This window comes from Glycomyces sp. NPDC049804 (genome assembly GCF_040674615.1).
In the GTDB taxonomy this organism is placed as follows: domain Bacteria; phylum Actinomycetota; class Actinomycetes; order Mycobacteriales; family Micromonosporaceae; genus Glycomyces; species Glycomyces niveus.
The window spans coordinates 115344-170608 of sequence record NZ_JBFAMQ010000006.1 but is presented as its reverse complement, the minus strand read 5'-3'; the positions used below and the strand labels follow the sequence as shown (position 1 = coordinate 170608).

At 71.0% G+C, this 55265-nt stretch carries 54 protein-coding genes (2 of these 54 cut by a window edge); 13 read left to right on the top strand and 41 right to left on the bottom strand.

Going from position 1 to position 55265, the window contains the following annotated elements; translation table 11 throughout:
• The 9 genes from AB0K52_RS11860 to AB0K52_RS11820 all read right to left on the bottom strand — a co-directional run.
• Positions 1-7, bottom strand: partial view of an anchored repeat ABC transporter, substrate-binding protein gene (locus tag AB0K52_RS11860; protein WP_363529955.1) — the 5' portion only. It extends 1499 nt beyond the left edge of the window; the window shows 7 of its 1506 coding nt (coding positions 1-7); the start codon lies at positions 5-7; its stop codon lies off the left edge, out of view.
• Positions 4-1134 (bottom strand): DUF916 domain-containing protein, encoded by a 1131-nt coding sequence (locus tag AB0K52_RS11855; protein WP_363529952.1) that lies wholly within the window; start codon positions 1132-1134, stop codon positions 4-6. The genes AB0K52_RS11860 and AB0K52_RS11855 overlap by 4 nt, the downstream gene beginning before the upstream one ends.
• 75 nt (positions 1135-1209) lie before the next feature.
• The gene (locus tag AB0K52_RS11850) at positions 1210-1830 is read right to left on the bottom strand and encodes a choice-of-anchor M domain-containing protein (protein WP_363529948.1); all 621 of its coding nucleotides are present in this window, start codon (positions 1828-1830) and stop codon (positions 1210-1212) included.
• A 4-nt stretch (positions 1831-1834) separates the two neighbouring features.
• A complete protein-coding gene (locus AB0K52_RS11845; protein WP_363529945.1) occupies positions 1835-2476 on the bottom strand; it encodes a choice-of-anchor M domain-containing protein in 642 nt (213 codons plus the stop codon).
• Positions 2477-2496: 20 nt separating this feature from the next.
• A complete protein-coding gene (locus tag AB0K52_RS11840; protein ID WP_363529942.1) occupies positions 2497-4350 on the bottom strand; it encodes a choice-of-anchor M domain-containing protein in 1854 nt (617 codons plus the stop codon).
• Between the two features lie 887 nt (positions 4351-5237).
• Positions 5238-5939, bottom strand: a complete 702-nt coding sequence (locus AB0K52_RS11835) for a hypothetical protein (protein WP_363529939.1) — start codon at positions 5937-5939, stop codon at positions 5238-5240.
• On the bottom strand, positions 5936-6796 hold the full coding sequence (locus AB0K52_RS11830) for a carbohydrate ABC transporter permease (protein ID WP_363529936.1): 861 nt from the start codon (positions 6794-6796) through the stop codon (positions 5936-5938). The genes AB0K52_RS11835 and AB0K52_RS11830 overlap by 4 nt, the downstream gene beginning before the upstream one ends.
• A complete protein-coding gene (locus AB0K52_RS11825) occupies positions 6793-7755 on the bottom strand; it encodes a sugar ABC transporter permease (protein ID WP_363529933.1) in 963 nt (320 codons plus the stop codon). Before AB0K52_RS11825 ends, AB0K52_RS11830 begins: the two co-directional genes overlap by 4 nt.
• 66 nt (positions 7756-7821) lie before the next feature.
• Positions 7822-9192 carry an extracellular solute-binding protein gene (locus AB0K52_RS11820; RefSeq protein WP_363529930.1) on the bottom strand — a complete coding sequence of 457 codons (1371 nt, stop codon included), beginning with the start codon at positions 9190-9192 and terminating at the stop codon, positions 7822-7824.
• A gap of 280 nt (positions 9193-9472) precedes the next feature.
• Between AB0K52_RS11820 and AB0K52_RS11815 the strand changes: the two genes are divergently transcribed.
• Both AB0K52_RS11815 and AB0K52_RS11810 read left to right on the top strand, forming a co-directional pair.
• Positions 9473-10474 (top strand): hydroxyacid dehydrogenase, encoded by a 1002-nt coding sequence (locus tag AB0K52_RS11815; protein ID WP_363529927.1) that lies wholly within the window; start codon positions 9473-9475, stop codon positions 10472-10474.
• 54 nt (positions 10475-10528) lie between these two features.
• On the top strand, positions 10529-11599 hold the full coding sequence (locus tag AB0K52_RS11810; RefSeq protein ID WP_363529924.1) for a LacI family DNA-binding transcriptional regulator: 1071 nt from the start codon (positions 10529-10531) through the stop codon (positions 11597-11599).
• Here the strand turns inward: AB0K52_RS11810 and AB0K52_RS11805 are convergent.
• Together AB0K52_RS11805 and AB0K52_RS11800 are read right to left on the bottom strand one after the other, a co-directional pair.
• Positions 11587-12468 (bottom strand): pirin family protein, encoded by an 882-nt coding sequence (locus AB0K52_RS11805; protein WP_363529921.1) that lies wholly within the window; start codon positions 12466-12468, stop codon positions 11587-11589. The genes AB0K52_RS11810 and AB0K52_RS11805 overlap by 13 nt on opposite strands.
• A gap of 78 nt (positions 12469-12546) precedes the next feature.
• Positions 12547-13146: a helix-turn-helix domain-containing protein gene (locus AB0K52_RS11800; RefSeq protein ID WP_363529918.1), complete on the bottom strand. Its 600-nt coding sequence runs from the start codon at positions 13144-13146 to the stop codon at positions 12547-12549.
• Positions 13147-13246: 100 nt separating this feature from the next.
• Here AB0K52_RS11800 and AB0K52_RS11795 point away from each other — a divergent pair, with 100 nt between their 5' ends.
• Positions 13247-14227, top strand: coding sequence for an NADP-dependent oxidoreductase (locus AB0K52_RS11795; RefSeq protein ID WP_363529915.1), 981 nt, complete (start codon positions 13247-13249; stop codon positions 14225-14227).
• Between the two features lie 85 nt (positions 14228-14312).
• Here the strand turns inward: AB0K52_RS11795 and AB0K52_RS11790 are convergent, their stop codons facing one another.
• From AB0K52_RS11790 to lhgO, 6 genes are all read right to left on the bottom strand, one after another.
• Positions 14313-14960: an ADP-ribosyltransferase gene (locus AB0K52_RS11790; protein WP_363529913.1), complete on the bottom strand. Its 648-nt coding sequence runs from the start codon at positions 14958-14960 to the stop codon at positions 14313-14315.
• Positions 14953-15447: a hypothetical protein gene (locus tag AB0K52_RS11785; protein ID WP_363529910.1), complete on the bottom strand. Its 495-nt coding sequence runs from the start codon at positions 15445-15447 to the stop codon at positions 14953-14955. Before AB0K52_RS11785 ends, AB0K52_RS11790 begins: the two co-directional genes overlap by 8 nt.
• Before the next feature lie 48 nt (positions 15448-15495).
• Positions 15496-15837 carry a hypothetical protein gene (locus tag AB0K52_RS11780; protein WP_363529907.1) on the bottom strand — a complete coding sequence of 114 codons (342 nt, stop codon included), beginning with the start codon at positions 15835-15837 and terminating at the stop codon, positions 15496-15498.
• A 2-nt stretch (positions 15838-15839) separates the two neighbouring features.
• Complete coding sequence (locus AB0K52_RS11775; RefSeq protein ID WP_363529904.1) at positions 15840-16238, bottom strand: hypothetical protein; 399 nt, start codon at positions 16236-16238, stop codon at positions 15840-15842.
• A 66-nt stretch (positions 16239-16304) separates the two neighbouring features.
• Complete coding sequence (locus tag AB0K52_RS11770) at positions 16305-16706, bottom strand: YbaB/EbfC family nucleoid-associated protein (protein WP_363529901.1); 402 nt, start codon at positions 16704-16706, stop codon at positions 16305-16307.
• A gap of 92 nt (positions 16707-16798) precedes the next feature.
• Positions 16799-17989, bottom strand: a complete 1191-nt coding sequence (gene lhgO, locus AB0K52_RS11765) for an L-2-hydroxyglutarate oxidase (RefSeq protein ID WP_363529898.1) — start codon at positions 17987-17989, stop codon at positions 16799-16801.
• Between the two features lie 135 nt (positions 17990-18124).
• Between lhgO and AB0K52_RS11760 the strand changes: the two genes are divergently transcribed.
• Together AB0K52_RS11760 and AB0K52_RS11755 are read left to right on the top strand one after the other, a co-directional pair.
• On the top strand, positions 18125-18697 hold the full coding sequence (locus AB0K52_RS11760; RefSeq protein WP_363529895.1) for a TetR/AcrR family transcriptional regulator: 573 nt from the start codon (positions 18125-18127) through the stop codon (positions 18695-18697).
• 93 nt (positions 18698-18790) lie between these two features.
• Entirely contained in the window at positions 18791-19732 is a 942-nt protein-coding gene (locus tag AB0K52_RS11755; RefSeq protein ID WP_363529892.1) for an NAD-dependent epimerase/dehydratase family protein, read from the top strand.
• A gap of 37 nt (positions 19733-19769) precedes the next feature.
• Here the strand turns inward: AB0K52_RS11755 and AB0K52_RS11750 are convergent, their stop codons facing one another.
• Genes AB0K52_RS11750 through AB0K52_RS11735 form a run of 4 tightly spaced genes read right to left on the bottom strand, consistent with a single transcriptional unit; the run spans position 19770 to position 23991 of the window.
• On the bottom strand, positions 19770-20543 hold the full coding sequence (locus AB0K52_RS11750) for a sulfite exporter TauE/SafE family protein (RefSeq protein ID WP_363529884.1): 774 nt from the start codon (positions 20541-20543) through the stop codon (positions 19770-19772).
• The gene (locus tag AB0K52_RS11745) at positions 20540-22036 is read right to left on the bottom strand and encodes an aldehyde dehydrogenase (NADP(+)) (RefSeq protein ID WP_363529881.1); all 1497 of its coding nucleotides are present in this window, start codon (positions 22034-22036) and stop codon (positions 20540-20542) included. Before AB0K52_RS11745 ends, AB0K52_RS11750 begins: the two co-directional genes overlap by 4 nt.
• Before the next feature lie 30 nt (positions 22037-22066).
• The gene (locus AB0K52_RS11740; protein ID WP_363529878.1) at positions 22067-22849 is read right to left on the bottom strand and encodes an IclR family transcriptional regulator; all 783 of its coding nucleotides are present in this window, start codon (positions 22847-22849) and stop codon (positions 22067-22069) included.
• Complete coding sequence (locus AB0K52_RS11735) at positions 22846-23991, bottom strand: mandelate racemase/muconate lactonizing enzyme family protein (RefSeq protein WP_363530565.1); 1146 nt, start codon at positions 23989-23991, stop codon at positions 22846-22848. Before AB0K52_RS11735 ends, AB0K52_RS11740 begins: the two co-directional genes overlap by 4 nt.
• Positions 23992-24061: 70 nt before the next feature.
• Between AB0K52_RS11735 and AB0K52_RS11730 the strand changes: the two genes are divergently transcribed.
• Positions 24062-24211 (top strand): hypothetical protein, encoded by a 150-nt coding sequence (locus AB0K52_RS11730; RefSeq protein ID WP_363529875.1) that lies wholly within the window; start codon positions 24062-24064, stop codon positions 24209-24211.
• A 95-nt stretch (positions 24212-24306) separates the two neighbouring features.
• Positions 24307-26673, top strand: coding sequence for a hypothetical protein (locus AB0K52_RS11725; RefSeq protein ID WP_363529872.1), 2367 nt, complete (start codon positions 24307-24309; stop codon positions 26671-26673).
• A 43-nt stretch (positions 26674-26716) separates the two neighbouring features.
• Here AB0K52_RS11725 and AB0K52_RS11720 read toward each other — a convergent pair whose 3' ends face one another.
• The 10 genes from AB0K52_RS11720 to AB0K52_RS11675 all read right to left on the bottom strand — a co-directional run bounded on the left by AB0K52_RS11720 (position 26717) and on the right by AB0K52_RS11675 (position 38155).
• Positions 26717-27346 (bottom strand): dihydrofolate reductase family protein, encoded by a 630-nt coding sequence (locus AB0K52_RS11720; RefSeq protein ID WP_363529869.1) that lies wholly within the window; start codon positions 27344-27346, stop codon positions 26717-26719.
• Between the two features lie 65 nt (positions 27347-27411).
• Positions 27412-27888, bottom strand: a complete 477-nt coding sequence (locus AB0K52_RS11715) for an SRPBCC family protein (RefSeq protein ID WP_363529866.1) — start codon at positions 27886-27888, stop codon at positions 27412-27414.
• 113 nt (positions 27889-28001) lie between these two features.
• Positions 28002-29129, bottom strand: a complete 1128-nt coding sequence (locus AB0K52_RS11710; protein ID WP_363529863.1) for a DUF4185 domain-containing protein — start codon at positions 29127-29129, stop codon at positions 28002-28004.
• Positions 29130-29167: 38 nt separating this feature from the next.
• Positions 29168-31294: a hypothetical protein gene (locus AB0K52_RS11705; protein ID WP_363529860.1), complete on the bottom strand. Its 2127-nt coding sequence runs from the start codon at positions 31292-31294 to the stop codon at positions 29168-29170.
• An 8-nt stretch (positions 31295-31302) separates the two neighbouring features.
• Positions 31303-32130: a carbohydrate ABC transporter permease gene (locus AB0K52_RS11700; protein WP_363529857.1), complete on the bottom strand. Its 828-nt coding sequence runs from the start codon at positions 32128-32130 to the stop codon at positions 31303-31305.
• A 1-nt stretch (position 32131) separates the two neighbouring features.
• Complete coding sequence (locus AB0K52_RS11695; protein ID WP_363529854.1) at positions 32132-33043, bottom strand: sugar ABC transporter permease; 912 nt, start codon at positions 33041-33043, stop codon at positions 32132-32134.
• Positions 33044-33049: 6 nt separating this feature from the next.
• Complete coding sequence (locus AB0K52_RS11690) at positions 33050-34315, bottom strand: extracellular solute-binding protein (RefSeq protein ID WP_363529851.1); 1266 nt, start codon at positions 34313-34315, stop codon at positions 33050-33052.
• 39 nt (positions 34316-34354) lie between these two features.
• Positions 34355-36160: a class I mannose-6-phosphate isomerase gene (locus AB0K52_RS11685; RefSeq protein ID WP_363529848.1), complete on the bottom strand. Its 1806-nt coding sequence runs from the start codon at positions 36158-36160 to the stop codon at positions 34355-34357.
• A gap of 10 nt (positions 36161-36170) precedes the next feature.
• Entirely contained in the window at positions 36171-37043 is an 873-nt protein-coding gene (locus AB0K52_RS11680) for an ROK family protein (RefSeq protein ID WP_363529845.1), read from the bottom strand.
• 95 nt (positions 37044-37138) lie between these two features.
• Positions 37139-38155, bottom strand: a complete 1017-nt coding sequence (locus AB0K52_RS11675; protein WP_363529842.1) for a LacI family DNA-binding transcriptional regulator — start codon at positions 38153-38155, stop codon at positions 37139-37141.
• 95 nt (positions 38156-38250) lie between these two features.
• Here AB0K52_RS11675 and AB0K52_RS11670 point away from each other — a divergent pair, with 95 nt between their 5' ends.
• The gene (locus AB0K52_RS11670; protein ID WP_363529839.1) at positions 38251-38874 is read left to right on the top strand and encodes a histidine phosphatase family protein; all 624 of its coding nucleotides are present in this window, start codon (positions 38251-38253) and stop codon (positions 38872-38874) included.
• A 104-nt stretch (positions 38875-38978) separates the two neighbouring features.
• A complete protein-coding gene (locus tag AB0K52_RS11665; protein WP_363529836.1) occupies positions 38979-39806 on the top strand; it encodes a serine protease in 828 nt (275 codons plus the stop codon).
• A 56-nt stretch (positions 39807-39862) separates the two neighbouring features.
• On the opposite strand, the gene AB0K52_RS11660 is transcribed toward AB0K52_RS11665, so the two are convergent.
• Both AB0K52_RS11660 and AB0K52_RS11655 read right to left on the bottom strand, forming a co-directional pair.
• Positions 39863-40468 (bottom strand): hypothetical protein, encoded by a 606-nt coding sequence (locus AB0K52_RS11660; protein WP_363529834.1) that lies wholly within the window; start codon positions 40466-40468, stop codon positions 39863-39865.
• 70 nt (positions 40469-40538) lie between these two features.
• A complete protein-coding gene (locus AB0K52_RS11655) occupies positions 40539-41036 on the bottom strand; it encodes a DUF664 domain-containing protein (protein WP_363529831.1) in 498 nt (165 codons plus the stop codon).
• A gap of 110 nt (positions 41037-41146) precedes the next feature.
• Between AB0K52_RS11655 and AB0K52_RS11650 the strand changes: the two genes are divergently transcribed.
• On the top strand, positions 41147-42412 hold the full coding sequence (locus tag AB0K52_RS11650) for an ROK family transcriptional regulator (RefSeq protein ID WP_363529828.1): 1266 nt from the start codon (positions 41147-41149) through the stop codon (positions 42410-42412).
• A 7-nt stretch (positions 42413-42419) separates the two neighbouring features.
• Here AB0K52_RS11650 and AB0K52_RS11645 read toward each other — a convergent pair whose 3' ends face one another.
• Entirely contained in the window at positions 42420-43028 is a 609-nt protein-coding gene (locus tag AB0K52_RS11645; RefSeq protein ID WP_363529825.1) for a dihydrofolate reductase family protein, read from the bottom strand.
• 45 nt (positions 43029-43073) lie between these two features.
• Positions 43074-43568: an Lrp/AsnC family transcriptional regulator gene (locus AB0K52_RS11640; protein ID WP_363529822.1), complete on the bottom strand. Its 495-nt coding sequence runs from the start codon at positions 43566-43568 to the stop codon at positions 43074-43076.
• 98 nt (positions 43569-43666) lie between these two features.
• Here AB0K52_RS11640 and AB0K52_RS11635 point away from each other — a divergent pair, with 98 nt between their 5' ends.
• Positions 43667-44899 (top strand): aminotransferase class I/II-fold pyridoxal phosphate-dependent enzyme, encoded by a 1233-nt coding sequence (locus tag AB0K52_RS11635; protein ID WP_363529819.1) that lies wholly within the window; start codon positions 43667-43669, stop codon positions 44897-44899.
• Between the two features lie 115 nt (positions 44900-45014).
• Here AB0K52_RS11635 and AB0K52_RS11630 read toward each other — a convergent pair whose 3' ends face one another.
• The 6 genes from AB0K52_RS11630 to AB0K52_RS11605 all read right to left on the bottom strand — a co-directional run bounded on the left by AB0K52_RS11630 (position 45015) and on the right by AB0K52_RS11605 (position 53135).
• The gene (locus AB0K52_RS11630; protein ID WP_363529817.1) at positions 45015-47522 is read right to left on the bottom strand and encodes a glycoside hydrolase family 2 protein; all 2508 of its coding nucleotides are present in this window, start codon (positions 47520-47522) and stop codon (positions 45015-45017) included.
• 73 nt (positions 47523-47595) lie between these two features.
• The gene (locus AB0K52_RS11625; RefSeq protein ID WP_363529814.1) at positions 47596-48510 is read right to left on the bottom strand and encodes an ATP-binding cassette domain-containing protein; all 915 of its coding nucleotides are present in this window, start codon (positions 48508-48510) and stop codon (positions 47596-47598) included.
• On the bottom strand, positions 48507-49394 hold the full coding sequence (locus AB0K52_RS11620; protein WP_363529811.1) for an ABC transporter ATP-binding protein: 888 nt from the start codon (positions 49392-49394) through the stop codon (positions 48507-48509). Before AB0K52_RS11620 ends, AB0K52_RS11625 begins: the two co-directional genes overlap by 4 nt.
• The gene (locus AB0K52_RS11615; RefSeq protein WP_363529808.1) at positions 49391-50428 is read right to left on the bottom strand and encodes an ABC transporter permease; all 1038 of its coding nucleotides are present in this window, start codon (positions 50426-50428) and stop codon (positions 49391-49393) included. Before AB0K52_RS11615 ends, AB0K52_RS11620 begins: the two co-directional genes overlap by 4 nt.
• Positions 50429-50441: 13 nt before the next feature.
• Positions 50442-51431, bottom strand: coding sequence for an ABC transporter permease (locus tag AB0K52_RS11610; protein WP_363529806.1), 990 nt, complete (start codon positions 51429-51431; stop codon positions 50442-50444).
• A gap of 30 nt (positions 51432-51461) precedes the next feature.
• Positions 51462-53135: an ABC transporter substrate-binding protein gene (locus tag AB0K52_RS11605; protein WP_363529803.1), complete on the bottom strand. Its 1674-nt coding sequence runs from the start codon at positions 53133-53135 to the stop codon at positions 51462-51464.
• A 152-nt stretch (positions 53136-53287) separates the two neighbouring features.
• On the opposite strand from AB0K52_RS11605, the gene AB0K52_RS11600 reads away from it, so the two are divergent.
• The gene (locus tag AB0K52_RS11600; protein WP_363529800.1) at positions 53288-54496 is read left to right on the top strand and encodes an ROK family transcriptional regulator; all 1209 of its coding nucleotides are present in this window, start codon (positions 53288-53290) and stop codon (positions 54494-54496) included.
• Between the two features lie 106 nt (positions 54497-54602).
• Positions 54603-55265 carry the 5' portion of an ROK family protein gene (locus AB0K52_RS11595; RefSeq protein ID WP_363529797.1) on the top strand. The gene runs 516 nt beyond the window's last position, so 663 of the gene's 1179 nt are visible here — the first part of the coding sequence; it begins with the start codon at positions 54603-54605; its stop codon lies beyond the right edge, outside the window.

Genomic DNA, 55265 nt, shown 5'->3' with positions numbered 1-55265 from the left:
GCCTCATGCTTCGGCGGGCTCCTTCTCTGATGCGTCGGCGGGATCGGAGTCCGAGTCGGGTGCTTCGACGGAGTCGGACTGCGGTTGAGGATCAGGCCCCGGCTGGGGTTCCGGCGCGGGCCGGACCGCTTTGCCGCGCTTGCGCTTTCGCGCCTTCACCCAGATCCAGACGGCGAGCGCGAGGAGGGCGAGCACCGCGGCTTGCGTCCAGGGCGGCGCCCACAGGGTGGTCTCGTCGGAGCGGGACGGCAGGGGCACTGCGGAGTCGGCTTCGTTGGCGGCCTCGGGCCGGACGGTGAGTTCGAGGTGCTCGTAGAGGAGCGGCCAGACGCCCTCGAGGCGGGCTTCGCCCTCGTAGCGGTCGCCGGGGAGGATCTGCGGGAGCTCGGCGACGGTGAACTCGCGTTCGAGGAGGCCCCAGGGGCCGGAGACGCGGGCGACGAGGGTCCCTTGGAGACGGACGTTGCCGGTGTTCGCGACGGCGTATTCGAAGCTCAGGTCGCCGGGTGCGGCGGGGTTCCAGGTGTAGTGGAAGGCCTCTTCGTCGGATTCGGGGACGAGGGCGGGGTCGAGTTCGCCGGTGACGCGCAGGTGGATGCGGGCGCCGACGCGGCGTTCTACCTGGATCTCGTTGCCGGAGGCGTCGGTGGCGGTCTCGGTGACGGCCGCGACGATGCCGCCCACGTGGTCGCCGGGGGTGGCGTCGGCGGGGACGGTGAGGGCGAAGGGCACGTCGAGGCGGGTCTGCGGGGCGATGGTGACGCGGGATTCGTTGAAGCCGACCCAGGCTCCGGCGTCGACAGGATCCTCGGTGGAGGGCAGGAGGTCGAACGCGCCGGTCTCGGTGGTGTAGGCGTCGGAGGCGTACAGGTCGACGGTGATCGGGGCGGTGCCGAAGTTGGAGACGCCGACGAAGTCGATGAGGGTCTCGCCGGGGTCGAGTTCGTAGTCGAAGGCGGCGCGGCCGTCCGGCCCGTCCTGACTGGAGGGGTTGACGCCCCAGGTGACGGCGGCGGGCTCCTCCTCGGCCGCTTCTTGGGCGGCGGCGGAGGCCGCGGCGAGCAGCGCGGCGGCTGTGAGGGCGACGGCCAGCGCGGCGGCGCTCGCGGCGGTGAGGGCGGGATTGGGTTTCACGGGGGTCTTTCGGGTCGGGGGCGGGGCGGCCGAGTGCTGCGGCCGCCCCGCTTTCCTGTGGGAGGGAACCTGGTCCTAGCCGACGTCGAAGGTGTAGGTGACCGGGTCGGAGGTCACCGCGCCGTCGGTGGTGTGGGTGGCGCTGAGCTGGAAGGTCAGCGTGTACGTGCCGGGCTGGGTGAAGACCCAGGTCGGGTGGTGGTGGGTCTCGGTGACGGCGATCGCGCCGTCGTCGCAGGCGGGGTCGGTGTGGAGTCGCGTGGTGTTGGTGGACGCGTCGTAGACGGCGACCTGGCCGCCGCTCGGGGCGGTGTACGAGAGGAGGTCGGCCGTGACCGATCCGCCGAAGGAGGCGAGGTTGAGCGCTTCGGTGTTCCAGCCCGCCCAGAGCTTCCCGGCGGTTTCGAGGCGCGGCAGGACCCAGTTGGTGCCGAGGTCGGTGCGGCAGTTCGTGGCACTGGTCGTGGTCACCTGGTGGGCGCTGTGGACGTCGAAGAGGACGTCGGCGGGTTCGAGGACGGTGCCGTTCGCCAGCTCCACGTTCAGGTCGAGCTTGTTGGCGTTGTCGTCGTAGGCGAGCGCGAGGACGTCCACGTGGCCGCTGCTCACGGTGGTGGCGGCCTGCGCGGTGCCGGCGAAGAGGAGGGCGGCCGCGGCGCCGAGGGCGGCGCCGGCCTTGATCATCGTGGAACGCATGGGTTTACGCCTCCACCCAGAACCAGTAGTCGACCTCGCCGGTCGAGACGGTCTCGCCGGTGGCGGCGAGGACGCCTTCGGCCTCGACGGTGAGCTTGTAGAGCCCGGCTTCGCCGAAGGCCCAGTTGAGGTGGCCGTGGCTGCCGGCGGTCACCTGCCACGAGCCAGGGCCTTGGTCGGAGTCGAATTCGACTGCGGGCGTGCCGAAGTCGTCGACGGTGTAGAGGTCGACATCGCCCCAGGCGTCGTGGACGGTCAGGGTCAGGGTGTCGTTCGCGAAGTCGCCGGGGGCGATCTCCTCGGCGCCGTAGCCGGCGAAGAGGAGGCCCGCGACCTCGGTGTCGGGGAGGATCCAGACGTCGTCGCCGGCGGTGCCAAGGAAGTCGTACCCGGCCGGGACGGTGGTCTTGGCTTCGTTGTTGGCCTTGAGGACCACCTCGGCGGGGGCGTATTCGGCGGCGTGCTCCTCGTCGTGGACGTGGAGGTCGAGCGCGCCGTCCTCGTAGGCGAGGCCGAAGACGTCGACGTGGCCTTCGGAGAGGACGGTGTAGCGGCCGGAGCCTTGGGCGGTCGCCGGGGCGGCGGTCGCTGCCAGGACCGCGGCTGCGGCGGCCGCGACGGCGGCGTACTTGGTGACGGTTCGCACGGGGGTTCCTTTCGGGTGGGTTAGATGGCGGTGAAGGTGACGAGCGCGGCGTAGGTGCCGGACTCGACGTCGGTGGGCAGATCGAGGTGCAGGTCGGCGCCGAGCACGCAGGTGCCGTTGCCGGACCCGGCCGCGGCGGCGGCGAGGATCTGCGAGGTGGCGAGGCCGGGTCCGCCGTCGAGCGCGCCGGCGACGGCGGGGCCGGGGGCGACCTGCTGGCTCGCGCCGGTGGAGACGACGCCGGGGCGCCAGCCGAGGTGGGTGCTGCTGAATCCGCCTGCGCCGCTGGTGAACTGCGAGACCTGGGCGGCGGCGTTCCAGCCGGGGTCGGCCGAGCGGGTGTCGGTGACGGTGACCGGGCGGAGCTCGCCCTCGGTGGTCCAGCGGGTGGCGGTGGGGTCGAGCGCCATGGCCGGGAGGACCACGTCGCGGTCGGCGGGGTCGACGCTGATGACGAGCCCGCCCGCGTCGGTGTCCACTGTGGCGGTGATGGTCTGGGTGCTCTCGAGATCGGGGTTCCCCGGGTCGCCGGGGTCGGGGTCCTCGCCGGGCCAGGGGCCGACGACGAAGACGAACTCCTCGGGCGCGGAGCTGACGGGGGTGCCGTCGGCGAGCGCGCCCTGGGCCTGCCAGGTCAGGGTGTAGACGCCGGGGGCGCTGAAGAGCCAGTCGGCGTGGGCGTGGGTCTTGGACCTGGTGGCGATGGTGTCGGGGAGGCCGTCGGCGGTGTCGGCGTAGAGGACCGTGGGTTCGATGCCGTCGCCGGGGATGAACATGAGCAGGTCGCCGGGGCCGCTGAAGTCGGTGAACCGGAGGTCGAGCGCGTCGTTCTGCAGTGTGCCGCCGGGGATCTCGGAGTTCCAGCCGGGGAACAGGACGCCCTGCTGCTGGCTGCTGGGGAGCCACCAGAGCTTGTCGCCCGCGTCGTAGCGGTCCTCTACCTGCCAGTAGTCGACGAGCTCCTGGCTCAACGTGAGTTCGGACGAAGGGCCGGCGTGGAAGGCCACGTCGTCGGGGTCGCGGTAGACGGTGTCGGGGCTGTGGAGCTTGGTGCCGTCCTTGACGTCCAGGGCGAGCGCGCCATCGGCGAAGGTGGTGGCGAGGACGTCCACATGGCCTTCGTCGAGGACGAGGCGGCCGTCGAGACCGGGCGGGTTCGGATCCGGGTCCGGGTCCGGGTCGGGGTCGGGGTCCGGATCCGGGTCGTCGGGGAGGTCGCCGACGACCCAGTGGTAGTCGACGTGCCCGGTGGACACCTCGGTGCCGTCCGCGAGAGTACCGGTGAACTCCCATGTGAGGGTGTACTCGCCCGTGGCGGTGAAGGCCCAGGTGGAGTGGACGTGGGAGTTGGTGTTGACGCTGATCGCGTCGGGCAGGCCGTCGCGGGTGTTGAAGAAGACGTTCGGGGTGCCGAAGTTGCCGAGCCCCCAGAGCGCCGCCTCGCCCGGTCCCTCGGCCGCGACGAGGCGCATGGACACCTTGTCGCCCTTGAAGGTCCCGGTGTCAAGCTCCTCGGTGCTCCAGCCGGGCCACAGCAGGGTGTGGTCCTGCGTGAACGGCAGCAGCCAGATCGGGTCGCCGGGCGCGCCGATGAAGTCGAGCACGCCGCCTTCGGGGATCGCCATCTCGGCGTGCGGGAGCACCTGGAAGACCACGTCGGCGGGGTCGTGGAACTTGACCGCGTCGCCGGTGTCGTCCTTGACGCGCAGGCCGAGCTTTCCTCCCTCGTAGGTGACCTGCATGGCGTCGGTGTGGCCGACCGAGAGCACCGCGGGCTCGGCCGCGGGCTGGGCCGGAGCCGGGGCCGCCAGCGCGGTGAGGAGGAGCGCGGCGGCGAGCGCTCCGGCTCGCGGCAGCGCTGAGGTCAGGGTCATCCGGGGTCCTTCAGGGGTTCAGGGGCGGGGTCGGAATTTATGGTAACGGTAATCATTGTCGATTTGGAAGTCCTCAAGGGGCATGGATTCCGGTGACCTTGAATACCAACGAGATGCGCATATGAGGATGCGCGCATCGACGGCGGCGGAAGCCGCAAAGAGAGGAGAGCCCGGATAGCCGGAGAACCCCGTGCCGGGCTGCGAATCCCGGCCTGAGTGCGCTCCCGATCCGCGGCCGTACCGGCGTCGCGCTCTTGTGTCGGACCCTTCAGGCACCGTTGCAACGGGGGGCCTCGGCGGGCGACACACCCGACCGCGGGGGCGGGGTCAAGCCGATTCGCTGCAGCCCAACAGGACCCGCGCGAACGTGAACACTTTCGACCGGGAGCCTCGGTGGACGACACACCCGACCGCAGGGAGCGGGGTCAAGTCGATTCGTTGCAGCGCAAGATAACCGGCTCGAACGTGAATGCTTTCGACCCTTGTGGGTGTTGCCGGCGGGGGCGGTCGGGCGGACCATTGACGTACGCACAGGGATATGGGATTCGCACAGGAGTCGAGCAGGTGCAAGCAGACTGAGCCAAGCCTCTGGCCGGCTCGACTGACCTCGCGATCCCGACCCCACTACGACACTGACAGGAGTGGGCTCGCCCCCGAGTGCTATCGGGTTCCGCAGCTGTTCCGGCCTCGGCCGGTCCGGGTGGAAGACGGCCCCGTCGGGATCACCCTGACCGGGCGGCACGTGCTCTGAACGAGGCACAACGTACACGCAGGCGCAACGCCCACCATAGCCGGAACCTCGTGCGCACCAGACCAATCCACCAGGAGGCAGCGCTCTCGAGGCGAAGCCTGCCCTCAGGAGAGAGGAGGAGCGAAGACCCTCGTGGTCAGCCGACGAGCGCTGCGGCCTTGCGGTCGAAGCCCGTCACGCGGTTGGCGGTGAGGACGGTCCAGGCCGCCAGGGCCGGGAGGAACAAGGCGAGGTTGGTGCCGAAGACCGGTAGCTGCGTCGCGGCCAAAGCGGTCGCGAGGACGACAAGCCAGGTCAGCGGGGCCAGCGGACGAGCCGCCGCGGCGTGCAGCGCGAGCGTGAGGACTTCGAGGGGACGACCCGAAGCGCCTTGCAGCGCAATGCAGCAGACCGCGACGACCGCCGTCGCCACGAGTACTCCCCCGGCCGTGACCGCCAGGAACGCGCCGTCACCCTCGCCGTACAGGGCTGCGTTGTACGCCAGCAGCAGTTCGATTGCGGCCGCGCCCGCCCACAGCCAGCGCAGACGGGCGGTGCCGGTGGCGAAGTCCGACCAGAACCGCTTGAAGAGGCGGCCCTGGTAGCCGTGCCCGGCGATGAACCCGCGCATGCCGGCGAGGGCGGCGTACACACCTGGCCCGATCGGGAGGGCGGCGATGACGCCGAGCCAGATGGCCGCGTGGGAGATCCGGCCCGAGGCCTGGTCGACCACGATCGCGGGCAGCGCGGTAAGGAGGAACAGCGCGGAGGTCGCGAAGCACTGGAAGACCGCGAGCAGGACTCGTGCGAGCCTCCCGTCGTAGGCGAACAGGCCTCGGGCGGCACCGGTGGTGCTCATCCCTTCACCGCCCCGATCGACATGCCCTTGATGAAGTACCGCTGGAAGGCGGCGAAGAGGATCACCGAGGGCACGGTGGCGACGATGGCGCCGGTGTAGATGAGCTCCCATTGGGAGGCCATGAGGCCGGACATGCGGCTGAGGGCGACGTTGATCGTGCCGGCGGAGGAGGCGTCGAGGAACACCAGCGGGATGAAGAAGTCGTTCCACAGGCCCAGCGCCTGGATGATGACGAACGCGGAGGTGACGGGGAGGAGCATCGGGAAGACGATGGACCAGAAGGTGCGCAGGCGGCCAGCGCCGTCCATGTTCGCGGCCTCTTCGATCTCGCGCGGCACGCCTTTGATGAAGCTGCAGTACAACAGGACGCCGAAGGCGGCGGACCCGCCGAAGTGAACGAGCATGACGCTGGTGAGGGTGCTGTAGAGCCCGACCTCGTTCATGGAGGTCACGAGCGGGATCATCCGCACCTGGAACGGGATCATGAGCCCGGCAATGAAGAGGAGGTAGATCCACCGGCCGGTGCGGCCGCCGACCCGCTCGATCCCGTAGGCGGCCATGGGGACCAGGGCCATGAGGATGGCGAGCGTCCCGGCGGTGATGATCGCGGTGTTGAGCAGCGCCTCGCCGTACTCGGTGGTCTGGAAGAGGGTGAGGTAGTTGCCGAAGTCGAGCGAGGTCGGCAGCCCCATCGGGTCCTTGGTGATGTCCGCGTAGCTGCGGAAGGAGTTGAGGAGGGCGTACAGCACCGGGAAGGACACGGCGATCACCAGGATCGCGAGCACGGCCATCACGATCAGCTCGCCGGCGGTGAGGCGGCGCCGCTCCTTGGCGCGCTTGGGCTTCGGGTCGGTCATGCCTGGATCTCCCTGCTGCGCATGTAGCGGTTGGCGACCACCGTGGTGGCCATGACCACGATGAACAGGACGACTGCGGCGGCGCTGCCGTAGCCCGCGCGGTACTCGCCGAAGCCGACCTTGTAGATGAAGAAGGCCATGGTCTCCGAGATGAACCCGGGCCCGCCCATGGTGAGGACCATGATCTGGTCGAAGATCGTCCACCCGGCGATCATCATGAGGGTCATGTTCACGGTGACGGCCCCGGCGAGCATCGGCCAGGTGACGTAGCGGAACACCTGGGCGCGCGAGGCGCCGTCGATGCGGGCGGCCTCGACGAGCTCCTGCGGCACCGACTGCAGGTTCGCCAGGTAGATCAGGGTCGTGTTGCCGCCCAGGGTGAAGCAGATGATGAACAGCAGCACGCCGATGACGATGTCGTGATCGCCGAGCCAGTCGCGGGTCTGCGCGTCGAGGCCGAGGGCCTTGAGGGTGGAGTTGACGGCGCCGAAGTTGAAGTTGAGCACGTACTTCCAGATGGTCGCGGCGATGAAGCCGCTGACCAGGGCCGGGAGGTACACGATGGTGCGGAAGAACCCCTGCGCGTGGTCGAGCTTGTCGAGCATCATCGCCACGGCGAGGGCGATCACGTTGACGATCACGGCCGAGCCGAGGCCGAGGATCAGGGTGTTCTTGACGGCGTTCCAGAACCGCTCGCCGGTGAGGATGTCCTCGTAGTTGCGCAGGCCCACGTACTCGAAGGTGGGGCTGATGCCGTCCCAGTCGGTGAAGCTCAGCTGGATCGACTGCAGCGAGGGCACGATCATCATGAGCGCGTACAGGATCGCGGCGGGCGCGATGAACAGGAGCATCGCGATGCGCTGCCGGTCGAAGCGGGGGCGGCGGCGGCCCGGCGCGGGCCTCGCGGCGGGCGGGGGCTCGGCCGGGAGTGCCTTGACGAGCACTTGCTGGTCGGTCACGGGTCGTCCTCTCTGACGGTTCGGGCGGCGCCCCGGGGTAGGCGCCGCCGAATGCGGCCGTCGGCCTTAGCCCTCGGCCATGTTCTTCTCGAACTCGCCCTGGGACTTCTCGATGAGCTCGTCGATGGTGATCTGGTCGTCCATCATCTCGATCCGGCTCTGGCGGAAGAAGGTCTGGAACGTCGAGTGGTTGGGGTTGGTCGGCTCGTTCTCGTACCAGGAGAGCTTCGGGTTCTCCAGGAGCGCGAAGTAATCGGATGCGCCGGGGATGCTCGAGTTGCGCTCGACCTCCGCGCCCGCCTTGATGTTCGGGGAGACGACGCCGGTCTGCTCCATGAGGTTGCATGCCTCGACCGAGTAGTAGTACTCGAGGAACTCCACGGCGGCGTCGTACTGTCCGCCGTCCTCCTGCGCCTGCTTGGAGATGGCGATGCCGGAGGCGGTGTCGCCGTTGACGGAGTTCTTCAGCACGTGGAGCGTGCCGTCGTCGGCGGGGATCACGAACAGGCCCGCGTTGTAGTCGGGGTCGACCTTGGCGATGTCGTTGAGCCGTCCCAGGCCCGCCGAGGAGGTCGCCATGATCGCCTGGCCGTTGACGAGGAGGGTCGAGGTCTGGGCGTCCTGCGTGGACTGCCAGCCTTCGAGGGCGTACTCGTCGGTGATGGTCTTCAAGCGCTCCATGGCGTCGCGCAGGTCGGCGATGGTCGCCTCGCCCGCCTCGACGGCGTTCCAGTAGCCGCCGCCCTCGCTGAACGCCGCGAAGGTCGGGGCCGCGAGGGGCTTCCAGATCTGGTCCGAGGGCCAGACCTCGGCGGCGGCCATCGCGAGCGGCACGTCGCCGTTGGCCTTGATCGCGTCCATGAGCGCGATGAACTCGGCGTAGGTGGTGGGCACCGCCAGGCCGTTGGACTCGAAGTAGTCCTTGTCGTAGACGATGTTGAACCCGATCTCGCCGTTCAGGGCGGTGCTCGGGACGATGTAGACCGAGCCGTCATCGGCGGGCGCGTACACCTCGTCGCTGAGCAGGGAGGTCACGCTCTCGGGGATCGGGGCGATCTTCCCGGCCTCCATGTAGGTGAGGGTGTCGCGCATGTCGACGAGGGCCGGCCAGTTGCCGGTCGCGTCGACGGTCTTCAGGGCCGTCGCGTAGTCCGCGGCGGACGGCAGCGGCTCGGGTTCGACGACCACGGTCTCGCTCTGGGCGTTGAACGCCTCGGTGACCGCGGTGACGACGGCGTTCCAGGTGGCGTCGCCGGTGGCGTACAGGAACCGGATCAGGGTCTTGCCGCCCTCGCCGCCTCCGGCCGAGGGGCCGCACGCGGCGAGCGCGGGCCCCGCGACGGCGGCGGCGGCACCGGCCTTGACGACCGCGCGACGCGAGAGGTTGACGCCGGGCTGCGACTCGCGGGCCGCGGCCCGCTCCGTCCCAGTGCTCATGGGTACTCCTTCAGGGGTGGCGCTCCGAGTGGCGCGCTCTTCGACACCGGGGATAGAAACCGGATTCTGTGAGACTAGGTGAGGCCCCTCGCGAACACAAGCCGAGTTTGCCGAATCGTTACACGCAGAGGTCGAAGCAGTTCCCTTAGGCAGTGAACCTGCAGTTCAACGACTGTTCGAGGTTGGCGGTGAAGTGACTGAGACTCGGGCTCGACAAACTCAATCGGGACCCTTACAGTAGAAATCGATTTCCATCTCGACCGTTCGGAGGACCCTTCTCGTGGCCCAACACCCCAAGGCGCTGTTCGCGATGAACCCCGTGTTCCTGCCGCAGCTCTTCCCCGAGCCGCTGCTGCGCCGCCTCAACGCCGTGCTCGACATCGATCCCGACGAGGTCGCCGAGCGCTTCGACGGCGCGGACGACGCGCTCGCCGAGATCGAGGTGATCGTCTCCGGTTGGGGCGCGCCGCTGCTCGACGCCGACGTCCTGGAACGCGCACCGAAGCTGCGGGCCGTGCTGCACGCCGCGGGCTCCGTCAAGGGGCACCTCGGCGAAGCCGTCTGGGAGCGCGGCATCGAGGTCGCCTCAGCGGCGGACGCGAACGCGCTGCCGGTCGCCGAGTACACGCTTGCCGCGATCCTCATGGCGGGCAAGGGGATCTTCGACCTCCGCGAGCGGTTCCGCGACGAGAGGACGTTCGAACTCGGCTACATCCACCCCGAGGTCGGCAACTTCGGCCTCCGCGTGGGCCTCATCGGCGCCTCGGCGATCGGGAGGCGGGTCGCCGAGCTGCTGCGGCCCTTCGACGTCGACGTGCTGCTCGCCGACCCGTATGTGAGCGAGGAGGACGCCGCCGCGCTCGGCACGCGCCTGGTCGGCCTCGACCGGCTGGTCACCGAGGCGCACGTGGTCAGCGTCCACGCCCCGGACCTGCCCGAGACCCGACACCTCATCGACGCCGCCCGCCTCGCCGCGATGAAGGACGGCACCGTCCTGGTCAACACCTCGCGCGGGCGCCTCGTCGACACCGACGCGCTCGTGGCCGAGCTGCGCACCGGCCGCCTCTCGGCCGTCCTCGACGTCACCCACCCCGAACCGCCTCCGGCCGACTCGCCCCTGTTCGACCTGCCCAACGTCTTCATGACCCCGCACGTCGCGGGCTCGCAGGGCAACGAGCTCGCCCGCATGGGACAGTGCATCGTGGAGGAGGCTGAGCGCCTCGCGGCAGGGCTCCCCCTGGCCCACCGGGTCGACCCCGAACTGCTCGGGAGGCGGGCGTGAGCGCCGCCGCGTGATCTAGCCTTGTGAAACGTCAGGACACGAAAGGGGACGCTGGTGCGCGAGACCTCAGGCGGCGGCGGTAGGCGCCCCACCGTGAAGGACGTCGCGGCCGCCGCGGGCGTGTCCGCCCCCACCGTCTCCCGCGTCCTCGCCGGGAACTACCCGGTCGCCCCGGCCACGCGGGCGAAGGTGCTGCGGGCCATGAAGGACCTCGACTACGTCGTCAACGCGCACGCCCGCGGCCTCGCGGGCGCGACGACCAAGACCGTCGCCTTCATCGTGGACGACGTGACCGGCCCGTTCTTCGCCTACATCGCGCGCGGCGTCGAGCAGCAAGCCGCTTCCGAAGGGCGGCTGTGCCTGCTGTGCACCACCCACGGCGACCCCGAGCGCGAGTTCGCCGTCGTCGAGCTCATGCGCGAGCAGCGCGCCGAGGCCGTGATCCTCGTGGGCGGGGCCCTGGACAACGAGGTGTACAAGGAGCGCATGGCGTACTTCGCCAAGGCGCTCGACAAGTCCGGCTCGCACCTGGTCCTGTGCGGCCGGCCCTCGCTCGGCGAGGACGTCCCGGCACTGGTCGTCCAGTACGACAACGTGGGCGGCTCGTACGCCATGACCGCGCACCTGCTCTCGGCCGGGCACCGCCGGATCTGCTACCTCGGGCGCGCCCTCGGACTCTCCACTTCGGATGAGCGGGTCGAGGGGTTCCGCCGCGCCCACGCCGACCACGGCGTCGATCTCGACGAGACGCTCATCCTGCCCGGCCCCTTCCAGATCGACAGCGGCTACGAGCTCACCAAGCGGCTCCTGGCCGAGCGGAGCGATGTGACAGCGATCTTCGCGGGCACCGACATGGTCGCCATCGGCGTCTTGAAAGCCTTGCGCGAGAAGGGCATCCGCGTCCCCGAGGACATGTCGGTGGTCGGCTTCGACGACATCCCGATCGCCGCCGAACTCACCCCCGCGCTCACCACCGTGCACGTCCCGCATGAACAGCTCGGCCGCGAGGCCGTGCGCCTCGCCCTGCGGCGCGGCGAAGGCGCGACCACCGACAGCGTCGTCCTCGGCACCCACATCGTCGTGCGCGACTCGGTCGCCCCGCCGCGGCGGCCTCAACGGTCGTAGGCGAGCCGCGCCTGGCGCGGAACCGGGCCGAAGTCGCCGCGCTGGAAGTCCTGGAAGGCCTGCTGGATCTCGGCGCGGCTGTTCATCACGAACGGCCCGCCGAACGCGACCGGCTCGTGCAGCGGCGTGCCGCTGTAGACGAGCACCTGTGAGGGGTCGTCGCCGTCGGGCGCGGACAGGTTGAGCGACGTCGGCTCCTCCCCCGGCAGTGGTTCCGACCAGCCGGTCTGACCCGCCTCGAGTTCGCGGCCGCCGACGAGGACGCGGCCGCTCACCACGTGCGCAAACAGGCGGTGGCCGGCCGGCACGGCGAGGTCGTATGACGCGAGCGGGTCGAGCCGCGCCAGGACCCCCTGCACCGGCTGGTGCGTCTCGGCCCCGCCGGTGACGCCCTCGACGGCGCCCGCGTGCACGTCGATCACGACGCCCGGGGCTCGCAACCGCCGCATCGAGTCGCGGGTGAGGTCCTGGTAGCGCGAGTCGGTCATCTTCTTGGCGCGCGGCAGGTTGAGCCACAGCTGGAAGGTGTGGGCGTGCTCGTTGCGGTAGGCGAGCTCGCGGTGGACGATGCCCTTCCCGGCGGTCATCCACTGCACCTCCCCCGGCTCGAGCGCCCCGGCGTTGCCGAGGTTGTCGCCGTGTTCGAGGACCCCGTCGACCACGAGCGTCACGGTCTCGAGGCCGCGGTGCGGGTGCCATTCGAAGCCGGGGCTGGAGAACCAGTCCTCGGCCATGATGAGGAACGGGTCGGTCAGAGTCGGGTCGTTCGGCGCGAACGCCAGCGCCTTGTCGTCGACCTGCGAGTCCGGTCCGAGCATCTGCCTGGTCTCGACCCGGTTCAGGCTCCGCTGTCGCGTGTTCTCGTCCACGGTCCGCTCTCCGATCACTGGCGTTCGCTGCGGCCCCTCAAATGTACATGACGCTTCATCTTGTCGCGGCGGGAGCGATCAGCCGAGGTCGGGTGCCGCTTCGGGAAGCGGCCTCGCGCCTTCGGGGCGCAGGCCGTCGAGGATCAGGGCGAGGTAGCGGCGCCACAGGTCGGGCGATGCGTTCGGGACGTATCCGGCGACGTAGTTCGGGGCGCACATCAGCAGGAACACGTCGGCGCCGGTGACGTCACCGCGCACCGCGCCGCGCTCGCGGGCGCGGGCGACGAGCCGCTCGACCGCGGTCATCATGCGGTCGCGGGCCCTGCCGACCTCGGGCATGGACTCGCTCGCGACAGCCAGGAAGGACAGGTCGCGTTCCTGGCGCTGCATTGCGGCGGCGGTCAGGAACTCGCGGAGCGCCGCTTCGGCGTCGTCGGCCCCGTGCAGCGCTTCGCCGAGGTCACTCAGCGCCGCCATGCGGTCGATGAGGATCGCGGCGATCAGCTCATCCTTGTTCGCGAAATGCCGGAAGACGGTGCCCTTGCCGACCCCTGCCCTGCGGGCGATGTCCGCGACCGAGGCGTCGAGCCCACGTTCGGCGAACTCGTCCGCCGCGGCGGCCAGGAGCAGCCTGCGATTGCGGGCGGCGTCGGCGCGGAGCGGGCGGGTGTCGGTCATGCCCCCAGCCTAGCAAGTTGACCGTACGGTCCGGTTAGTGCTAGCGTTCCGACGCGAACGTGACCGCATGGTCCGTTTGTTGCACGCGCATGGAGGACATATGAAAGCAGTCGTCGTAATCGACTACGGCCCGCCCGAGGACTACACCGTCGCCGAGATTCCGGCCCCGCGGCCCGGTCCCGGGCAGATCCAGGTGCGCATCGCCGCCGCCTCGGTCAACCCCGCCGACGTGAAGGTGCCCAGCGGCGAGTTCCGCGATCAGTTCCCGCTCGGGTTCCCCCATGTCCCCGGCAACGACTTCGCCGGCACCGTCAGCGAAGTCGGGGCCGGGGTCGAGCGGTTCAAGGTCGGCGACGAGGTCTTCGGGCAGGCAGTGCCGCGCGCGCTCCGCGCGATGGCCGGCACCGAACGGCCCTCGCTGACCACCGGCGCGCTGGCCGAGTACGCGGTCTTCGAGGCCGACACCCCGTTCATCGCCCTGCGGCCGGACGAGATCGGAGTCGAGGAGGCGGCGGCGCTGCCGACCGCGGGCTTGACCGTTCGCGCCATCCTGGCCAGCGCGGACATCGAGCCCGGCGCTTCGGTGCTCGTGATCGGGGCGTCGGGCGGCGTGGGCACGGCGCTGCTGCCGACGCTGGCCGCGTTCGCGAAGGTGACCGCGACGGGCCGACCGGAGGACACGGGACGGCTGCGGGACCTCGGTGCGGCGCAGGTGATCGGCTACGAGGACGAGTATCCGTCCGGTGTGGACGCTGTCTGCAATCTCGTGCTGCCCGGCGACGAGCTCGCCGAGGCGGCCGCCGCGCTGCGGCCGGGCGGGCGGCTGGTGACGATCACCTTCCCGGTGACGCAGCCGGATTCGCTCGGCCGGGACGATGTGGACCTGCGGTTCGTGCTCGACATGGACGGGTGGCTGGGCGGGATGCGCGAGGTCGCCGCGGCGGCTGTCCGCGGTGAGCTGGCGGCCGTGATCGGTCGGCGGTACACGCTCGACGAGGGGGCGCGGGCGGTCGCCGACTTCGCGCGGCGGCACACGTTCGGGAAGCTGGTGGTGCGGGTCCAGCCCGGGTTCGGGAATTGAGGAGGCCTCCGGCATCCGCTGTGCTGCAGCAGATGCCGGAGGCCTCCGTTCACGGTGTGGCGGGTGGGGCAGGAGCGCGGCCGCCTCAGCCCAGCTGCGTCATGTCGATGTAGGTGGTGTTGCCGTCCTGGCGCCTGTCCGTGATCTTGAAGAGCGCGCCGCGGTCGAAGAGGACTTCCTTCTGGTGCCCGAAGTTCGAGTCGCGGCCGACGTCGCGCCCGGTGATCCCGTCGACCTTGAAGATGGCGCCGGGGCGGTTCTCGCCGGAGAAGCCGCCGGTGGCGATGGTCTTGAACTGGTTCGCGATCCGCTCGCTCGTGGACGTGCTCATGAACGCGGGATCGGAGTACAGGTCGCCCGTCTTGTACTTGTCGAGCCACGGTCCTCCGGGCAGCCCGCGCCAGGTCACCCGTTCGTCGGGCACGGGGCGCTTCTTGAGCGCCTCCGAGACCTCCTCCGCCTGCTTGTCGAGTCGGGCCCGGTCCTCCGCGCTGTAGCTCGACTTGTCGGTCGCCCGCAGGTACCGGTTCAGTTCGTCGCTGTTGTCGGTGTAGCGGCGGATGGGGTCGTCGGCGCCGTCCTGGTCGCCTCGACCGTCGCCGTCGGCGCCCCGGTCGCGGGTCTTCGGCGTCGGCGGGGAGAACCCGCCGTCGTCGAGGGCCCTGGTGAGGATCCTCGCTCCGGTGCTGGAGCCTTCGCCGTCGCTGGCGTCGCCGCCTTTGCTCCTAGCCATTCATGATCCTATTGGTGGCCATGCCCATCAGCTGGTCGATGATGAGTCCGGTGATCTGCTTGAAGATGGGGATCTGCGCCAGCGAGGCGCCGAACGTGAGAGGCGCGGTCGCCAGCGCCCATGCGATCTGCGCTGCCAGGAGCGCCAGTTGCACGATGATCTGGATCTTGAGGGCCGTGACGATCCCGGCCATGACCGTCAGGCCGATGTTGAGCTGGTTGGCCGGGTCCGCGGCCTTGGACAGGGCGGCGGGGGACGACTCCTCGGCTTCCCATTCTCGTTGGAAGGCGTCGATGTGGGCGCCGGTGTTGCCCTCCAGGAGGGTCCGTGCCGCGGCCTGGAGTCCTTCCACCCTCTCGGCGACCCTGTCGGCCATGCCGGTCCACTGGCCGGCCAGGTTGAACATGGACTCCTCATCGGACTCGGGCCACTCGTAGCCGAGTATGCCCAGCAGGCTGATGAGCTCTCCGGGCAGTTGCATACCCATGGGATGCGTTCTCCTTGCGGGGGAAGTGGTTGCGGGGGTGCGGCGGGGTCAGCCGGTCGCCGGTCGGGACTCGAGGTCGCCTTGGAGCCTGGTGAAGGACTGGGTGATCTCCTCCTCGGCCGCCTGATGGTCGTCCGCCATGCCGCGCAGTGCCTCGGAGAGGCCGGTCAGATCCTCGACGATGCCGGTGAAGCAGTCGGTGACCGCTCCCATGCACACCTCGTGCGCGATGCCGCCCGCGGTGCCGATGATGTCGCCGCCGAAGGCGTCCGCGTACTGGCCGACCGCCGCGGTGAACTCGTCGAGCAGCGTCTGCACGTCGTCCTTGGCCGCGTCGAGCTCGTCCGCGGACTGGCGGATCGTCGCCGGGTCGACATCGAAGCCCGCCATGGTCATCGACCTCCGTGGAGCTTGGCCATGAGGTCGCCGATCGCGGCGTCCATGTCCTTGAACTGCTGCAGCGAGGCGTCCTGCATCCGGGCCACCTGTTCGTTCATCGCCGCCTGGTCCGGGACGGGGCCGGTGAGGGCGGACATCGCCGTCCGCTGGTCGAGCGCGTCGTTCACCGCCAGCATCAGCTGCTCGACGAGGGCTTCCGGGCCGTCCCGGAGGGCGCTGAGGGTCATCCTGATCCGCTCGAACCGGCCGTCGGTCCCGAGCGTCACCTTGATGCGTCCCTCGGCCGCCTCGGTCAGGATCGGCTCCGCCTGCCCTCCAGGCAGGGCGGGCCCCTGCGCCATGGTCTCGCGGGCCTGCGAGAGCTGCTCCGCGATCTGGTCTTCTCCGAACATGCCGACCTCCGCGCCGCACTATACCTGAAGAAAGCTAACTGAAAGTTTCCTGCTCGGTTCCCGGGATCACTTGCCCCCGTTGAGCTTTGCCAGGACCTGAGTGATCGACTCGCTCATGGCCTGGAGCTGCCGGACCCCGGCGTCCTGGACCGCGGCCAGTGATTCCCCGATGGACCCGAGGTCGGGGACGCGCTCGTCCGCGGTCACCATCGTCGCCCGCTGGTCGAGGGCGTCGTTGAGCGCTGCCAGGACGTGCTCGGCGATGTAGTCCGTGCCTTCCTTCACCGCCTTGGGGTCCACATTGATGGCCGAGACGCGGCCGTCGGCCCCGAGCGTCACGCTGATGCGCCCTTTCGCGGCCTCCGCCGTCACCGGCACCGCCTGGTCGTCCTCGGGCGACGCGGTCGCCTTCGCCAGGGTCGCCCGCGCCTCGGCCAGCTCTTGCGCGAACCCGCCTTCTCCGGTCATCGATCCTCCTGCGCCGCTGCGAATAAGACCGGATGATCGTATCTCGTGGACGGGTGGGACCACGGTCGCGCGATCCGGGCCGGCGGAACGGCCTAGTCGAGGGCGTTCACGATGTGTTCGGCGATGGCCATCGAGGAGGTGGCGGCAGGAGAGGGGGCGTTGCGGACGGCGGTGACGGGACCGAGGCGGTGGATGCGGAAGTCGTCGACGAGGGCGCCGTCGCGGTCGAGGGCCTGGGCGCGGACGCCGGCGCCGTCGCGTTCGACGTCGGCGACGGTGATGTCCGGGAAGTACTGCTGGGCAGCTTTCATGTAGGCGCGCTTGGAGAGCGAGCCGTAGACCTCGTGGGCGCCCATGCGCCGGTGGCGGGCGGCCATGCGCCACGCGCCGGGCCAGGCGGCGAGGCGGGCGAGGTGGGCCGGGCTGAGGTCGCGCCAGCGGTAGCCCTCGGCGGCGAGCGCGAGGACGGCGTTCGGGCCGATCTCCACCGTGCCGTCCGTGCGGCGGGTGAAGTGGACGCCGAGGAAGGGGTAGCCGGGTTCGGGGACGGGGTAGACGAGGCCACGCAGCTGCGCGGCCTTGTCGTTCACGACGCGGAGGTACTCGCCGCGGAAGGGGACGATGCGGGGGCCGGGCTCGTCGCCGGCGAGCGCGGCGACGCGGTCGGCTTGGAGTCCGGCGCAGAGGATCAGGCGGTCGACGGTGACGTGCTCGTCGCCGGAGTGGACGCGGACGCGGTCGCCGTCGGGCGTGATGCGGTCGACCGGGAAGCCCAGGCGCACTTCGCCTCCGGCGGCGGCCACTTCGGCACCGAAGGCGCGGGCGACGGCGGCGTAGTCGGTGATGGCGCTGCCCGGCGAGTGGAGGGCGCCGAGTCCGGTGGCGTGGGGCTCGATCTCGCGCAGCGCTTCGGGGCCGACGCGGCGCAGCCCGGGGACGCCGTTGGCGGCGGCCCGCTCGTAAAGGGCGTCCAAGCGCGGGATCTCTTCGTCGCGGACGGCGACGACGAGCTTGCCGCACTCCACATAGGGCAGATCGTGCGCGGTGCAGTACTCCTTGAGGAGGGCGACGCCGCGGGTGCACAGGCGGGCCTTGAGGCTACCGGGCGTGTAGTAGATACCGGCGTGGACGACGCCGGAGTTGTGGCCGGTCTGGTGGGCCGCGACCCGGTCCTCCTTGTCGAAGACCACGACGCGGACGCCGGGGCGGCGGCGGGTGAGCTCGCGGGCGGTCGCGAGGCCCACGATCCCGGCCCCGACGACGCCGAACACCTCATCACCCATGTGCACACGCCGCCTTCGGTTTCGGGCCGGTTCGACCGGGGATGTCCCCCCAGTCGAGCCGACCCTACCTGCCGCAATCGCTTGCACGCACTCCCGGGGTGGCGCCGCCAAAAGAGTGAGTGTACAGTCATTCACATGAAGGAACGAGTGCTTTCCACGGCCGAGGAACGGCGTGGAGCGGTGGTGTCGAGCGCGATCGCGAGCTTCGCGCGCGGCGGGTTCCACACCGTCACCATCGCGGAGGTGGCCAAGCACGCCGGCATCTCCCCCGCGTACGTCTCGAAGCTGTTCTCCTCCAAGACGCAGCTGTTCGTCGCGGCGCTCGAGGAGTGCTACCGACGCATCGTGGACGCGCTGGAGCGCGGCGCCGAAGCGAGCGAGGACGACTCGCCCGACGCGGTGCTCGAGGCCATGGCCGCGGCGTACGCCGCGCTCATCGCCGACCGCGACCTGCTCGCGATCCAGGTGCACGCCCAGTCCGCCACCGCGGACCCGGTCATCGCCCGGACCGTGCGCCAGGGCATCGCGGAGCTGACCGAGTACGTCAGCGCCCGCTCCCGGGCCGACGGCCCTGCCGTGCAGCGCTTCATGGCCTACGGGCAGCTGTGCCACCTGCTCACCGCGATCGACGCGTTCGACTCGGACGCCGCGTGGGCCGAGACGCTCACCGAGGGCATGCACCACATGCCGGCCCGCCGACCTTCCTGACCGGACCGCGCCCCGACGGCAGAGGCCTGACGGGCGATTTTTTCAGCCGTATCAGTGAGTGACTAGCCACTCAACAACCTGAGGAGATCCATCATGAACACCGCTTCCCTGCACGTCGTCCTCGGCGCCGGACCCGCCGGGACCGCCATCGCCGCCGAACTCGCGCAGCGCGACCTCCCGGTCCGCCACGTCTCCCGCAGCGAGATCCCCGAGACCGACAAGCGGATCGAGCGGGCCACGGCCGACCTGTCCACTCCGGAGGCCGCCATCGCGGCCACGGTCGGCGCCTCGGTCGTCTACCACGCGGTCAACGTGCCGTACCACCTCCAGACCGAGGTCCTGCCGGGCATCACGACCTCGATCCTCATCGCGGCCGCGCACCACGGCGCACGCCTGGTCGTGCTCGACACGCTCTACCCGTACGGCGAGGCGGAAGGCGAGGCCATCACCGAGCAGACGCCCTGGGCCGCGACCAGCCGCAAGGGCCGGCTCCGCGCCGAGCTCGATCGGGAGTACCTTGCGGCGCACCGCAACGGCGATGTCAGCGTGGTGCTCGGCCGGGCCGCCGACTTCTTCGGACCGGGCGTGCTCAACTCCACCCTCGGCGGGGCGTTCTTCCCCGGCGCGATCACCGGCGGGAAGGTCCTCGGTCTCGGCGACCTCGCTCTGCCGCACAGCTACACGTACATCGGCGACGTCGCGCGCGGCCTCGTCGCCCTCGGCGCCGACCCGCGCGGCGACGGCCGCGTCTGGCACCTCCCGACCAACCCCGCGGTGTCGACGCTCGAAGTGCACCGGCTCGTCGAAACACTCGTCGGACGCGAACTGGACGTGGACGTCCTGGCCGAACTCGTCGCGTACGGACCCTTCGACGAGCAGTTCATCAACGAGTACCGCGAGATGTTCTACCAGCACCAGATCCCGCAGAACATGGTCTCGGCCGATTTCGAGGCGACCTTCGGGCTGCGGCCCACGCCATGGCGGGAAGCGCTCCAGGCGACGCTCGACTGGTACCGCGCCGCGTTCGGCGCATGAGCGCGCGCGGGCCGGGGCGGCCCCGGCCCGCCTCCGTTCAAGCGGTCGCGGCGGAGAGGATCAGAAGCGCCGAGCCGACGCCCGAGAGCACGAGGGTGGCGAGCTCGAACTGGCGCTGGTTGATGCGGTGGACGACGGCGCGGCCGATGAGCGCGCCGACCGCGATCGCCGGGATGAGGACGACCGCGGTGAGGAGCGTGTGCCAGGAGATGAGGCCGAGCCCGACGCTGAAGGGGACCTTGAAGAGGTTGACGGCGAAGAAGAACCACGCCATCGTGCCGAGGAAGCGGAGCTTCGGGAAGCCCGAGAGCATGAGGTACAGGACCATCACCGGCCCGGCCGCGTTCGCCATCATCGTCGTCGCGCCCGCGGCGACGCCGGCCCCGGCGGCGGCGCTCCGCCGGGCGAGGCCGCTCGGCGGCTGCGACGCCTCCGCCTTGGGGCGCAGGCGGTTCCAGAGCTGGAGGGCGAGCATGGCGAGGAGGATGACGCCGATGAGGAGCTTCATGAGCGTGTCGTCGACGAACCAGAGCACGACCGCGCCGCCCACGGTGCCGACGACGACCCAGGGAGCGAGCCGGCCGAGGACGCGCCATTCGACGTGCCGCGAGTAGAAGCGGATCGCGAAGAGGTCGGCGATGATGAGCACCGGCAGGAGCGCGCCGGTGGACTCCTTCGCGGGGAGCACGGTGGCGAACAGCAGGATCGGCAGCGACCCCGTCCCCGCGATGCCGGTCTTCGAGAAGCCGACGAGCGCCGCCGCGAGGGCCAGCATGGCCCAGGCGGCGGCGTCGGCTGGCAGTGCGGTCACAGGCGGAGCCGACCGTCGACGCGCTGCGGGACGCCGGCGTCGTCGCGCACCTCGGGCGGCAGCACCGACGCCGGCGCGTTCTGCCACGTCATGGGGCGCAGGAAGCGGCGGATCGCGGTGGCGCCCACCGAGGTGTGGAGCGTGTTCGTCGAAGGCCACGGGCCGCCGTGGTGCTGGGCCCACGAGACGAGCACGCCCGTCGGGAACTGGTCGAACACGAGCCGCCCGGCCAGCGGCTGGACGAGCGCCACGAGCGGCGCGAGGTCCGGGTCGTCCGCGGCGGTGTGGAGGGTGGCGGTGAGCGAGGCCGGGAGCGCGGCGAACGCGTCCCGCAGCTCGGCCTCGCCGCTGTAGCGGACGGCGACCGCGGTGGGGCCGAAGCACTCCTCCGCGACGGCGGGCGTGAAGTCCGCGGCGTCCACTTCGAGCAGACGCGGGCTGCCGAAGTGACCCTCTTGGGGCGCTTCGGCGCCGGCCGCGAGGGCCTTGACGCCGGGCGCGGCGGTGTAGGCGGCGGTGATGTCGCGGTAGGAGTCGGCGATGCGGGCGTTGAGGAGCGGGAACGCCGCGGTCTCGGCGATGAGGGACGCGGCCTCGCCCAAGAGCGCGTCGCCCTCGGACCCGGAGGGGACGAACACGATGCCGGGCTTGGTGCACAGCTGCCCGCCCGAGCCGGTTACGGAGGCGACGAGGCCGCTCGCGATCGCCTCGGGCCGCTCGGCGGCGGCCGCGGCGGTGACGATGAGCGGGTTGACGCTCGAGAGCTCGCCGTAGAACGGGATCGGCTCGGGGCGGCCGTTGATGATGTCGAGCAGGGCCTTGCCGCCGGTGAGCGAGCCGGTGAAGCCGACGGCCTTCACGGCCGAGTCGGCGACGAGGGCCGCGCCCGCCTCGGTGCCGAACACGATGCCCACGGTCCCTTGCGGCGCATCGACGTCCGCGCAGGCCTCGACCAGGGCCTCGTAGGCGAGCTGCGAGAGGCCCACATGCGAGTCGTGCGCCTTGACGATGACGGGGTTCCCGGCGGCGAGCGCCGAGACGGTGTCGCCCCCGGGCACGGAGAACGCGAGCGGGAAGTTCGAGGCGCCGAAGACGGCGACGGGCCCGAGCGGGACGAGCATGCGGCGCAGGTCCGGGCCGGGTCCCATCGGCGTGTCGGCGGCGTGGTCGATCGTCGCCTCGAGGTAGCCGCCGTCCTCCGCGACCTGGGCGAAGAACTCGGCCTGGTAGACGGTGCGGGTGAGCTCGCCGTTGAGGCGGGCCTCCGGGAGGCCGGTCTCCCGCCGGCCGAGGGCGACGACGGCGTCGCGGCGCGCTTCGAGGCGGGCGGCGACCGCGCGCAGGAGCCGGGCGCGGAACTCGCGGCCGCGGCGGTCGAGCTCGGGGGCGGCGGCCGCCGCGGCGGCGGTGATCCGCTGGACGTCCTCGAGCGAGGTCGGTTCGGCCGCGGCGACGGTGTCGCCGGTGCGCGGGTCGGTGCTGGTGATCGTCATCTCAGATTCCTTGCTGTGCAACGGTAGTGGTCAGGCCGGATGCGGAGTCGCCCAGTCGCTGTGGCCGAGGCGGCGGGAGATGGCGGCGGCGGTCTCGGCGACGAGGGGGCCGAAGGGCTCACGGGCGGCGTCCATGCGGTGGGTCGGCCCGGCGATGCTGATCGCGGCGGTGACGGTGCCGCTCTGGTCGAACACGGGCGCGCCGAAGCAGGTGCTGCCCGCGTCGAACTCGCCGTGCTCCTCGCTCCAGCCGCGCCGGCGCGCCTCGCCGACGGCGTCGCGGAGGCGGTCGCGGTCGGTCTCGGTCGCCTTCGTGTACGCCTCCATCGCGAGGTGCGCGACGGTCTCCTCGCAGCGGTCGGGCGCGAGCCCGGCGAGGAAGGCCTTGCCCACGGAGGTGGCGTGCAGGGGCCGGCGCGCCCCCAGTTCGGAGCGGACGTGCACGGCCTGGTGGCCGATCTCGCGGAAGACGAACACGATCTCGTCGCCGCTGAGCACGCCGAGGCTGACGGTCTCGCCGGTGCGCTCGGCGAGGTCGCGCAGCATCGGCGGGGCGACGGTGAGCACGTCCATGTTCCGGCCCGCCGCCATCGCCATCCGCGCGGCGGCCGGCCCGAGGCGCCAATGGCCGTCCGCCTGCGTCAGGTATTCGGCGGTCTCCAGGCGCTCGACGAGCCGGTAGACGGCGCTGCGGCTCACGCCGACCGCTTCGACGAGCTCGGTGGTGGTCGCCTTGCCGCGCATGGTGAGCACCTCGAGGATCTCGAGGGCCCGGTCGAGCGCGCCCTTGGGCGGCTCGGCGCGCGGCGTCACGCCCCCGACCCGAACCGCTCGGTGGCCGCGGTCCACTCCCGGGCCTGCTCGCTGAGGCTGAAGCCCAGACCCGGCCGGGCCGGGACGACCATGCGGCCGCCGGTGATCTCGAGCCGCTCGTTGAACAGCGGCTCCAGCCACTCGAAGTGCTCCACCCACGGGTCGTGCTCGTAGGCGGCGGCGAGGTGCAGGTGGATCTCCATGGCGAAGTGCGGGGCCATGCGGACGCGGGCGTGCTCGCCCAGCGACATGATCTTGAGGAACGGCGTGATGCCGCCGACGCGCGGCGCGTCCGGCTGGATGAAGTCGATGCTGCGATGGGCGATGAGGTCGGCGTGCTCGGCGACGCTCGTGAGCATCTCGCCCGTGGCGATCGGGGTGGCGAGCTCGCGGGCGAGGTCGGCGTGGCCGACCGCGTCGTACGCGTCCAGCGGCTCCTCGATCCACGTCAGCTCGAACGCTTCGAGCTTGCGCCCCATGCGGATCGCGGTGCTGCGGTCCCACTGCTGGTTGGCGTCGACCATGAGCGGGAAGTCGTCGCCCAAGTGCTCGCGGACGGCCGCGACGCGCCGCAGGTCGATCCGGGTGTCGGGCTGGCCGACCTTGATCTTGACGCCGCCGATGCCGCTCGCGACGGCTGCGCTCGTGTTCTCCAGGACCTCCTCGATCGACGAGGAGAGGAACCCGCCCGAGGTGTTGTAGCAGGCCACCGAGTCACGATGGGCGCCAAGGAGTTTGGCGAGCGGGAGCCCGGCGCGCTTGGCCTTGAGGTCCCACAGCGCGATGTCGAACGCCGCGATCGCCTGCGTGGACAGGCCGCTGCGGCCCACGGACGCGCCCGCCCACACCAGCTTCGTCCAGATCCGCTGGATGTCGTTGGGGTCCTCGCCGATCAGGTCGGGGGCGATCTCGCGGGCGTGCGCGTACTGGCCCTTGCCGCCGGCGCGCTTGGAGTAGCTGTAGCCGACGCCTTCGAGCCCGGCCTCGGTGCGGATCTCCGCGAACAGGAACGCGATCTCGGTCATCGGCTTCTGGCGGCCGGTCAGGACCTTCGCGTCGCTGATCGCGGCCTTCAGCGGCAGGATCGCGTGCGAGATCCGCACGGACGCGATGCGGTCGAGGCTCGCCTCGCCGCGCTGCAGGGCGCTGAAGTGGCGTTCGTTGACGGCGCTCGTCTCGGTGGCGCTCGTCCGGTCGAGGAAGGTGGATTCAGTGGACAAGGTCGACTCGCTCTCCTACGCTGGAAAGTCCCATTCATTGGGAATTCATATCGATGAATGGGACGTGACGAGCTTAGGCCAGGCCGGGGTGCGGCGCAAGGGGTCCGTGCCCGCGCCCGCCTATAGCGCCTCGATCGGATGAACGCATCCCTTAGGACCGCAGGTGAAACTGTCGGATACCCGACTTGCGCGCTCCAGCACGGCCGAAACGACACACCCGACTGCGACCATGTGCGGATGGCAACGATCACACCCCGTGCCGGCAACGGCGAGCCTCATGAAAGCGCCCACTCCCAGCCCTACACCCCGGCCGACCGCCCCCGGCTCATCCTCGTCACCGGCACCGCCATCGACGGCCAGACCCTCCGGAACCTGCGGCGCACCCGCGAGTTCGCCGCCGTCGTCCCCCTGGGCCCCAGCGAGTCCCGGCCCGGCAGCAGCGTCTGGGAGCGCTTCGCGAACCGGCCCGAGTTCGCCGAGCACTCGCCGTTCAAGATCCTCAGACTCATGCTCACCGCCGCCCTCGGAGACCTTCCCGGCGCCGACGAGCGCGCGCTCGGCTACGAAGCGCTCGCGCTCACCCGCGACAAGCCCAACCGGTTCCTCAACTGGCTCAACAAGGGCCGGACCGACGATCCGGGCGTCGAGGTCGGCCTCAACATCGGCGTCGCCTCCGTCCACCGGCAGATGAACCCCCGCGCGCTGCTGCTCGACCTCCGCTTCGGCAAGGCCCGCAAGCGCCTCATGAACCTGACCACGACCGAGGGCCGCTGGGACGTCACCTCGGTCCAGCAGGCGGCGCAGCAGCTCCCCGTCGGCGACGCCCCGAACCACCCCATCGCCGACCGCGCCCGCCAAGAACTCGTCGACATCTACCGCCGCTCCTTCATCGCCGACTGCGCGGTCAACGGCATCGAACTCGTCTTCGCCGGCGTCGGCGACGGCGACGAGGCCCACCGGCTCGCCTCCGAACTCAAGGCCGCCAGCCATGACCCCGCCGGCCAGCTCCATTACTACGAGCACCGCGACCCGAGCCAACGCCTGCACGCCCGTGAGGTCTTCGGGCAGGTGCGGGCGCTGCGCACCGGGCCCTCCCGCTTCGCCGAATGGGACCACTTCGGCGCCGCGGGGCTCGTCGACGCCGCGACGCCCCTCGTCCCGCCCAAGCCGCCCTGGCGCACCATCGCGTGGGCGACAGCGGCGGCGATGGCGGTCGTGCTCGCCGCGACCTTCGCGACCCTCTGGGCCACCGGCGAATTCGACGAGCCGCCCTGCGGCGAGCCCTTCGAGCGCGACCGGGCCAGCGGCGAATGCGAGCGCGTGAGCGAAGGCGCCGACTGCGTCAACCCGGAGCTCCGGCCCGCCTGCGAGGCCGTCGCCCGGCAGAACGCCGCCATCGGCGACCAGGACCACTTCACCGTCGCCCTGGCCCTCTCGATGACGTTCGAGGGCGACGACGCGAACTCCCCCGGCGACATCGCCAACCAGATCCAGGGGGCCGCCGCCGCGCAGGCGCTCATCAACGACAGCCAGTCGCCGAAGGTGCGGCTCCTCCTGACCGACCTGGGGCCCAGCAACTCCGAATGGGACGATGCGGCCGACGTGCTGCTCGACCTCCGCACCGAGCAGAACCTGATCGCCATCGCCGGGCTCAGCACCAGCTACGAGGCGACGCAGCTGTTCATCGAGCGCATGAACCGTGAAGGCCTGGTCGTCATGGGCTCGACCATCACCGGCGACAACATGCTCACCGGGAGCGGCGAGACGAACTCGGCGTTCCGGGTGGGCCCCACCAACACCCAGGAGGCGGAGGCGCTGGCGTCGTTCGTGCGCGAGCACGGCGACCTGTGCTCGGTGTTCAACGTGAGCGACACCGACCGCAGCTACGACTACGCCATCACGCTGAACCAGGCGTTCCAGGCGCAGCAGGCGGCGGAGGGGTGCGCCGACGCGCCGCGCCCGTTCACCTACAACGGCTCGGACATCGCGGAGGTCAACCAGTCGCTGTTCGAGGAGACGGTGACGGCGATGTGCGACGAGATCCAAGAGGACTCGTACCTGTTCTTCGCGGGGCTCTCGCGGTTCGCCCTGCCCTCGCTCATCCGGAGCCTGATCACGCGGAAGGGGTCGTGCCTGGAGCACCGGATCACGATCATCACCGGGGACAACGCCTCGTCGGTGCCGCGCGACCGCTCGCTCGTGGCCGACCTGCGGGCCGCCAATGTGGACCTGTACTACATCGGCCTCGCGCACCCGGACCAGTGGGCGGCGGCCGGTGAGGAGCACCGGCACTCGTCGGAGCAGATGAAGAGCGCCGTCGACCAGCTGCTGCACCAGTTCGGGACGGAGGCGAACCTGGCGAACGGCCAGGCGCTCATGTCGTTCGAGGCGGTCTGGCTGACCGCGCTCATAGCGCAGGCCCAGGGCCCCACGGTCACCGCCGACTCGCTCGCGGACGAGCTGCGGGACTTCAGCGGGATCACGGCCACCGGACCCCTCGAGTTCGACGACAACGGCAACCCGGTCGGCAAGACGCTGACGGTCCTGGCGGCCACGACCGACGTCGAGGACCCGGTCGAGGTGATCGCGCTGGTCACCTCGTGAACGCGGCGGGCGCGGCCCGCGGGCCGCGCCCGCCGCGCGGACGTCAGGTGATGCGGTCGACCTCGTCCTCCATGTCGCCCACGGCCGGCTCGCCCGCGGTCTCGTACTCGAGCTTGAGCGTGCCGTTCGCGAAGATCCGGGACTCGGTCAGGCGCAGGGCCGTGGGCACCGCGCCGTCCGCGAAGACGCGCTTGCCCTGGGCGAGCACGAGCGGGTAGACCCACAGGTTGAGCCGGTCGACCAGTCCCTCCCGCAGGAGCGACTGGACGAGGTCGAGGCTGCCGATGACGTGGACGTGGTCGTGGCGGGCCTTGAGGCCGGCCACGGCCTCGGCCAGGCCGCCTTCGAGGAGGCTCGCGCCCTCCCAGCTCAGCGGGGGTTCGAGGGTGCGGGAGGCGACGTACTTGGGGACGCGGTTCATGAGCTCGGTGAAGTCGAACTCGGCGGGGGCCGTGGGCCAGTAGCCCGCGAAGATCTCGTAGGTGCGGCGGCCGAGCAGCAGGGCGTCCATGCCCTTGGCCTGCTCGAATATGAAGTGCTCCTCGTCGCGGTCGATGAGCGGCGCCTGCCAGCCGCCGTACTCGAAGCCGCCCTCGGGGTCCTCCTCGGGCGCTCCGGGCGCCTGCGCGACGCCGTCGACGGACATGAACTCGGTGACGATGAGCTTGCCCATGGTCTGCTCCTCTGCTTCGTGTTCCTTTCAATGGAGACGACGCCGCGGGCGGGGAATCATCGGCGTCAGCCCTGCAGCGGCTCGCCGGTCTCGAGGAGGGTCTTGAGGCTCGAGACCAGTTCCGGCCAGCCCTCGATCACCATCTCGCGCACCCTGCTGCCGGGCTCGAAGCCGTCGTGCGTGACCTTGAGCCGGACCGTGCCCGCGCCGGGTTCGAGGTCGAACGCGACCTGCGAGCGCGGTTCGGCCGCGATGGCGGCGAGCGCGTCCTCCCCCACGCGGGCGCGTCGGGCCCACTCGGGGGTGAACGCGTGCCAGGTGTAGGCGAGGCGGCGGGGCGGGTCGGCCTCGAGCACGCGCTGGCCGGGGTCGGCGATGCTGACGCCGCGTTCGGCCCAGGTCATCGGCGAGCCGGGGGCCCAGTCGGTGTCGAAGGACAGGCCCCAGTACCGCTCGGTGAACTGGGGTTCGGTGAGTGCCCGCCACAGCTCTCTCGGCGTGGTCTTGATCCGTGCCAGGTAGACGAACGCGTCGCCGCCCATGCCGGTCTCCTCCCGTCGGCGTCCCGGTCCAGCCTAGGCGCGATCGCGGTGTGAGGGGGCGCATCCGGGCCGGAGACCGGTGGTCTCCGGCCCGGGGGTGTTGCGGTGCAGGTCTAGCGGCCGCGGCCGAGCTGGGCGTGGACGTCGATGTAGCGGGGCCGGTAGAGGCCGGCGTCCGCGTAGAGGTCGTCGGGGTTGAAGCTGTTGACGTTGTAGGAGATGACGAGGGTGTCGCCGTCGCCGAGGCCGGGGTGGGCCTTGGCGTTGTAGGTGAAGACGTTCCCGCCGGTCTCGGGGGTGGTGTAGAGCTCGGTCTTGCCGGTGTAGGGGCCGGTGAGCTCGCTGCTTCGGTACATGACGATCTTGGCGCTGAGCGGTTCGGTGGCGTCGCCGGTGACGAGCGTGAACGCGCCCTGGAAGCGGGACACGCTGAACTCGTTGGAGACGCCCTCGAGGATGCGGCTGGAGACGGCGGGGTCGGTGCCCCAGGTTCCGGCGTCGAAGTACTCCCAGCCGGCGGTGTTCAGCGAGCCGGTGGGGACGCGGGCGAGGTGGGCGTACTTCTGGGCCTGGTTGTCCTCGACGCCGAAGATATAGGTGTAGCCGTCTTCGGGGTCCTCGTAGATCGCCGAGCCCCAGTTGATCAGGGAGTTCTCGCCGACGGGCGAGTCGGGCAGGTCGGTGACCGAGACGAGCCGCATGTCGGCGGGGTCGAGGGTCGCGACGGCGTTGCCGGTGAACTTGAAGTCGAAGACGCCGCTGCCGGTCTTGACGAACTCGAGGAGCATGACGCGGAGCATGCCGTTCTCCACCGTGGCGTCCCCGAACCAGTACCAGCGCTGCGTCTCGTCGGCGCCGGTGACTTTGACGAGGGATTCGGGGGCGGCCTCGGTGCCGCCGGTGTAGGTGGTGAGCGTGCCGTCGTCGTCGACGATGATCGAGTTGTGGAGGAACGGCGAGTCGGCGGGTCGGCCGCCGTTCTCGTCGACCTCGCCCATGAACGTGTCGGAGTAGATCCACGCGGTGGAGCCGTCGGGGAGGTCGACGCTGTACGCGGAGTCGGCGCCGGTCCAGCGTCCGGCGGTGTCGGCGTAGGTGCCGAAGCGTTCGGTGAGCTCGGTGTTGATCTCGGCGGTGATGCTCGCGGCGCAGGGGGCCGGGGCCGCGTTCGCGGCGGTGAGCGGTATGACGGCGGCCGCGAGGCCGGCGGCGGCCGCGAGGGTGAGCGAGCGGTGGGTCATGGTCTGCTCCTTTGCAGGGATCGGTCGGAGGGGATCGCTCAGGTGGCGTGCTGGTCGATGACGCGGCCGTCGGCGTGGACGTCCACGAGCCGGTCGCCGATGCGCAGGCCGCGCAGGACGGCATGGGGATCGAGGGCGGCGATGCACGATTTCGACGTGTCGAGTCCGTCCGAGCCGGGCTTCGGGTCGACGCCGAAGAACGACTCGATCACCAGGGCCGCATAGGCTCCGGCCGAGGAGCAGGCCCAGTCGATGATGTACGGCAGCTGCGGCGGGGCCTTGCGCGCGCCGCCGTTCACGGCGGGCATCGCCTCCTCGGTGAAGTGCGCCTGGCCGGGCGGGCCCTGGTTCGCGGAGCGGGCCAGGCCCGGGAGCCAGTCGAGGGCGGCCTCGGGCGCGCCGAGTGCGACGAGGGAGCGGGCCGCGTCCGCGGGCCAGGCCGGGTAGGCGCCGTTCCACTGGTGGTCGGGGCGGGGGCTGAAGCTCGCGTCGGGATCCCAAGGGGACAGTGAGCGGAGCCAGGCCTCCGTCTGGAGCTCGCGTCGGAAGAACGCGACCATCTCGGCGCGGGTGCCCTCGTCGAGGTCGGCGGCGATGCTCGTGCCCACCACGCTGAAGTCGTAGACGTGGCGGACCGGGACGCGGGTGCCGTCCGGCTGGCGCGCCGCGAAATGCCCGGTGCCGGGCAGGTAGAGGTCGGCGACGGCCTTGACGAGCGCGTCGGCCTCGGCGGCGAGCGCGGCGGCGCCGTCGGTGTCGCCCTGGGCCGCAAGGATTGCCGCGACGGTGCGGAGGTTCCACACGTTCGCCGCGTTCAGGCTCGCGACCTCGTGGGTGTAGGAGCTGACGCATTCGAGGAGGTTGTCGATCTCGCCGTAGTCGGCGAGGGGCCCCGAGCCGCGCAGCGACTGCCAGGCCAGCGCCCATTCCCGCAGGTGCTCGCGGACGGGCCGCCCGCCGAGGGTCTCGTCGAGCAGGGCGGTGTCGCGGGTGTAGCGGAGGTAGTCGTGAACGAGGCGGGTCATGGCGTGGTCGTTGACCGAGTACCAGCGGCCGACGGGGCTGCCGGTGAGCGAGGAGGTGCCGAAGTGGGTGTGGATGTCGGAGTCGATCCAGTGGCGCAGCTGGCGTTTCATGACGGCGGGGTCGAGGAGGGCGTGCGCGGTCGAGCTGAGGCTGTAGTCCCAGATGAAGGTGGTGGTGGCCCAGTAGTTGGGCATGAGGGTGTCGTAGCTGCGACCGAGGACGTTGCCTTCGAAGTCGCGGCGGAACCAGATGACGCCGAGCGCGCCCCACCAGTAGAGGCGCCGCAGCGCTTGGGAACTGGTCTCGAGGACGGGCAGGTGGCCGGAGAACTCTTCGTTGCCGGGCCGGAACGCGGCGTCGAGCTGGCGGTTCCAGAAGGCCTCGGCCGCGGCGACGACGGCGGGGAGGTCGGCGGCGACGCGGTCGAAGGCCGCGTTCGCGGCGTCTGCGGTGGTGCCGATGGCGTGGACGTAGCCGAAGCGGGCGGTCTGGCCGGGGGCGAGTTCGAGATGGACGGTGACCTCGCCGCCGCGTTCGATGCCGCCGATGCCGGTCTCGTGCTCGCCGGCCATCGGCGCGATCCCGGAGAGGCGCACGTCGGCGGCGGTGTCGACGCCTTGGACGCTCCAGGCGGTGCCGGCGCGGTCGGTGAAGGCGAGGCGGCGCTCCCCTGCGGTGGCGCGGTTGCGCTCCTCGGGGGCGACCGCGTCGAGCCAGGCCCCCTCGGACCGGGCGGCCCCTGCGGCGAGGCTGAGCGTGATCGGCACGGCCCGGGGCCGGTCGCCGGTGTTGGTGGCGCTGATGTCGATGGCGATCGCGGTCTCGCCAGGGGCGCAGACGGTGACGGTGGCGAGGTCGAGGCCGGGGAGGGTGACGCTGCGACGCACCCGGTCGGGGCGCCATTCGTGGGTGATCGGCGCGCCGTAGGACTCGAGGAGGCGGCCGTCGACGAAGCACGCGGCGGTGCGGGTGAGGCCCTGCGAGACCGGCGGGAAGGTGACGGCGCTGACGGCGGTGAGGTCGTGGTCGACGCGGGCGGTGCCGAGGAAGTTGGTGAGGCCGCTCGGTGCGACCATGTCGTCGTAGTGGTGCGTGGCGGGGTCGGCCGCCAGGTCGTCCACGGTAGGTATGAGACGCATGGAGACTCCTAGTACTGCCCGAGGGCGAGGCCGCGGGCGAAGAACTTCTGCGTGAACAGGAACAGGACCACTGTGGGCAGTGAGACGAGCAGGCCGCCCGCGAGGACCGTGGACATCTGCGCGCCGCCGTAGGTGCTCTGCATCCCGGCGAGGCTGGTCACGATGGGCCGCACCGTGTCGGACTGGCTGAGGACCAGGCCGAGCAGGAAGTCGTTCCAGATGAACGTGGCCTGCAGGATGAAGACCGCGACGAGCGCGCTCGAGGCCATCGGCAGGTAGACGCGGGCGAAGATGCGCCAGGGGGTCGCGCCGTCGAGCACGGCCGCCTCGAAGACGCTGTGCGCGATGCCGGTGAAGAAGTTGCGCATCACGAACGCCGAGAACGGGATCGAGATGGCGGTGTAGACGACGACCATGCCGAGCCGGGAGTCGAACAGGCCCACGCGCGAGTAGGCGTCGAACAGCGGCAGCAGGATCATCTGGAGTGGGAACACGGTGCCGCCGAAGATCGCGACGAACCAGGCGAAGCCGTGCCGCAGCCGGAGCGCGACGATCGCGAACCCGGCCGCCGCGCCCACGACCACGGCGATCGCGGGCGAGACGACCGCGTAGAGCAGGGTGCTCGCGGCGCTCTCGGCGAGCCCGGAGAGGCGCACCGCCTCGGCGATGTTGGCGAAGAGCGAGAAGTCGGTCGGGAGCCAGGACTCCTTGGAGGTGAACGTCTCCGGCGCCTTGGCGGCGTTGACGAGCAGCAGGTACACCGGGAGGAGCCAGAGCGCGCCGAGGACGGCCAGGACCGCGGTGCGGATGATGCGGACTGTGCTTTTGAACGGCATGTCAGACCCCGTGCTTGCTGGACAGCTGCTGGCGCAGGTAGAGGATCGAGGCCGCGAGCGTGACCGCGGTGAGGAACACGGCGATGGCCGAGCCCAGGCCGTACTCGCTGTTCACGAACGTCTCCTTGTACATCGTGAGGGCGAGGGTCTCGGAGGCCCGGCCGGGACCGCCCTTCGTCATGCCCTGCACGATGTCGAAGGTCTTCAGGCTCGCGACGATCGAGAGGCCGACGACGACCGCGGTGAGCGGGCGCAGCATGGGCCACAGGATGCTCCTGAAGAGGCGGAGCCCGTTCGCGCCGTCGACGCGCGCGGCCTCCAGGGGCTCCTTGGGGATCGACTGGAGGCCGATCGTGAACAGGAGGGCGTTCACGCCGACGCCCTGCCACGCGGTCGCGAAGATCATCACGACCGTGTTGAGCGGGGCGTCGACGAGCCAGCGCGGCGTGTCGCTGACGCCGAAGGCGGCGAGCGCCTGGTCGAGGGCGCCGTCGCCGGAGAGGATGAACGACCAGATCACGCCGACCCCGATGCCGGAGAGGGCGTACGGGATGAGGAACGGCAGGCGCAGCCAGGTGCCGCCCTTGAGGTTCCAGGTGAGCAGGGCGACGCCGAGTCCGATCCCGACCGGTACGAGGAGGGTGCCCGCGACCCACAGCAGGGTGTTGAGCACGGAGCCGAGGAAGTCGGGGTCGTCGAGCATCTCGACGTAGTTCGCGAAGCCGACCCATTCGGGGTCGCCGAGGCCGTTGTACTCGGTGAGGCTGAGGAACGCGGTCCACAGCAGCGGCAGGTAGAGCAGCACGGCCACGAGGATCACGCCGGGCGCTGCGAACCCGGCCGCGGACCGCTGGAACGGGTCCTTCGGGCGGCGGCCGCGAGGGCGCCGCGGGGCGGTCTGGTCGGACGTCATGCGGCGCTACCCCTGGTCTGCCCAGTAGTCGTCGGCCTCGGCCTGGATGGTCTCGAGGAACGGGAGCGGGTCTCCGGGGTTGGCGATGAACGCGCCGAACTGCTCGAGGGCGACGGTGAGGATCGGCGTGGGCGTGGCCTCGTAGTAGCGGTCGTAGGCCTCGTAGCCGTCCCCGGCGACGGTGGTGCCGAGCTCTTCGAGCATCGGGTCGGCGACGGTGGCCTGCGGGTTGAAGGCGACGTCGCCGCGGGCGGCGCTCCACGCGGTCTGGGCGTCGGGCGACATCCACCACTTGGCGTACTCGAGGCCGAGGGTCTTCTGGCTGGAGTTCTCGGCGACGCAGAGCGGCCCGGACTCGACCGCGACGGGGGTCTTCTCGAGGTCGGGGTTCACGGCGGGGATGACGAACATGTCGTAGTCCTGGCCTGAGACCATGCCGGCGCCGTCGAGGGAGCCGTTGAAGAACGACCCGAAGTTGATCATCGCGAAGTCGCCCTGTTTGAGGCCGACGGCGGGGTCGACGGTGCTGCCGGCGTCGCTGAACCAGCCGGCGTCCTGCTGGTCGCGCCAGGTCTCCATGATCTCGACGATGCGCGGGTCGGTGTACTCGACTTCACCGGTGGCGAGTCCGTTGTAGAGCTCGGGGTCGGTGCCGGCGACGAGCTGCTGGAACCACGGGAAGGTGAAGAGGGTGCTGGTCTGGTAGTACGGGGTGATGCCCGCGCCCGCGAGCTTCGCGGCGGCGGCGTCGAGCTCGGCCCAGGTGGTGGGCTCGGCGATGCCCTGCTCGTCGAAGATGGTCTTGTTGTAGTACATGACCCAGTAGGCGATGTTCATCGGGACGCAGTACTGCTTGCCGTCGAAGGTGTAGGCGGCCTTGAGGTCTTCGCCGATCCAGCCCTGGTCGACGGCCTCGGTCCAGATGTCGGTGGTCTCGGCGACGAGGCCTTCGTCGACGAGTTCGGCGAGCGAGGGACCGGTCTGCCAGGTGAACAGGCCGGGGCTCTTGTCGGTGCGGAAGGACTGCTTGATGAAGGCGTCGTACTGGGCCGCGTCGGAGTAGCCGGTGGTGTTGAGGCTGATGTCGACGTCGGACTCGCTCTGGGCGTTCAGCTCGTCGAAGTCGGGCTCCCAGGCGGCCTTGTTGGTGTAGAAGTCGAGCGTGCCGGTGGTGGCGCCGTCGTCTTCGCCGCCGCCGCCGCACGAGGCGAGCAGCAGGGAGGCGGCCGCCGCGGTGGCGGCGAGGGCGATGGGGGTCTTCCGGGATCTCATGGCGAACTCCTTTGTTCCAGGGGTGGGGTCGGTGGCGGTTCAGGCCTCTTGTGTGCCGCGGACGGAGGCTTTGACGGTCCCGAAGCGTTCGCTGCGGGAGCGGGCCGTGCGGCGGATGACGTAGGGGCCGACGGCGGCCGGGACGATGAACGTCTCGGCGTAGTGCACGGTGTAGGGCGCGAAAGCGTTTGTGGGGCTTATGATCTCGACTTCGTCGCCTTCGACGAGGTTGAGGACGTTGACGGTGCCCTGGGTGTCGTGGGCGGCCTGCTCGGAGAACCAGTGGCGGCGGACCTCGATGAACTCGAGCTCGTGGAGTCCGGTGCGCTCCTCCACCACATCGCCGTCGCGGGAGACGACTTCGACGCGGTTGACGAGGTTGGCCTCGGTCCAGGCCGTGTCGCGCTTCCAGACGAGGTTGCGTTCGCCGTGGTCGATGTGGACGGGCCGGGGCACGCCGTCGAGGCCGAGGCGGCCCCAGTCCCAGAGCTTGAAGGTGAAGATGAACGGGGTCGCGGAGATCTCGAGGACCATCGAGTTCGCGCCCGAGCTGTGGATGGTCCCGGCGGGGATGAGGAAGTGGTCGTGCTTCTTGGCGGGGAAGGCGTTCACGTAGTCCTCGGCCGGGAAGGGGCGGTCGCCCGTGGCGGCGGCGCGCAGGTCGGCGAGCATGGCCTCCTGGTCGACGCCGTCCTTGGTGCCGAGGTAGACGACAGCGTCGTCCCCGGCGTCGAGGAGGTAGTAGGACTCGTCCTGCGTGTAGTGCATCCCGAAGGTCCGCTGGATGTAGTCGGTGAGCGGGTGCACTTGGAGGGAGAGGTGGCCGCCCTCCATGGTGTCGAGGAAGTCGAACCGGATGGGGAACTCGGCGCCGAACCGGGCGTAGGTGCGCTCGCCGAGGAGCGCTTCGGGTTGGGAGAGCACGAGGTCGAGCGAGGGGATCTCGACGATCGCGCCGTCGGCGTCTTCGAGTAGGAGCGAGTTCTCCTCGGGCACGCAGTCGAAGCACCACGCGTAGTTCGGCTTCGAAGGGTCGAGGTCGAGCTTGCGCTTCATCCACTGGCCGCCCCACACGCCGGGGTCGAAGAACGGGACGACCCGCAGGGGCGCGTGCGCGGCGTTCGCGAGCCCGGTCCGGAAGGCCTCGCCGGTGATCATGCCGGCGGCCCGGCCGTCGGGCTCGGCGGCCCCGATCGCGTTGGCGTCCAGGACGAAGTCGAGCCGGTCGAACAGGGTGGTCTTGTGCCGGTCGGCGACGCGCCATTCGACGAAGAACCCGCGCTTGTACTTGCGGAGCCGGTCCTCGTCGGGGTTCTCGGCCCGCCAGTTGGGGGCCCCGGCCCGTTGGCGCAGTTGGAGTTCCCAGCGGGCCATGTCGGCGAGGACGAGCGCGTAGGGGGCGGCGAGGCGGCGGGCGACGAGGTCGGCGCCCCAGCCGAGGAGCACGGTGGGTTCGGCGGCGCCGTCGGCTTCGACGGCGAGCTTGTCGAGGCGCTCGGGGTCGTAGAAGGCGTCCACGGTGGCGTGGGAGAGGACGCCGAAGACGCGGTCGTCGGTGAGGTTGTCGGCGAAGCGCGCGTTGATCTGGGCGAGCGGGAGTGCGGCGTCCGCTTCGACGTCGACGATCCGCCAGCGCGGCAGGGCGTCGGCGATCGCCTTGGCGAGGAGCGGGAGGTCGGCCCCCGGGTAGGCGTCGACGACGAGGAGCGGCGCGCGGTCGGCGGCTTTGGCGGCGGCCGTGTCGGCGGCGGCGGTCCAGGCGGCCGCGCCGTTGAGGACGCGGGCGCCGGAGGGCAGCGGGACGGTCGGCTGCTTCTCGTACTGTCCGATGGGGGCGGTGGACACTGGTGCTCCTTCAGGTTCGGGGTGCGGCGGCGAGGACGGCGAGGCCGCGCAGCACCGAGAGGTCGGGGCGTTCGGGGACGATGAAGGCGGGCCGGTGCGAGCTGGTCCAGAGATGCCGGCGGACATAGGCTTCGATCGGCTCGGCGACGGCGGCTCCGGCGCGCATGATGCCGCCGGAGAGGATCACGACCGCGGGGTCGTAGGCGTGGCAGAGGGACACGGCGGTGGCGCCCCAGGCGCGGACGGCGCGCTCGCGCAGGGCGAGGGCCGCGTCGTCGTTTGTTTCGAAGAGCGCCTTGACATCGGTGACGGCGTCGCCGCGCACCGCGAGGTCGCGGCGCAGCGCCCAGGCCCCGGCGATCGATTCGGCGCAGCCGATGTTGCCGCAGTTGCACTGGTCTCCGGCGAAATCGACGGTGAAGTGCCCGCCGAGGACGCCCGCGTGGTCGTGCGCTCCTCTGAGGAGGGTGCCGTCGATGATCGCGGCGGTGCCGATGCCGGTGCCGAGGGCCATGAGGACGGCATCGCGCGCTCCGGCGGCGGAGCCGTTCGCGGTCTCGCCGACGAGTGCGGCGCGGGCGTCGTTCTCGATCACGGCCGGGAGCCCGAAGGAGGCGCGGGCCCAGGCGACGAGGTCGAGGCCGTCGAGTCGGGGGTGCTTGTCGTGGGCCTTGACCATGCGGCCGGCGGCGCGGTCGACGATGCCGGGGACGGCGATGCCGACGGCGGCGGGGCTGAGGCCGGCGGCCAGGCCGCTCGCGGCGGCGGCCGCCGCTTCGAGGTCGCCGGGGCCGACGGGGACGGTCGCGGTGCGCACGGGCTCGCCCCGGTCGAGGACGCCGAGCTTGATCTCGGAACCGCCGAAGTCGATGCAGAGCTCCATCGCCCGCCTCCTTCCAGTCGCGCGGCCTTGCGGTTGGTAACGTTACCAACCCCTGGTGCCGTTTGGCAAGCATGCAGCTCAGCGGTACTGCGACCTCAGGGATGGGCGATGGTGACGGGCAGTTCGACCGTCGTCGCCCCGGGTTCGGCGGTGCCCTCGAGCCGCGCGAACAGCAAGGTGGCGGCCTCGCGGCCGAGCAGGCGCGCGTCGTGGTCGATCACGGTGACGGGCACCGGCATGAGCTCGGAGAGCTCGAAGTCGTCGAAGCTCACGACGGCCGGACGCGGCCCGGGGAGGCCGTCGCGGATGCGCCGCCCGATCTCGCGCAGCGCGCCGATCGTGTTGCGGTTGTTGGCGCTGAAGATCGCCGTCGGCGGCTCGGGTCGGTCGAGCATCGCCCGTGCCGCCCGACTCGCCGCCTCCACGTCCTGCTGGTCCCGGGCGATGATCGCCGGGTCGATCGGCGCCCCGCGCTCGGTCATCGCCCGCTCGTAGCCGCGGAACCGGCGCTCGCCGGTGAACACGGAGCTGCGGTTGCCGAGGAAGCCGATGCGGGTGTGCCCGGCGTCCAGGAGCGAGACCGTGCCCCGGTAGGCGCCGCCCACGTCGTCGAGCAGCACGGTGTCCACGTCGAGGCCGGGCACGCGGCGGGAGGCGAGCACGAGCGGCACGTCGCCCAGCCGCTCCTGCTGCAGGTGCGCGGCGTCGCCGCTGGTCGGCACCAGGATGAGGCCGTCCACTTGGCGGCCGATGAAGTCGCTCACGAGCTGGCGCTCGCGCCCGGGGTCCTCGCCGGTGTTGCCGAGGATGATCCGCCGCCCGTGCTCGGCGGCGACCTCCTCGACGCCGAGGGCGAAGTTCCCGTAGTACGGGTTGGCGAGGTTGGTGATGGCGACGCCGATGAGGCCGCTGGGCTGGCCGGGCCGCAGGCTCCGCGCGTTCTCGTTGCGGTAGTAGCCGAGTTCGGCCACGGCCGCCATCACCCGCTGCTGGAGGTCGGGCCGCACGTTGACCCCGCCCGCGAGCGTGCGTGACACGGTCATCGGGCTGACCCCCGCGAGCGTGGCGACCTCTTTGATCGTCGGCTGGCGCGCGCCCCGCGATGTCGACATGCCCGCCCTCCTCTGCGTCGGCGCCAATCCTATGCGAACCCGCGCCGCAGCGCCGGTCTAGAGTCGCCCGGTCCCCTATCGAGAGGCAGGTCCCCATGCGCACCCTCTACGTCGTCACACACCCGCAGGCGACGCACCACGTCGACGGCATCGTCGGCGGCTGGCACGACTCGGACCTCACCCCGGCCGGAGTCGAAGCGGCCGGACGCATCAGCGAGGCGCTGCGGACCGCGATCCCCGGCGACGCCGCAGTGGAGCTCTACTCCTCGGACCTCAAGCGCACCAGCCAGACCACCGAGGTCATCGGGAAGCGGTTCGAGCTGGAGCCGGTATACGACGCGCGGCTGCGGGAGAAATCCTTCGGGGTCGTCGAGGGCCGACCAAAAGCGGAATGGGAACGCCGCTTCACCCCGCCCCCGGTGGACGGCGATCGGATGGCGCATCGGACCATTCCCGGCTCGGAATCGACAACCGAAGTCGCGCAGCGCATCTACAACGCCGTGGCGGCGATCGCGCAGCGTCCGTGCGAGCACCAGATCGTCGTCACCCACGGATTTGCGCTCACCTTCGTGGTCGCCGCGTGGATCAGGATGCCGGTCGAATCGCTCGGCTACGCGGTGTTCAAGGCGAAGTCCGGCAGCATCACCACCCTGCACGAGGATGACCTCTACCGCAGTCGCGTCGTGGTGTCGCTCGGCGATACGGCGCATCTGTCCTAAAGCGGCACAACCGGTTCGGGAGGGGTCCCGGAACGATGCGGATATTTTCGGGCGCAGGTGGGCCGATCAGGGCCAACCTTACCTTCACCCCGAAAGGATTCACAGTGGACAGGAAGCGGAAGCACCTCATCCGCCTCGGCGCCGGCGTCGCCGCCGGCCTCGGCGCCGTGGCCCTCGCCTGGACCGGCGTCGCCGCGAACGCCGAAGAGCCGGAGGCCGGGGGCGACTTCGAAGCCAAGATCGTCGGCGGCGAGGCCGCCGAAGAGGGCCAGTACCCGTGGCTCGTCAGCCTCGTCTACTCGGACGACGGCACCCCGTTCTGCGGTGGCTCGGTCATCGCCGAAGATGTCGTGATCACCGCCGCGCACTGCGTCGAAAGGCTGTCGGGCCCCGACGACGTAGTGGTGTACTCCGGCTCGGTCGACCTCGAGTCGCCGAACATCGTCGAGACCGAAGTGACCGACATCCACATGGCCCACGACTACAACGAGCCGGTCGACCTCGCCAACGACTGGGCGCTCCTGCGTCTCGACGAGGCCGTCGACGTCGAGCCGATCGAGGTGGGCACCGAGCCCGAGGAGTTCGACGTCCTCGAGACCGCGGGCTGGGGCGACCTCGGCAACGACACGTACCCGACCGTCGCCCGCTGGGTCGAGGTCCCGTTCGTCAGCGACGACGACTGCGAGGACGCCTACCCCGGTGAGGTCGACGCGCAGACCATGCTCTGCGCCGGCGACCTCGAGAACGGCGGGGTCGACTCGTGCGACGGCGACTCCGGCGGTCCGATCATGGTCCGCACGGACGAGGGCCTGATCCTCGTGGGCATCGTCAGCTGGGGCGACGGATGCGCCGTGGCTGGCAACCCCGGCGTGTACGCCGAGGTCGCCGACTTCAACAGCGCGATCGACGACGTCCTGGACGACTGGTCCTGACACTGAATGACGGGCCGCGGCCGCGCCATCGGGTGCGGCCGCGGCCCGTCGCGTCGTCAGTCCCCCGGTGCTTCGCGGGTCTTCGCGAGCTGCGTCCGGATGATGCGGGTCCAGCCGACGGTCGCCACCGCGGCGATGCCGCCGTAGAAGAGGATCGCGAGCAGGACCGGCAGCGCGGTCCAGGACGAGTTCGCGGCGGCCACGACGAGGGCGTAGCCGGTGAACGCGAGCAGGGCGGCGGCGATGCCGCCGAAGGTGATGAAGGTCTGGAGCCTGAGGAAGCGGCTCTGACCCGCGAGTTCACGCACCGCGACGGCCGCGCGGTGGGCGATGTCCCCGTGCATCTCCTGGAAGCCGGCCAGGGCGACCACGCGCTCCTCCAGGATCGTCACCGACCTGGACCGGATGAGGGCCGCTCTCACCAGGATCTGGTGGTGGGCGTGCATGAACCAGAGCGGAGCGGCGCTGAACGCGGCGACCCATTCGCCGCCGATCGGCCGCTCGCCGCCGAGCGCGATGATCGCCAGCCCGAGGTAGGTGATCTGGATGGCCAGGAGCGCGAGGCGCTCACCGGCGAGCGTGGACAGCTTCTCGCGGTCGGTCGTGTACAGCGCGAGGAGCGCGTCGAGGTCGCCTGCGGGTTCGGGGGTGCGGGCCGCCATGTGAGGTCCTTCGGTGGAGGTGTCGGCACTCACTTCGCACTGTACTGCGCCCCAGCGACATCGGGACGGGTCAGTCGACGACGAGCCATTGGCGGCCGTCGCGCAGTTCGCGGACGATGTCGAGCTGGCCCGCGTGGCCGGCGGTGTCGGTGATGACGTGCAGCATGACCTCGCGGAACGCCCCGATCCGCCAGGGACCGTAGCGATCGGGCCACCAGGCCGGGCCGGCGTCGAGGGGCCGCGCGGCCACCGCCTCGTCGCCGAGGGCCGCCTCCCGCCGGTACAGGTCGAAGACCTCGGCGGGCGAGAGTTCGGGCGGGGCGGTCCACGCCCCGCCGTCGACGGCGAACGAGTCGATGGCGTCCCGCTCGCCGCCCATGACCGCGCGGAGCCAGAACCGCTCCACGTCGATCGCGAGATGATGGACGAGGTCGAGGCAGCTCCAGCCCGAGGGCACGGCCGGTTCGCGCAGCGCCTGCTCGTCGAGGCCCGCGAGGATGCCGAGGACGTGCGCGCGCTGCATCTCCTGGCGCCTGACCAGGGCCGCGCGTTCGGGTTCGGGGTTCACGATGGCTCCGTTCCGTATGCCGCGGGCCGTTCGCCCGCTAGGGATCAGACGAGACCCGGGGGCGGTATTCATCGGTTTTTCCGGAGGCGGCGCGGTGGGATCCTTTGTTAGTGTTCGAGGCCGAACTTTCGGACCTGGGAGGGTTCATGGCCGTCGCCCGGCTCACCTCACGCGACATTCGCAGCGAATCGCGGCTCGTGGTCACGCGGGCGCTGCTCGCGGCGGGCGAATCCACCCGCGGTGACCTGGCCGAGGCCACCGGCCTGAGCCTCGGCACCGTCTCCACGATCGTCCAGGACCTGCTCAAGTACGGCATCCTCGCCGAGACGGGCCCGCTGCCCGTGACCGTCGGGCGCCCGACCACCGGGCTGCGGCTCGACCCCGACCGCGGCCGGGTCGTCGGCTTCTACCTCGAGGACCGGTACCTGGAGGCGACCGTGTTCGACGCGGCGCTCGGCGAGATCGCCACCCTCGAAGGCACCTCAGAGGCGTCCGTGGCGGACGCCGACGACGTCATCGCCTGGATCGACGGGGCGCTCGACACCGTCCTCGAACGCGCGCAAGCGAAGCGCGAAGACGTCATCGGCGTCGGCATCCTCCTGCCCGGCGGCATGCAGCGGCCGGTGAAGGCCGCGACCGCGCCCGACGCGATCTGGCTCCACCTCGACCGCCTGCGCGACCGGCTCGGCCTGCCGGTCGTGGTCGACAACCCGCTCAAGGCCATCGCCACGGCGGAACTGTGGCTCGGCGCCGGGCGACGCGTCGCGAACGCGGTCGCCGTCAGCCTCGGATACGGGGTGGGCGCGGGCATCATCCAGGACGGCGCGGTCGTCCGCGGGGCCACGAACGCGGCGGGCGAATGGGGCCACAGCCTCCTCGTCTTCGAAGGGCGCCAATGCCAATGCGGGCGCCAGGGCTGCGTCGAGGCCTATGTCGGCGTCCCCGGCATCAGGCAGACGCTCGCCGAGATCGCCCCGGACCACCCGCTCGCCGCCGACCGCTCGCTCGCCGACGGACCCGAGGGGTTCGACCTCGTGGCGGCCCTCGCCGACGCCGTCAAGGCCGGCGACCCGGCCGCGACCGCCGCGATCGACCGCAGCGCCCACTACCTCGGCGCCGCGCTCGCCGACCTCGTGGCCATCCTCAACCCCGAGGTCATCGCCCTGACCGGTTGGGCCGCATGGCCGGCGTGGCGCGAGCGGGTCGCCCCGATCGTGCGCCGCCGCGTCCGCGAGGACTCCCCCGGCGACGCGGCGGCCGACCTCGAGATCGAGGTCTCCCCCACGTGCGGCATGGAGGGCATCGCCGCGATCGCGCTCGAGCGGTTCATGCGCGACATCGGCCTGGTCACCACCCGGGTGCTCCCCGCCCTCTGATCCGCCCTCAGCGGAGGACGCGGTACACCACGTGCGTCACGCCGGTCGCGGCGCGGACGCTCACCTGCTCGAGGTTCAGCTGCCCCACGCCCTCGAAGAGGCGCGTGCCCGCGCCCATGGTGAACGGTGTGATGTGGAGCCGCAGCTCGTCGATGAGCCCGGCGGCGAGGAACTGGTTCACCGTGGTCGCACCGCCCATGACCGCGATCTCGCCGTCCCCGGCGGCCTCGCGCGCCTGCGCGAGCGCCGATTCGATGCCGTCGGTGACGAACGTGTAGGTCGTGCCGCCTTCCATCGGCTGGGGCTCGCGCGCGTGATGGGTGAGCACGAAGACCGGCGCGTGGTAGGGCGGGTTGGGTCCCCACCAGCCGTTCCACTCGCGGTCCCATTCGCCGCGGACCGGGCCGAACATGTTGCGGCCCATGATGAACGCCTTGGCGGCGGTCATCTGGGCGATCTCCTCGGGGCTCTCCTCGGGGGTCTCGAACATCCAGGCGTGCAAGCGCTCGCCGGTGCCGCCGCTCCCGTCATCGCCGAACGGTCGCTCCTCGGTCTGATCGAGCCCCGCCGAATAGCCGTCGAGCGAGATCGAGATCCCGCAGACCACCTTGCCCATGACGCCTCCTCGTTGATGGTGAGCGTTTCAGCATCGCATCCAGGCTCAGCCGGGCAGCACGCCGCGCCCGTCGCGCACCTCGAAGACCAGTTGGGTCTCGGTCTGCCGCACCACCGCATGGGCCGTGACGTGCTCCAGGATGAGGTCGCGCAGCGCCTCCGGCCCGGCCACCGCCACATGGAGGAGGAAGTCGTCGTCGCCGCCCACATGGAACACGGTCATCACCCCGGGCAGCTCCACGAGCCGGTCGTAGAGGTGGTGCACATGCTCGCGGCTGTGGCTTCCCAAGCGCACTTTGATGATCGCGTGCAGCGGGCGGCCGAGCGCGGCCGGGTCGAGGCGCGCGGCGATCCCGGTGAGGACGCCCGATTCGCGCAGCGCGCGGAGCCGGTAGGCGCACGTGGACTCGGCGACGCCCGCGCGAGCGGCGAGCGCGGCGTTCGTCATGCGCCCGTCCTCGACGAGCGCGGCGAGGATCGCCAGGTCGGTGCCGTCGAGCCCCGGCGGAGGTTGCGTTTTCTTCGGCCGCTCGACCGCCATACTCGCTCCCATCGCGGATAGTTCACGGATTCCCGTGATCGATGCGGGTTTCCGCGGACAGTATTGCAGGTTATTGGGGTTCCGCCTAGATTCTGGGCATGATCTCGCCTCACCTGCAGTTCGACACCGTCGCCGTCCACGCGGGCCGGGAAGACCTGGCCGAGCTGGGCGTCCACGCGCTCCCGATCGACCTGTCCTCGACCAACCCCCTCCCCGGCATCGAGGCCGGCGGGCTCTCGTACGAGTCGATGGCCAACGGCGGCATGCCGACCGCCGAAGGCGGTGCGGTGTACGCGCGGCTCTGGAACCCGACCGTGGCGCGGTTCGAGTCGGCGCTCGCGCGGCTGGAGCACGCCGAGGCGGCGGTGGCGTTCTCGTCGGGGATGGCCGCGATGACCGCCGCGATCCTGGCGGCCGGGACGGGGCGGCACATCGTGGCGGTGCGGCCGCTGTACGGCGGGACCGACCACCTCCTGTCCTCGGGCCTGCTGGGGACCGAGACCGCGTTCTGCGCGGCCGACGAGGTGGCGGCCGCGATCCGGGCGGACACGGCGATGGTCGTGCTGGAGACCCCGGCGAACCCGACGCTGGAACTGGTCGACATCCGCGCGGTGGTGGAAGCGGCCCAAGGCGTTCCGGTGCTCGTGGACAACACGTTCGCGACGCCGGTGCTGCAGAACCCGATCGACTTCGGCGCCGCGATGGTGCTGCACAGCGCCACGAAGTACCTGGGCGGGCACGGCGACGTGGTCGCCGGGGTGATCGCGTGCAGTGAGGAGACGGCGGCCGCCCTGCGGCGGGTCAGGGCGGTGACGGGCGGGCTGCTGCACCCGCTCGGCGCCTATCTGCTCCACAGGGGGCTGACGACGCTGCCGGTACGGGTGCGGGCGCAGCAGGCGGGCGCGCAGCAGGTCGCGGGCTGGCTCGAGCGCCACCCGGGCGTGGCCCGCGTCCACTACCCCGGTTCAGACGGCGACCCGAAGGGGCTGCTCGGCCGGCAGATGCGCGGCACCGGCGCGATGGTCGCGGTCGACCTGCGCGGCGGGTACGAGCAGGCCGCGCACGTGACTTCGGCGGTGCGGCTGTTCACGCACGCCGTGTCGCTGGGCGGCGTGGACTCGCTGATCCAGCACCCGGCCGCGCTCACGCACCGGCCCGTCGCGGCCGAGGCCAAGCCCGCGGCGAGCCTGGTTCGGCTCTCGATCGGCCTCGAGGCGCCGGAGGACCTGATCGCCGATCTGGATCAGGCCCTCACGACGCCGCTTGCCATGGCGACAGGTGCACCCGCTGCGACGCTCAGCGCCACGCTGCCGAGCCCCACTTTCGGGTGACACGGCCGCCCGCGACCCCGGTTCTGTCGTACCCCCGCGCGACGCTGGGCCTACCGTACTTTCCCCTCCAGTGGTGGGTGGGGGCTTGTGGACGGGGTCGCCTTTGGACCGGCGTTCACTCGCCCAGCAGGTCGTTGGCGCAACGGAGGACCGCCGCGAACGCCTCCGGCTCTCCGCTGGGTGAGGCGACCGCGATGCGGGCCGACTCCCCCGCACGGAGCGTGATCATGCCCTGTTCGGCGCGGGCGCCGGGGTCGACCTTGTCCGCGTGGCAGAACAGGTCGCGCACCAGCGATGTCGCGGTCACGTGCAGGACGCAGCCGCCGTCGGCCGCTTCGGCCTCCACCGTGAACGGACTCGGGTCGAGCGCCTGGTCGACCACCTCGGCGCCGTAACGGAACGCGGGCGCGAACCCGTCGCCCTCGGCCCTGATGAACTCCGCCTTCGGGTCGCCGAACGCCGCGACCTCGGCCGGGAGGACGATCGTCGCGCCGTCCCGCGCGGCGACACTCGCCTCGACCACGGCCTTCGCGAGCACCGTGCCGTCGAAGGCCTCGCGGGTCACGGTGAAGGCACCGGAGTACGCCTCCCCGGTGTCGTTGACGAGGATCAGCGCGAGCTGGTCGAACTCGGGCATGAGCCCTTCCCACGCCGCCGCGCGGCTCGCCTGCGACGGCCGCGGCTGGATCGTGGCCAGGCGCGGCGCGTACGCGTCCCGCAGAGCGTGCCACAGCGGTTTGCGGTGGCCCTCGAAGTCGACCGCGGCCCAGGAGACCACGGGCCAGTTGTCGTTGAGCTGCCACAGGATCGTGCCGGTGTTGTGCGGCGTGAGCGACCGGTAGTGCTCGACGCCGAAGCGGATCGCCTGGGCCTGGTTGAGCTGGGTGGTCCAGTGCCAGTCCTCGATGGACTCGGGATCGGGCAGGTGGCCCTGCCAGCCGCGCTGCAGTTTCTCGTTGCCGCGGTTGGCCTTCTGGTGCACCAGCATCTGCTCGCCGAAGGGGTCGAGCGGCTCGTCGTGCACCACCGAGACGAGGGTCGACCACGCGGGCGGGGCCTGGAAGCCGAACTCGGCGACGAAGCGCGCCAGGTAGTCGGCGTACACCGTGTAGTCGACGCGGTTCCACACGTCCCAGATGTGCATAGTGCCGTAGCGCTCGTCGTTGGGGTGGCGGTAGTCGCCGAAGGAGTACGGGCTCGCGGGCGAGTACGGCCTGGTCGGGTCGAGCTCGGCGAGGATCGCCGGCAGGATCTCCGTGTAGTACCGGTCGCCCCAGCCGCGGCCGTCGAGGCGGTGCGCCCAGCTCCAGTCGACCGAGCCCCAGGTGTTCTCGTTGTTGCCGTTCCAGATCACGAGCGAGGGGTGCGGGCTGAGCCGGGTCACGTTCTCGCGGGCCTCGGCCTCGATCTCGGACCGCAGCGGATCGTCCTCGCTGTAAGCGGCGCAGGCGAACAGGAAGTCCTGCCACATGAGCAGGCCGTGCTCGTCGGCGAGGTCGTACAGGTCGTCGGACTCGTAGATCCCGCCGCCCCACACGCGCAGCAGGTTGACGTTCGCCTCAAGGGCGTCCGCGACGCGGCGCGCGTACCGGTCGCGGTCGATCTCGGTGAGGAAGGCGTGGTCGGGGATCCAGTTCGCGCCGCGCACGAGGATGCGCTCCCCGTTGACCTTAAGGAGGAACGGCGCCCCGGCCGGGTCGGGTTCGGTGTCGAGCTCGACCGTGCGGAAGCCCACCCGGCCATCCCAAGTGGAGTCCCCGGCGGTCACCTTGACGCCGTACAGCGGCTGGGCGCCGTGACCGACCGGCCACCACAGTTCGGCGTCGGGAACCGTGACTCCGATCGCGGCCGAATCGTCTCCGGGTTCGACCACGGCCGTCGCGGTCCAGGTCCCGCCGTCGGGTCCGGTGACCTCGACGCGGACCTCCACCGGCTCGGCGGTGCAGCGCTCGATGTCCACGTGCGCGGTGAGCACGCCGTCAGTGCCGTGCACGTCCACGAGCGGCCGCACCGACGCGACGCGCACCTCCGACCATGACTCGAGGCCGATGGGCTTCCAGATCCCGGCGCCCGCCACGTCGACGCCCCAGTCCCACCCGAAGGAGCAGGCCATCTTCCGCAACTGGTTGTACTCATGGTGGTTGGTGCGCGGCAGCGCGCCGTAGCGCTCGGCGCGGGCCGCCGCCTCGGGCACCGGGGCGGCGAACGTCACCGTGAGCGTGTTCTCGCCTTCCCGCAAGGCTTCGCGCGCGTCCCAGCGGTACCCGCGGTGCATGTTCTCGGTGCGGCCGATCTCGATCCCGTTGAGCTCCAGGACCGCGACCGTGTCGAGGCCCGCCGCCACCAGGTCATGGCGCGTCGAGCCGTCATCGCTCCAGTCGAACACGGTCGTGAACCGCCAGGCCGTATCACCGATCCACTGCTGCGCAGCCTCGTTGCCGCCGTCGAACGGGTCGGCGATGAGCCCGGCCCGGCGCAGGTCCAGGTGGGCCTCCCCAGGGACGGCGGCCGGGATACCGGCGCCGAGCGTGTTCGCCAGTTCAGCGGGGGCCTCGGCGGCGAGATCGGCGGCGGTGAGCGTCCACCCCTCGTGCAGGGCGCGGAAGGTCGGCGGGTGGGTCACGGTTGGCTCCTCATTGGTCTGATTAGACGGACATGCGTGAGGGATGGCGGATCGGGAGGGGCGAGTCCAGGGCTCAGTCGGCGGGCACGGCGTTCCCCGCCTCGGCGGCGGGGACCCCGGCCTCGCGCCACTCGCCCGCGAAATGGTCGTAGCAGGCGCCGTTGTCGATCGCTTCGCGGTCGACCGGCGCCTCCGCGGTCACCCGGCCCGGCCGCTCCGGGTCGGGCGCGGCCAGCGCGAGGAGTTTCGTGTAGGCGTGGTGCGGGTCGAGGATCACGGCGTCGGAGGGGCCGCGTTCGACGACACGGCCGCGGTAGAGGACCACGATCTCGTCGGAGAAGTGGCGGGCGGTGGCGAGGTCGTGGGTGATGTAGAGGACGGCGAGCCGGTCTTCGCGCTGGAGGCGGCCGAGGAGGTTGAGCACGCCGAGGCGGATCGAGACGTCCAGCATCGACACCGGTTCGTCGGCGATGAGCACCTGCGCGCCCGGGGCGAGCGCCCGGGCGATGGCGACGCGCTGGCGCTGGCCGCCGGAGAGCTCGTGGGGCCGCCTGGACGCGATGTGCTCGGCGGGGCCGAGGTTGACGCGTTCGAGCATGTCGATGACGCGGGCGTGGGTCTCGTCCTGGGTCCTGGTGCGGCCGTGGATCTTCAGGGGCCGGGCGATGTGGTGCTCGATGGAGTGGAAGGGGTTGAGGGAGGCGAAGGGGTCTTGGAAGACCATCTGGACCTCGCGGCGGTAGTGGGCGCCCGCGACGGGGGTGCCGTCGTCGAGGCGGACGTCGACGGTGCCGGAGGTGGGCCGTTCCATGCGGGTGAGGATCTTCGCGATGGTGGACTTGCCGGAGCCGGACTCGCCGACGAGCGCGATGGTGCGGCCGGGGGCGAGTTCGAGGCTGACGTGGTCGACGGCGCGCAGGCGGGTGCGTTTGAGTCCTGATCGGAGCGTGTAGTCCTTGACGAGGTCGGTGACCTTGACGCTGGTCATGCTCGCTCCTCTTCCAGTGCGGGGGCGGTCTCGGCGGTCTCGTCGATACCGGTGCGGATGAACGCGCCGCGCGCTCCCGAGAGGCTCGGGAAGGAGCCGAGGAGTCTGCGGGTGTAGGGGTGCCGCGCGTCGCGGTAGAGGCGGTCGGCGGTCTCGAGTTCGACGATCTCGCCGTCGAGCATGACGGCGATGCGGTCGCTGATCTCGAGGAGCAGCGGCAGGTCGTGGGTGATGAAGATGACGGCGAAGTCGAGTTCGTCCCTCAGGCGCACGATCTCGCGGAGGATGTCGCGCTGGACGACGACGTCGAGGGCGGTGGTGGGCTCGTCCATGATCATGATCGGGGGTTCGAGGAGCATGGCCATGGCGATCATGACGCGCTGGCGCATGCCGCCGGAGAGTTCGTGGGGGTAGGAGCCGAGGCGGCGGGGGTCGACGCCGACGCGGGTGAGGACGTCTTCGGAGCGTTCGCGGATCTCCTTGCGGGACATGCGGGGCCGGTGGGCGAGGAGGGTGTCCTTGAGTTGCGCGCGGACGGTGGTGACGGGGTTGAGGGCGTTCATGGCGCCTTGGAAGACCATGGAGAGGCGCTCCCAGCGGAAGGCGCGCAGTTCGGAGTCGTCGAGGGCGAGGATGTCGGTGTCGCCGTCGTCGCCGTGGAAGGTGATGCGGCCGGTGGCGATGCGGGCCGGGGGCCGGTGCAGGCGGTTGACGGCGTAGGCGAGGGTGGTCTTGCCGCAGCCGGATTCGCCCGCGAGGCCGAGGATCTCTCCCTTGTGGAGGACGAGGTCGGCGTGCTTGACGGCGGTCACCGGCGCCTCGGTCTCGTAGACGACGGTGAGGTCTTCGACGGTGAGCACCGCCTGGCGCTGGTCGGCGGTCATCGCGCGGTCTCCTTGGTCTGCTGGGAGGGCACTGGTGGGGCGGCCTGAGCGAGTTCGCGTTCGAGGCGGGCGGCGCGGCGGGCGCGCTTGCGGTGGAGCCGGAGGTTCTTGAGCTTGGGGTTGATGATCTCGTCGATGGAGAAGTTGACGAGGGAGAGCCCCATGCCGAAGAGGGCGATGATGAGCCCGGGCGGGACGAACCACCACCAGGCGCCGAGTGAGAGCGCGAACCCGTTCTGGGCGTAGAAGAGCATCGTGCCGAGGGTCGAGGAGTTGGAGGCGCCGAGGCCGATGAAGGACAGGCCCGCTTCGCCGAGGATCGCGGCGATGACGGCGAACACGAACTGGGAGGCGATGACCGGGAGCAGGTTCGGCAGGATCTCCACGACGATCACCCGCCACGGGCGTTCGCCGGAGACCTGGGAGGCGGCCACGTAGTCGCGGTTGCGCACCGAGAGGGTCTGGGCGCGCAGGACGCGGGCGGAGCCGGCCCAGCTGGTGACGGCCAGGACGATGGCGATCGTCCACAGTCCGCGGCTCTCGGCCGGGACGAACCCGGAGATCACGATGACCAGCGGGAGGCCGGGGATCACCAGGAAGACGTTGGTGAACAAGGAGAACGCCTCGTCGACGACGCGGCCGCGGTAGGCCCCGTAGATGCCGAAGAACGCCGATAGCGCGGTGGCGAGGAGGCCGACGATGACGCCGATCTGGAGCGAGCCGCGGGTGGCGTAGGCGAGCTGGGCGAGCACGTCCTGGCCGGTCTGGGTGGTGCCGAGCCAGAACTCGGCCGAGGGCGGGGTGAGGCCCATGTCGCGGATGGTCCGCGGGTCGCCGACGAGGAGCGGGCCGATGAGGCCGAACAGTGTGATGGCGGCGATGAGGCCGAGGCCGACCGCGAGCCAGGGGGTCATGGTGGGCAGGAGCATGCGCCAGCCCGCCCGCGGCTTGCGGCCCGCCTCGGCGGCGGTCTCGGCGAGCAGTCTTGCGCTGTCGCCGACCGAGGGCTCGCTGGAGGGTTTCAGGTTCGTCATGGTGCGTCTCCCGTCAGGACCGGGCGCGGGTGCGCGGGTCGATCAGGCCGTACAGCAGGTCGACCACGAGGTTGGCGCCGAGGACGGCGAGGGTGATGAAGAGGAAGAGCCCCTGCATGAGCGCGTAGTCGTTGTTGGACACCGCGCCCAGGAGCCGGCCGCCGATCCCGGGGTAGGAGAAGACCTGCTCGGTGATCACCGAGCCCGAGACGACGAAGCCGAGCGAGATCGCGAAGCCCGCCACGGAGGGCAGCACCGCGTTGCGGGAGGCGTAGGAGCGCAGGATCTTCCGCGGGGAGAGGCCCTTCGCCTCGGCGGTGAGGATGTAGTCCTCGGAGAGGGTGGAGACCATCATGTTGCGCATGCCCAGGAGCCAGCCGCCGACGGAGGCGAGCACGATGGTGAGCGCGGGCAGGAAGCCGTACTGGATGGCCGAGGCGATGAACTCGGGGTTCCAGCCGGGGGTGAGGACCACGTCGTAGCCGCCCTGCAGCGGGAACCAGCCGAGGACGCGGGCGAGCAGGTAGGTGAGGAGCAGCGCCAGCCAGAAGTAGGGGACGGCGGCGAGCAGTGTCGTCGCGGGGATGAGGGAGTCGAGCCACGTGCCCGGCTTCCAGCCGACGAACGCGCCGAGCGCGACGCCGAGGACGGCGGCGATGACCGTCGCCAGCCCCACGAGGACCACCGTCCACGGCAGGGACTGGCCGATCACCTCGCTCACGGGCGCCGGGTAGTAGCTCACCGAGACGCCGAGGTCCCCTTGGAAGAGGTTGCCCAGGTAGTCGAGGTACTGCCGCCACAGCGGCTGGGAGTCGTCGCCCCCGAGGAGGAGCGCATACGCCTTCCTGGTCTCGGGCGTGATCTGGCCGCCGCGCTGCTGGAGCTTGGCCAGCAGGATGTCGACCGGGTTGCCCGGGAGCATCCGCGGGATCGCGAAGTTCAGCGTCAGCGCGGCCCACAGGGCGACGGCGTAGAAGCCGATTTTGCGCAGGAAGTAGCTCATGCGGTTCTCCTTCGGGGGCGACGGGCCCCGCTACCCCTTCGGCTCGAGCTGCTTGAAGATCTCGGCGGCGTCCATCGCCGACCAGACCGCCGGGAAGGCGTAGAGGTCGTCGTCGGAGGGCCAGCCGGTGAACTTCGCGGTGTTCCAGACGCTCGTCGTGCCGCCGGTCAGGATCGGGATGTACGGCATGTCGCGCACGATCTCGGCCTGGATGGCGTCGAAGTGCGGCTGGCGCGCGGCCGGGTCGTCGAGCGGCAGCTGCACCAGCGCCGCCATCGCCTCGTCCACGACCGGGTTGGAGTAGCGCGAGTAGTTGTTGCCCGCGGCCTCGCCGACCTTCGCGCCCGAGGTGGACTCGAAGAAGTAGGCGTACAGGTAGTACGGGTCGGCGATCGGGCCCTGCCACAGCGAGTCGATGGCGAGCTGGAAGTTGCCCTTGCCCTTCTTGTCCGTCCACTCGTTCCAGGACGACTGCGCGGCCTTGATCTCGATGCCGGCCGCGGCGGCCTGCGAGGTGATGGTGTCGACGGCGGTGATGTAGTCCGTCCAGCCGGTCACGACCTCGACGGTGAGCGAGAGGCGCTCACCGTCCTTCTCGTAGACGCCGTCATCGCCCATGGTCCAGCCGGCGGCCTCGAGGAGTTCGGCGGCCTTGGCGGTGTCGGGCTCCATCGGCACGGTCTTCTCCGCGACCGCGGCCGAGACGAAGGAGTCCTGGCTCGGGGTCAGCGCGAACGTCGGCGACATGTCGCTGGCGGTGTCCATGAACGCGAGGCTGTTGATCTGCGACCGGTCCATCGCGTAGTACAGCGCCTGGCGCACGGCCGGGTCGGTCTGCGGCCCTTCGCATCCCATCTCGGCGCTCGAGCAGGTGGAGAGGACCATCTGGTTCTGCGCCTGGGTGTAGGCGTCGTAGTTCGGGAAGTTCTCGTTCGTGTTCTGGATGTCCGGGATCGGCCCGGTCTGCCAGTCGACGGTGCCCGCGGCGATCGCGTCGGCGCCGGCCTGGTTGCCCGAGAGCGCGAGGAAGCGGATCTGCTTCACGGCGGGCTCGCCGCCCCAGTAGTCGGGGTTGGCCTTGTAGGTGAAGGCCTGCGGCTTGAAGTCCTCGAGGAGCCACGCGCCGGTGCCGACGGGCTGCTCCATGACGTCCTCGGCGGGGTTGACGTCCTTCCACAGGTGCTCGGGGACGATCGGCGTGTTGAGGAGGTCGGGCCCGCGCACGAACGAGGGCTCGGCGAAGGTGAGGGTGACGTGGGTGTCGTCCACGGCCGCGACGGTGCCGTCGAAGCCGCCGGTGTTGATCGCGGGGTTGTTCTTGATCATGTCGAAGGTGAAGACCACGTCGTCGGCGGTGAACGCCTCGCCGTCGCTCCACTTGACGTCCTCGCGGAGGGTCACCGAGAGCACGGTGCCGTCCTCGCTCCACGAGGACTCGGTGCCCAGCAGCGGGACCGGGTCGGAGACCTCGGCCTTGTTGTGGAAGAACAGCGGCTCATAGATCGTGCCGAGCGCGCCGATCCGGGAGGGCGAGAAGGGGTTGAAGTTGATCTGGTAGTCGCCGGCCTGGCCGGTGTAGGCGACCAGCGTCGTGGTGTCGCCGCCGGCGGAGCCGCCCGAGGAGCAGCCGGTGGCGAGCAGGCCGAGCGCGGCGGCGCCCGCGAGCAGCGCCGCGGCACCCCGCTTCCGGAAATCGAGAGACATCATTGTCCTTTCAGGACCGCGGGCGGAGTTCCCGCGGGACGGGAGGGGTGGCGTCCGCTCCGGGCGCCGAGCTTATTATTAACGCGTTAAATTAAAGGTGTCAAGAAGAAGTTTCGCGCTGGTGAACAGCGCGGCCCGAGGAGGAGCACCGCATGGCCGAGACCGCCGCCGGCCGGGCCACGACGGCAGGACGCCTGCTCGACCTGCTGCGCACGCAGGGCACGCTGAGCCGCGTCGAACTCGCCGAGCGCACCGGGCTGACCCCCGCGACCATCACCAACACCGTGCGCCGCCTCATCGACGCCGGGCTCGTCCACGAGATCGGCCGCGGCCGGCAGCGCGGCCGCGGCCAGCCCCGGCGGCTGCTCGAACTCGACCCCGCCGCCTGGTACGCCGTCGGCATCCAGGTCGACCGCACCACCGCCACGATCGTCGTGCTCGACTTCGCCGGGAGCCGCGTCGCGGACGCGAGCCTGCGCGGCTCGGGCGGCGAACCGCCCGAGACGACCATCGCCGCCCTCGCCGAGCAGGTGGAAATGCTCCTGCGGCGCAATGGGATCGCGGACGAGCGCGTACTCGGGGCCGGGCTCGTCACCCACGGCCCCCAGGACCGCGACCGCGGCGTGCTCCTCACCGTCCAGCCCGACCCGGCCTGGCTCGAGTTCCCGCTCACCGCGACCCTCGCCGACCGGCTCGGCATCCCGGTCCTGCTGGAGAACGACGCCACCGCGGCGGCCTTCGGCGAGCAGTGGGCCGGGGCCGTCCCGACCGACACGTTCGGCCTCGTCTACATGGGATCGGGCATCGGCGGCGGGGTCGTCGTCGACGGCGAGAGCTACCGGGGCCGGGCCTCCAACGCCGTCGAGATCGGCCACGTCGCGCTGGGCGAGGCGCCGTGCTTCTGCGGCAACCACGGCTGCGCGCAGGCCGAGGCCGGGCCGCGCGCGGTCGTGGAGCGGGCGCTCGCCGACGCCGGCCTCGCCGACCGGCTCGGCATCGGCGGCGACCCGGACGACACGCTCGCGGACTTCGAGCGGCTCGCCCGCGCCTGGCGCACCGGCGACCGGGCGGCCACGGCCCTGCTGGAGCGGTCGGCGCAGTGGATCGGCCGCGCCGCCGTCACCCTCGTGAACCTCTTCGACCTCGATACGGTCGTGCTCGCCGGGCCCGCGTTCGCCACCGCCGGACCGCTGTACCGGACGCACGTCGCCGCCGAACTCGAGCGGCGGGCGCTCTCGCGGACGCTGAGCCCCCCGGTCGTGCGCCTCGCCGCGAACATCGAGACGGCCGCGGCCATCGGCGGGGCGCTCCACGTGCTGCGGACGGTGCCGGTGGACGCGCGCAGGTCGGAGGAAACGTGATCGGAACGAGTCCGCGGGGCAAGTATGGTGGTGCGGATCGGTCGCCGGGGGGCGGCCGCGCCAGGCACAGGAGGTCGCCTTGAGGGCGTTCGGCTCGGACACGCGGATGTCCACGCTCGCCGTGGTGCTCGACCTCGTCAGGGAGCGCACCACCGTCAGCCGCGTGGAGCTCGCCGAGGCCACCGGCCTGACGCAGGCGACCATGACGCACGCCGTCCGCCGCCTCATCGCGCTCGGCATGGTCCACGAGGTCGGCACCGCCCGCTCGGCGCGCGGCACGCCGCGCCGCCTCCTCGAGCTGCAGCCCGACGCGCGGCACATGGTGGGGGTCCAGTTCGACCGGTACACGGCCCTCGGCGTCGTCGTCGACCTCGCCGGGCGGGTCGTGGCGCAGACGGCCATGCCCGGGTCCGGGGACCGCGAGCCCAAAGCGGTGCTCCTCGACTACGCGGCGAGGATCGAGGCGCTGCTCGCGGACTCGGGCGTGCCGCGCGACGGCGTGCTCGGCATCGGCCTGGCCACGCACGGGCCGCAGGACCGCGACGCGGGCGTCCTGCTCACCGAGTACCCCGCGCCGGCGTGGCGCGGGTACCCGCTCGCGGCCGAGCTGGCGGCGGCCACGGGCCTGCCGGTGCGGATCGAGAACGACGCCACCGCCGCCGGACTCGGCGTGCAGGCCCAGGACAGCGCCGCGTCGAGCTTCGCGGTCGTGTTCATGTCAGGCGGCATCGGCTCGGGGGTGATCCTCGACGGCTTCCCGTACCGGGGC

What these genes read in the sequence shown, in the direction of transcription:
- AB0K52_RS11700 (WP_363529857.1), bottom strand. Translation starts at nt 32,130, where the DNA reads ATGCCGTTCAAAAGCACAGTCCGCATCATCCGCACCGCGGTCCTGGCC.
- AB0K52_RS11620 (WP_363529811.1), bottom strand. Translation starts at nt 49,394, where the DNA reads ATGACCGCCGACCAGCGCCAGGCGGTGCTCACCGTCGAAGACCTCACC.
- AB0K52_RS11820 (WP_363529930.1), bottom strand. Translation starts at nt 9,192, where the DNA reads ATGAGCACTGGGACGGAGCGGGCCGCGGCCCGCGAGTCGCAGCCCGGC.
- AB0K52_RS11850 (WP_363529948.1), bottom strand. Translation starts at nt 1,830, where the DNA reads ATGCGTTCCACGATGATCAAGGCCGGCGCCGCCCTCGGCGCCGCGGCC.
- AB0K52_RS11640 (WP_363529822.1), bottom strand. Translation starts at nt 43,568, where the DNA reads ATGGCGGTCGAGCGGCCGAAGAAAACGCAACCTCCGCCGGGGCTCGAC.
- AB0K52_RS11680 (WP_363529845.1), bottom strand. Translation starts at nt 37,043, where the DNA reads ATGGAGCTCTGCATCGACTTCGGCGGTTCCGAGATCAAGCTCGGCGTC.
- AB0K52_RS11840 (WP_363529942.1), bottom strand. Translation starts at nt 4,350, where the DNA reads ATGACCCTGACCTCAGCGCTGCCGCGAGCCGGAGCGCTCGCCGCCGCG.
- AB0K52_RS11600 (WP_363529800.1), top strand. Translation starts at nt 53,288, where the DNA reads ATGGCCGAGACCGCCGCCGGCCGGGCCACGACGGCAGGACGCCTGCTC.
- AB0K52_RS11745 (WP_363529881.1), bottom strand. Translation starts at nt 22,036, where the DNA reads ATGACGATCACCAGCACCGACCCGCGCACCGGCGACACCGTCGCCGCG.
- AB0K52_RS11775 (WP_363529904.1), bottom strand. Translation starts at nt 16,238, where the DNA reads ATGTTCGGAGAAGACCAGATCGCGGAGCAGCTCTCGCAGGCCCGCGAG.
- AB0K52_RS11675 (WP_363529842.1), bottom strand. Translation starts at nt 38,155, where the DNA reads ATGTCGACATCGCGGGGCGCGCGCCAGCCGACGATCAAAGAGGTCGCC.
- AB0K52_RS11725 (WP_363529872.1), top strand. Translation starts at nt 24,307, where the DNA reads ATGGCAACGATCACACCCCGTGCCGGCAACGGCGAGCCTCATGAAAGC.
- lhgO (WP_363529898.1), bottom strand. Translation starts at nt 17,989, where the DNA reads ATGGGTGATGAGGTGTTCGGCGTCGTCGGGGCCGGGATCGTGGGCCTC.
- AB0K52_RS11705 (WP_363529860.1), bottom strand. Translation starts at nt 31,294, where the DNA reads ATGCGTCTCATACCTACCGTGGACGACCTGGCGGCCGACCCCGCCACG.
- AB0K52_RS11635 (WP_363529819.1), top strand. Translation starts at nt 43,667, where the DNA reads ATGATCTCGCCTCACCTGCAGTTCGACACCGTCGCCGTCCACGCGGGC.
- AB0K52_RS11695 (WP_363529854.1), bottom strand. Translation starts at nt 33,043, where the DNA reads ATGACGTCCGACCAGACCGCCCCGCGGCGCCCTCGCGGCCGCCGCCCG.
- AB0K52_RS11795 (WP_363529915.1), top strand. Translation starts at nt 13,247, where the DNA reads ATGAAAGCAGTCGTCGTAATCGACTACGGCCCGCCCGAGGACTACACC.
- AB0K52_RS11785 (WP_363529910.1), bottom strand. Translation starts at nt 15,447, where the DNA reads ATGGGTATGCAACTGCCCGGAGAGCTCATCAGCCTGCTGGGCATACTC.
- AB0K52_RS11835 (WP_363529939.1), bottom strand. Translation starts at nt 5,939, where the DNA reads ATGAGCACCACCGGTGCCGCCCGAGGCCTGTTCGCCTACGACGGGAGG.
- AB0K52_RS11670 (WP_363529839.1), top strand. Translation starts at nt 38,251, where the DNA reads ATGCGCACCCTCTACGTCGTCACACACCCGCAGGCGACGCACCACGTC.
- AB0K52_RS11755 (WP_363529892.1), top strand. Translation starts at nt 18,791, where the DNA reads ATGAACACCGCTTCCCTGCACGTCGTCCTCGGCGCCGGACCCGCCGGG.
- AB0K52_RS11690 (WP_363529851.1), bottom strand. Translation starts at nt 34,315, where the DNA reads ATGAGATCCCGGAAGACCCCCATCGCCCTCGCCGCCACCGCGGCGGCC.
- AB0K52_RS11790 (WP_363529913.1), bottom strand. Translation starts at nt 14,960, where the DNA reads ATGGCTAGGAGCAAAGGCGGCGACGCCAGCGACGGCGAAGGCTCCAGC.
- AB0K52_RS11660 (WP_363529834.1), bottom strand. Translation starts at nt 40,468, where the DNA reads ATGGCGGCCCGCACCCCCGAACCCGCAGGCGACCTCGACGCGCTCCTC.
- AB0K52_RS11610 (WP_363529806.1), bottom strand. Translation starts at nt 51,431, where the DNA reads ATGAGCTACTTCCTGCGCAAAATCGGCTTCTACGCCGTCGCCCTGTGG.
- AB0K52_RS11720 (WP_363529869.1), bottom strand. Translation starts at nt 27,346, where the DNA reads ATGGGCAAGCTCATCGTCACCGAGTTCATGTCCGTCGACGGCGTCGCG.
- AB0K52_RS11715 (WP_363529866.1), bottom strand. Translation starts at nt 27,888, where the DNA reads ATGGGCGGCGACGCGTTCGTCTACCTGGCACGGATCAAGACCACGCCG.
- AB0K52_RS11605 (WP_363529803.1), bottom strand. Translation starts at nt 53,135, where the DNA reads ATGTCTCTCGATTTCCGGAAGCGGGGTGCCGCGGCGCTGCTCGCGGGC.
- AB0K52_RS11625 (WP_363529814.1), bottom strand. Translation starts at nt 48,510, where the DNA reads ATGACCAGCGTCAAGGTCACCGACCTCGTCAAGGACTACACGCTCCGA.
- AB0K52_RS11830 (WP_363529936.1), bottom strand. Translation starts at nt 6,796, where the DNA reads ATGACCGACCCGAAGCCCAAGCGCGCCAAGGAGCGGCGCCGCCTCACC.
- AB0K52_RS11615 (WP_363529808.1), bottom strand. Translation starts at nt 50,428, where the DNA reads ATGACGAACCTGAAACCCTCCAGCGAGCCCTCGGTCGGCGACAGCGCA.
- AB0K52_RS11710 (WP_363529863.1), bottom strand. Translation starts at nt 29,129, where the DNA reads ATGACCCACCGCTCGCTCACCCTCGCGGCCGCCGCCGGCCTCGCGGCC.
- AB0K52_RS11770 (WP_363529901.1), bottom strand. Translation starts at nt 16,706, where the DNA reads ATGACCGGAGAAGGCGGGTTCGCGCAAGAGCTGGCCGAGGCGCGGGCG.
- AB0K52_RS11800 (WP_363529918.1), bottom strand. Translation starts at nt 13,146, where the DNA reads ATGACCGACACCCGCCCGCTCCGCGCCGACGCCGCCCGCAATCGCAGG.
- AB0K52_RS11645 (WP_363529825.1), bottom strand. Translation starts at nt 43,028, where the DNA reads ATGGGCAAGGTGGTCTGCGGGATCTCGATCTCGCTCGACGGCTATTCG.
- AB0K52_RS11760 (WP_363529895.1), top strand. Translation starts at nt 18,125, where the DNA reads ATGAAGGAACGAGTGCTTTCCACGGCCGAGGAACGGCGTGGAGCGGTG.
- AB0K52_RS11780 (WP_363529907.1), bottom strand. Translation starts at nt 15,837, where the DNA reads ATGGCGGGCTTCGATGTCGACCCGGCGACGATCCGCCAGTCCGCGGAC.